At 39.3% G+C, this 57,671-nt stretch carries 48 protein-coding genes, 1 tRNA gene and 1 pseudogene; 22 read left to right on the top strand and 28 right to left on the bottom strand.

The window, feature by feature from the left end:
* The first annotated feature begins 386 nt into the window (after positions 1-386).
* The 4 genes from J3U64_RS00245 to J3U64_RS00230 all read left to right on the top strand — a co-directional run bounded on the left by J3U64_RS00245 (position 387) and on the right by J3U64_RS00230 (position 5,407).
* A complete protein-coding gene (locus J3U64_RS00245; RefSeq protein WP_267407907.1) occupies positions 387-920 on the top strand; it encodes a hypothetical protein in 534 nt (177 codons plus the stop codon).
* 187 nt (positions 921-1,107) lie between these two features.
* A complete protein-coding gene (guaA, locus tag J3U64_RS00240; protein ID WP_267407906.1) occupies positions 1,108-2,673 on the top strand; it encodes a glutamine-hydrolyzing GMP synthase in 1,566 nt (521 codons plus the stop codon).
* A 444-nt stretch (positions 2,674-3,117) separates the two neighbouring features.
* Positions 3,118-4,314 (top strand): MFS transporter, encoded by a 1,197-nt coding sequence (locus J3U64_RS00235; RefSeq protein ID WP_267407905.1) that lies wholly within the window; start codon positions 3,118-3,120, stop codon positions 4,312-4,314.
* Between the two features lie 124 nt (positions 4,315-4,438).
* Positions 4,439-5,407 carry an alpha/beta hydrolase gene (locus tag J3U64_RS00230; RefSeq protein WP_267407904.1) on the top strand — a complete coding sequence of 323 codons (969 nt, stop codon included), beginning with the start codon at positions 4,439-4,441 and terminating at the stop codon, positions 5,405-5,407.
* Between the two features lie 114 nt (positions 5,408-5,521).
* On the opposite strand, the gene J3U64_RS00225 is transcribed toward J3U64_RS00230, so the two are convergent.
* Entirely contained in the window at positions 5,522-6,403 is an 882-nt protein-coding gene (locus tag J3U64_RS00225) for a LysR family transcriptional regulator (RefSeq protein ID WP_267407903.1), read from the bottom strand.
* Positions 6,404-6,626: 223 nt separating this feature from the next.
* Entirely contained in the window at positions 6,627-6,827 is a 201-nt protein-coding gene (locus tag J3U64_RS00220) for a CsbD family protein (RefSeq protein ID WP_218965425.1), read from the bottom strand.
* 413 nt (positions 6,828-7,240) lie between these two features.
* Between J3U64_RS00220 and J3U64_RS00215 the strand changes: the two genes are divergently transcribed.
* The 7 genes from J3U64_RS00215 to J3U64_RS00185 all read left to right on the top strand — a co-directional run bounded on the left by J3U64_RS00215 (position 7,241) and on the right by J3U64_RS00185 (position 14,732).
* Entirely contained in the window at positions 7,241-9,874 is a 2,634-nt protein-coding gene (locus J3U64_RS00215) for a tetratricopeptide repeat protein (protein WP_267407902.1), read from the top strand.
* Positions 9,875-10,053: 179 nt separating this feature from the next.
* Complete coding sequence (dusA, locus tag J3U64_RS00210) at positions 10,054-11,127, top strand: tRNA dihydrouridine(20/20a) synthase DusA (protein ID WP_416384975.1); 1,074 nt, start codon at positions 10,054-10,056, stop codon at positions 11,125-11,127.
* A 35-nt stretch (positions 11,128-11,162) separates the two neighbouring features.
* The gene (locus tag J3U64_RS00205; protein WP_267407900.1) at positions 11,163-11,957 is read left to right on the top strand and encodes a thymidylate synthase; all 795 of its coding nucleotides are present in this window, start codon (positions 11,163-11,165) and stop codon (positions 11,955-11,957) included.
* On the top strand, positions 11,954-12,463 hold the full coding sequence (locus tag J3U64_RS00200; protein WP_267407899.1) for a dihydrofolate reductase: 510 nt from the start codon (positions 11,954-11,956) through the stop codon (positions 12,461-12,463). Before J3U64_RS00205 ends, J3U64_RS00200 begins: the two co-directional genes overlap by 4 nt.
* Positions 12,464-12,798: 335 nt before the next feature.
* Positions 12,799-13,296 carry a thiol peroxidase gene (gene tpx, locus J3U64_RS00195; protein ID WP_267407898.1) on the top strand — a complete coding sequence of 166 codons (498 nt, stop codon included), beginning with the start codon at positions 12,799-12,801 and terminating at the stop codon, positions 13,294-13,296.
* 124 nt (positions 13,297-13,420) lie between these two features.
* A complete protein-coding gene (locus J3U64_RS00190) occupies positions 13,421-14,098 on the top strand; it encodes an epoxyqueuosine reductase QueH (protein ID WP_267407897.1) in 678 nt (225 codons plus the stop codon).
* A gap of 301 nt (positions 14,099-14,399) precedes the next feature.
* A complete protein-coding gene (locus tag J3U64_RS00185; protein WP_267390441.1) occupies positions 14,400-14,732 on the top strand; it encodes an SMR family transporter in 333 nt (110 codons plus the stop codon).
* Between the two features lie 48 nt (positions 14,733-14,780).
* On the opposite strand, the gene hfq is transcribed toward J3U64_RS00185, so the two are convergent.
* The 15 genes from hfq to J3U64_RS00110 form a co-directional block, all read right to left on the bottom strand.
* On the bottom strand, positions 14,781-15,029 hold the full coding sequence (hfq, locus tag J3U64_RS00180; RefSeq protein WP_100140945.1) for an RNA chaperone Hfq: 249 nt from the start codon (positions 15,027-15,029) through the stop codon (positions 14,781-14,783).
* A gap of 84 nt (positions 15,030-15,113) precedes the next feature.
* A complete protein-coding gene (gene der, locus J3U64_RS00175; protein ID WP_267407896.1) occupies positions 15,114-16,565 on the bottom strand; it encodes a ribosome biogenesis GTPase Der in 1,452 nt (483 codons plus the stop codon).
* A gap of 132 nt (positions 16,566-16,697) precedes the next feature.
* Entirely contained in the window at positions 16,698-17,324 is a 627-nt protein-coding gene (locus J3U64_RS00170; RefSeq protein ID WP_267390443.1) for a YfgM family protein, read from the bottom strand.
* On the bottom strand, positions 17,324-18,616 hold the full coding sequence (gene hisS / locus J3U64_RS00165; RefSeq protein WP_267390444.1) for a histidine--tRNA ligase: 1,293 nt from the start codon (positions 18,614-18,616) through the stop codon (positions 17,324-17,326). Before hisS ends, J3U64_RS00170 begins: the two co-directional genes overlap by 1 nt.
* A 57-nt stretch (positions 18,617-18,673) precedes the next feature.
* Positions 18,674-19,945 carry a flavodoxin-dependent (E)-4-hydroxy-3-methylbut-2-enyl-diphosphate synthase gene (gene ispG, locus J3U64_RS00160; RefSeq protein ID WP_267407895.1) on the bottom strand — a complete coding sequence of 424 codons (1,272 nt, stop codon included), beginning with the start codon at positions 19,943-19,945 and terminating at the stop codon, positions 18,674-18,676.
* A gap of 1 nt (position 19,946) precedes the next feature.
* Positions 19,947-20,831 carry a RodZ domain-containing protein gene (locus J3U64_RS00155; RefSeq protein WP_267407894.1) on the bottom strand — a complete coding sequence of 295 codons (885 nt, stop codon included), beginning with the start codon at positions 20,829-20,831 and terminating at the stop codon, positions 19,947-19,949.
* Positions 20,831-21,598 carry a type IV pilus biogenesis/stability protein PilW gene (pilW, locus tag J3U64_RS00150; RefSeq protein WP_267390447.1) on the bottom strand — a complete coding sequence of 256 codons (768 nt, stop codon included), beginning with the start codon at positions 21,596-21,598 and terminating at the stop codon, positions 20,831-20,833. The genes J3U64_RS00155 and pilW overlap by 1 nt, the downstream gene beginning before the upstream one ends.
* A gap of 4 nt (positions 21,599-21,602) precedes the next feature.
* On the bottom strand, positions 21,603-22,685 hold the full coding sequence (gene rlmN, locus J3U64_RS00145) for a 23S rRNA (adenine(2503)-C(2))-methyltransferase RlmN (protein WP_267407893.1): 1,083 nt from the start codon (positions 22,683-22,685) through the stop codon (positions 21,603-21,605).
* 100 nt (positions 22,686-22,785) lie between these two features.
* Positions 22,786-23,547: a hypothetical protein gene (locus J3U64_RS00140; protein ID WP_100152676.1), complete on the bottom strand. Its 762-nt coding sequence runs from the start codon at positions 23,545-23,547 to the stop codon at positions 22,786-22,788.
* An 81-nt stretch (positions 23,548-23,628) separates the two neighbouring features.
* Positions 23,629-24,054: a nucleoside-diphosphate kinase gene (gene ndk, locus J3U64_RS00135; protein WP_100152677.1), complete on the bottom strand. Its 426-nt coding sequence runs from the start codon at positions 24,052-24,054 to the stop codon at positions 23,629-23,631.
* Between the two features lie 94 nt (positions 24,055-24,148).
* Complete coding sequence (gene zapE, locus J3U64_RS00130) at positions 24,149-25,309, bottom strand: cell division protein ZapE (RefSeq protein ID WP_267407892.1); 1,161 nt, start codon at positions 25,307-25,309, stop codon at positions 24,149-24,151.
* Positions 25,310-25,455: 146 nt separating this feature from the next.
* Positions 25,456-25,773, bottom strand: a complete 318-nt coding sequence (locus tag J3U64_RS00125) for an integration host factor subunit beta (RefSeq protein ID WP_100140935.1) — start codon at positions 25,771-25,773, stop codon at positions 25,456-25,458.
* Between the two features lie 6 nt (positions 25,774-25,779).
* Positions 25,780-27,462: a 30S ribosomal protein S1 gene (gene rpsA / locus J3U64_RS00120; protein ID WP_267390452.1), complete on the bottom strand. Its 1,683-nt coding sequence runs from the start codon at positions 27,460-27,462 to the stop codon at positions 25,780-25,782.
* Between the two features lie 235 nt (positions 27,463-27,697).
* Positions 27,698-28,372 carry a (d)CMP kinase gene (gene cmk / locus J3U64_RS00115; RefSeq protein ID WP_267403417.1) on the bottom strand — a complete coding sequence of 225 codons (675 nt, stop codon included), beginning with the start codon at positions 28,370-28,372 and terminating at the stop codon, positions 27,698-27,700.
* Between the two features lie 203 nt (positions 28,373-28,575).
* The gene (locus tag J3U64_RS00110) at positions 28,576-29,202 is read right to left on the bottom strand and encodes a hypothetical protein (protein WP_267407891.1); all 627 of its coding nucleotides are present in this window, start codon (positions 29,200-29,202) and stop codon (positions 28,576-28,578) included.
* A gap of 199 nt (positions 29,203-29,401) precedes the next feature.
* Between J3U64_RS00110 and aroA the strand changes: the two genes are divergently transcribed.
* From aroA to J3U64_RS00095, 3 genes are all read left to right on the top strand, one after another.
* Positions 29,402-30,715: a 3-phosphoshikimate 1-carboxyvinyltransferase gene (gene aroA / locus J3U64_RS00105; RefSeq protein ID WP_267407890.1), complete on the top strand. Its 1,314-nt coding sequence runs from the start codon at positions 29,402-29,404 to the stop codon at positions 30,713-30,715.
* A gap of 79 nt (positions 30,716-30,794) precedes the next feature.
* The gene (gene ruvB / locus J3U64_RS00100) at positions 30,795-31,835 is read left to right on the top strand and encodes a Holliday junction branch migration DNA helicase RuvB (protein WP_267407889.1); all 1,041 of its coding nucleotides are present in this window, start codon (positions 30,795-30,797) and stop codon (positions 31,833-31,835) included.
* 85 nt (positions 31,836-31,920) lie between these two features.
* The gene (locus tag J3U64_RS00095; protein ID WP_267407888.1) at positions 31,921-33,309 is read left to right on the top strand and encodes a phosphomannomutase/phosphoglucomutase; all 1,389 of its coding nucleotides are present in this window, start codon (positions 31,921-31,923) and stop codon (positions 33,307-33,309) included.
* A 112-nt stretch (positions 33,310-33,421) separates the two neighbouring features.
* Here J3U64_RS00095 and J3U64_RS00090 read toward each other — a convergent pair whose 3' ends face one another.
* From J3U64_RS00090 to J3U64_RS00080, 3 genes are all read right to left on the bottom strand, one after another.
* Positions 33,422-34,660, bottom strand: coding sequence for an MFS transporter (locus J3U64_RS00090; protein WP_267390458.1), 1,239 nt, complete (start codon positions 34,658-34,660; stop codon positions 33,422-33,424).
* 693 nt (positions 34,661-35,353) lie between these two features.
* Entirely contained in the window at positions 35,354-35,683 is a 330-nt protein-coding gene (gene trxA, locus J3U64_RS00085; protein WP_267407887.1) for a thioredoxin TrxA, read from the bottom strand.
* A 146-nt stretch (positions 35,684-35,829) separates the two neighbouring features.
* Positions 35,830-37,014: an O-succinylhomoserine sulfhydrylase gene (locus J3U64_RS00080; protein ID WP_267407886.1), complete on the bottom strand. Its 1,185-nt coding sequence runs from the start codon at positions 37,012-37,014 to the stop codon at positions 35,830-35,832.
* 199 nt (positions 37,015-37,213) lie between these two features.
* Here J3U64_RS00080 and yaaA point away from each other — a divergent pair, with 199 nt between their 5' ends.
* The 7 genes and pseudogenes from yaaA to J3U64_RS00050 all read left to right on the top strand — a co-directional run bounded on the left by yaaA (position 37,214) and on the right by J3U64_RS00050 (position 41,057).
* Positions 37,214-37,996, top strand: coding sequence for a peroxide stress protein YaaA (yaaA, locus tag J3U64_RS00075; RefSeq protein ID WP_267407885.1), 783 nt, complete (start codon positions 37,214-37,216; stop codon positions 37,994-37,996).
* Between the two features lie 107 nt (positions 37,997-38,103).
* A tRNA-Ser gene (locus tag J3U64_RS00070) sits at positions 38,104-38,194 on the top strand.
* 252 nt (positions 38,195-38,446) lie between these two features.
* A pseudogene (locus J3U64_RS09960) lies at positions 38,447-38,785 on the top strand (integrase arm-type DNA-binding domain-containing protein); the annotation flags it as partial.
* Positions 38,695-39,120: a tyrosine-type recombinase/integrase gene (locus J3U64_RS00065; RefSeq protein WP_267407884.1), complete on the top strand. Its 426-nt coding sequence runs from the start codon at positions 38,695-38,697 to the stop codon at positions 39,118-39,120. The pseudogene J3U64_RS09960 and the gene J3U64_RS00065, both read left to right, overlap by 91 nt.
* A 6-nt stretch (positions 39,121-39,126) precedes the next feature.
* A complete protein-coding gene (locus J3U64_RS00060; protein ID WP_267408356.1) occupies positions 39,127-39,564 on the top strand; it encodes a tyrosine-type recombinase/integrase in 438 nt (145 codons plus the stop codon).
* A 136-nt stretch (positions 39,565-39,700) separates the two neighbouring features.
* On the top strand, positions 39,701-39,910 hold the full coding sequence (locus tag J3U64_RS00055; RefSeq protein ID WP_267407883.1) for an AlpA family transcriptional regulator: 210 nt from the start codon (positions 39,701-39,703) through the stop codon (positions 39,908-39,910).
* A gap of 826 nt (positions 39,911-40,736) precedes the next feature.
* Entirely contained in the window at positions 40,737-41,057 is a 321-nt protein-coding gene (locus tag J3U64_RS00050) for a hypothetical protein (RefSeq protein WP_267407882.1), read from the top strand.
* 49 nt (positions 41,058-41,106) lie between these two features.
* Here the strand turns inward: J3U64_RS00050 and J3U64_RS00045 are convergent, their stop codons facing one another.
* Genes J3U64_RS00045 through J3U64_RS00035 form a run of 3 tightly spaced genes read right to left on the bottom strand, consistent with a single transcriptional unit; the run spans position 41,107 to position 47,864 of the window.
* Complete coding sequence (locus tag J3U64_RS00045; protein ID WP_267407881.1) at positions 41,107-44,403, bottom strand: type I restriction endonuclease subunit R; 3,297 nt, start codon at positions 44,401-44,403, stop codon at positions 41,107-41,109.
* A 21-nt stretch (positions 44,404-44,424) separates the two neighbouring features.
* Complete coding sequence (locus J3U64_RS00040) at positions 44,425-45,609, bottom strand: restriction endonuclease subunit S (RefSeq protein ID WP_267407880.1); 1,185 nt, start codon at positions 45,607-45,609, stop codon at positions 44,425-44,427.
* Positions 45,606-47,864: a type I restriction-modification system subunit M gene (locus tag J3U64_RS00035; RefSeq protein WP_267407879.1), complete on the bottom strand. Its 2,259-nt coding sequence runs from the start codon at positions 47,862-47,864 to the stop codon at positions 45,606-45,608. Before J3U64_RS00035 ends, J3U64_RS00040 begins: the two co-directional genes overlap by 4 nt.
* A 620-nt stretch (positions 47,865-48,484) precedes the next feature.
* On the opposite strand from J3U64_RS00035, the gene J3U64_RS00030 reads away from it, so the two are divergent.
* A complete protein-coding gene (locus J3U64_RS00030) occupies positions 48,485-48,688 on the top strand; it encodes a DUF2321 domain-containing protein (RefSeq protein WP_267407878.1) in 204 nt (67 codons plus the stop codon).
* Positions 48,689-49,262: 574 nt separating this feature from the next.
* On the opposite strand, the gene J3U64_RS00025 is transcribed toward J3U64_RS00030, so the two are convergent.
* From J3U64_RS00025 to J3U64_RS00005, 5 genes are all read right to left on the bottom strand, one after another.
* The gene (locus J3U64_RS00025) at positions 49,263-49,610 is read right to left on the bottom strand and encodes a hypothetical protein (protein ID WP_267407877.1); all 348 of its coding nucleotides are present in this window, start codon (positions 49,608-49,610) and stop codon (positions 49,263-49,265) included.
* Positions 49,611-50,069: 459 nt separating this feature from the next.
* Entirely contained in the window at positions 50,070-50,369 is a 300-nt protein-coding gene (locus J3U64_RS00020) for a hypothetical protein (protein ID WP_267407876.1), read from the bottom strand.
* A gap of 53 nt (positions 50,370-50,422) precedes the next feature.
* Entirely contained in the window at positions 50,423-50,665 is a 243-nt protein-coding gene (locus J3U64_RS00015; protein WP_267407875.1) for a hypothetical protein, read from the bottom strand.
* A gap of 291 nt (positions 50,666-50,956) precedes the next feature.
* Positions 50,957-51,580: a hypothetical protein gene (locus J3U64_RS00010; protein WP_267407874.1), complete on the bottom strand. Its 624-nt coding sequence runs from the start codon at positions 51,578-51,580 to the stop codon at positions 50,957-50,959.
* A 40-nt stretch (positions 51,581-51,620) separates the two neighbouring features.
* Positions 51,621-57,671, bottom strand: a 6,051-nt coding sequence (locus J3U64_RS00005) for a hemagglutinin repeat-containing protein (RefSeq protein WP_267407873.1), incomplete at its 5' end; no start/stop codon positions are given.

Here is a 57,671-nt window from a genome sequence, read left to right as displayed (position 1 = left end):
AGAAATTATGAAAATGTTATTGGTAAAGTAAAGCCAATACATCAATCCACACATAAATAATTTTCTTTATCAGAATATCAACTATGGCCATCTATCAGCTGTTTTCAGGTAATAAAAAGCAGTACTCAGAAAATCAAGTAATACAACGTAGGCAATCACCAATGCTAAGCACTTCTGAATAATCTCACGAGTTAAAATAACGTTGAAAGCTTTACATACCTCTTGTCTTGAAACAGCAGTACATATTGACAACTCTCTTTTCATAACGAACTTAAAACAAAAAAGTGCTCGTGTCTCTGAAATAATAAACATCCTTGGAAAAAAATTCTGGATTTTTTTATCGATTAACAATACCTTTCACCGCATAAACAACTTCAGGTACAAGCATGAATGATCATCAAGCAATTTTAAAAGTAATGAAGGAATGGCGCTGCAATTCCAAAGCTTATGCCAAAATTTATCTGTTTGCCTGCTGCGTATGTGCATTTATATCACTGGTGTGCGGGCTGGATGTATTAACCAGACACAATAAAACGGGCAGTTTATTGTTTTTTACATCAGCACTCATATGTACCTTTTTTCTCTTCAGACGATATAAAAACAAGCGGCACAACATTAAACAAGTTCGCTTCACCACTAAGGCAGTTTACATAGAAAAACTAAAATTAGATATCAGCTACCTTAAATCTGTTGAATACATCAGAACACTTAAAAACAGCGATAACTCAATCATCTCTATCGAGTTCAGCATGACATTTTTTCCTAATACGCTAGTTAAAGATAACGTACATTTTTATATGGAATTTGGAAAAATATTATTAGGTACCAGCGAGAAATACGACTACCAGAGACGATTCATCAATGTACTGAAGGTACTTGCAAAAGACAGACGAGAACAATTAAAAAAACAGCAAAATTAGATTCAAACAGCAAATATCCTTACCTGAAACGCACCAGCATTAAAATAAACATATTAATCAATCTTATCAGGAAATATTGCATATTTTCAAAATATGCCTCCTCCCCATGTCAGGCAGAAGCAGAAATAAAAACCGAAAAGTGTTAAAATAACGCGCTTTATACCCAAACACCCGTCAAGAGCCTAGCATGAATCAGGATAAAATCTTAATTCTCGATTTTGGTTCACAAGTAACCCAGCTCATCGCCCGGCGCGTACGTGAAGCTCATGTTTATTGTGAATTACATTCATTTGATATGCCCATTGCCGATATCAAGGCATTTGCCCCTAAAGGCATTATCCTGTCCGGTGGCCCCAATTCAGTCTACGAATCAGACTATCAGGCCAATCCGGAAATTCTGAATCTCGGCATTCCCATTCTCGGCATTTGCTACGGCATGCAATGGCTGGCGCATACCATGGGCGGAGAAGTGAGCGGTGGCGACCAGCGTGAATTCGGCTATGCTCAGGTGCACACAGAAGACAGCCAATTCACCAATGGCATTTTTGACAACCAGCCCAACACACTGGATGTGTGGATGAGCCATGGTGACAAAGTCAGCAAACTGCCGGTAGGTTTTAAAAGCATTGGCCACACCCCGAGCTGCCCCTATGCCATTATTGAAAACCCGCAAAAACACTTTTACGGCGTACAGTTTCACCCAGAAGTAACCCACACCAAACAAGGGCGTGAATTAATCAATCGCTTCGTACTGGATATTTGTCAGGCCAAACCAAGCTGGACAATGCCAAACTACATTGAAGAAGCAGTCAACAAGATTCGTGAACAAGTAGGTACCGATGAAGTCATTCTGGGGCTTTCTGGTGGGGTTGATTCATCTGTAGCCGCAGCACTGATTCACCGCGCCATCGGAGACCAGCTTACTTGCGTTTTTGTAGATCATGGCTTACTGCGCTATAAAGAAGCTCAGATGGTCATGGATATGTTTGGAAAAAATCTTGGCGTAAACGTTATTCACGTAGACGCTTCTGCCGATTTTCTATCCAAATTATCAGGTGAAACCGACCCAGAACGCAAACGTAAAATCATCGGTGCCGAATTTGTCGAAGTCTTCCAGCGCGAAGCCGGCAAACGTCAAAATGCCAAATGGCTGGCTCAAGGCACAATTTATCCAGATGTAATTGAAAGTGCCGGAGCCAAAACAAAAAAAGCACATGCCATTAAAAGCCATCACAACGTGGGTGGACTACCTGAAACCCTCAACTTGCAACTACTCGAGCCACTGCGAGACCTTTTCAAAGACGAAGTACGCGAATTGGGCGTAGCTTTAGGTTTACCACGCGACATGGTATACCGTCACCCCTTCCCTGGTCCCGGCTTAGGCGTGCGAATACTGGGAGAAGTAAAACGCGAATATGCTGATTTACTGCGCCGTGCCGACCATATCTTTATCGAAGAATTACGCATCACCTGTGATGAAGATGGCGTATCGTGGTACGACAAAACCAGTCAGGCATTTGCCGTTTTCCTGCCAGTAAAATCCGTAGGCGTCATGGGCGATGGCCGCACCTACGAATATGTAGTTGCTTTACGTGCTGTGATTACCAGCGATTTCATGACCGCTCACTGGGCACATTTACCCTACGATTTACTGGGTCGCGTATCCAATCGCATCATCAACGAAGTGCGCGGCATCAACCGCGTAGTTTATGATGTGAGCGGTAAACCACCTGCTACTATCGAATGGGAATAATCACAAATCACAATTAATTTAACTCAAAAGCCTTGTTCTACAAGGCTTTTATTTTTAATTAAAATAGTAAACTGTAATAAAACAAAACCTATAATAAAAAACTAATCTACATACACAAACTACAGAATAAAATATTATTTTATAGATTTCACTACTGTAGCTATATTTTCTATATAAATCAATAACTAAACTCAGTTAAGCTCACGCCATTCAAAAATACCATTATCTATGCCTAAAAAGCATGAATCACCATAAAGTATAAGTATTTTACATACAAATTTAAGATACCTATACTTTCTCAAATCATAAAAAACCAATGATTGGTAAAAGAAATTTTTAAAACAAAGTTATACCAATAAGTTTAAAACTGCTATAGATATTAATTATGCAAATGAAATACATACCTATCTACAACAATTAGCAACGAAAAGGAGAATTAAAATAATGCAGTCACAAATCAATTCATCACCATTAAAAGCCCAATGGTCTGCCGTATTTTCTCTATTTCTAGGCGTCACCAGTCTTATTAGTGCAGAATTCATTCCCATAAGCCTACTCACCCCTATAGCAAAATCCCTACATATTACTGAAGGCATGGCCGGGCAAACCGTCACCGCAGTAGGTATTTTTGCCGTATTGTCCAGTTTGTTTCTATCTAGCATTACCGGAAATTTAAATAGACGCAAAGTATTACTAACGCTTTCTCTAATGCTAATCATAGCCAATATATTGATTGCCTTTGCACCAAACTACATCCTATTATTAATTGGGCGTAGCATACTAGGACTATGTGTTGGCAGTTTCTGGTCTCTATCTTCCGCTGTAACCATGCAGCTGGTTCCAAAACAGAATGTTTCACGTGCTCTTAGCGTCGTTTATGCCGGTGTATCTGTAGCAACCATCATTTCCCTGCCATTGGCCAGTTATCTGGGCAACCTAATCGGTTGGAGAAGTATTTTTCTGTATTCAGCACTTTTAGCTGCGATTGCATTTATTTGGCAGTTCTTCTCATTGCCACAGTTAGCTCCCCAAACTGATAGCAACTTTAAAAATATGATATTGTTGCTGAAACAGCCATGGGTAAGCACCGGTATGCTAGCCACCATATTCAGTTATGGTGGATATCACATTTTCTTTACATATCTAAGACCTTTTCTACAGCATACTCTTTCTCTGCCCGCCAATACCTTATCAATGTTATTACTACTATTTGCGATAGGAAATTTTATTGGGACAATGATTGCAGGCTGGATAATGCATAACTATTTTAAATCGGCCATGATAATCAGCCACATAATATTTTTTATCCTGGCCATCAGTTTATTTTCCAGCAGCAATAATCCGGCAACCGATTCAGCATTAGTCATTGCTTGGGGATTTATGTTTGGTTTTCTACCTGTTGGCTGGTCCACCTGGATAGCCATCACACTGGCCAATAAATCCGAAATGATGGGCGGCCTTTCAGTTGCAGCTATTCAGTTTGCCATCGGTTTAGCCGCCGCAATCGGTGGAAGTATTTATGACCATCATGGTATCAATGGCATATTTTTGATATCGGCATTGATTTTCATCGTGGCATTGTTTTTTATTCAAACCAGTTTGACATTATTAACGCATACCACCACAAAACAACTACCCTAATTCTATTCACCAGCAAAGATATACACTCATGAGAAACGTTTATTTATATTTTAAAAAATATTTTCTACCTTTACTGAATCTAATATTTTTCTCAATGTTATCTTCACTATCTAACGGAGCTGAAATGTACAGTCAGACAGATAATTTCTATCAAAGTAATCTTGTTACAAAGCAACCAGTAAATTTTCTTAATCAGTACCAAATGAAAGTTGCCGGAAATCTGTTTATTCCAAAAAGTATCATTACCGGTCAAAAACACCCCGCAATAATTGTCGGCCACCCAATGGGTGCAGTCAAAGAACAAAGTGCCAATTTATATGCCACTAAAATGGCCGAACAAGGCTTTATCACACTTTCTGTCGATTTGTCATTCTGGGGTGAAAGTGATGGACATCCTCGCAATGCCGTATTGCCTGATATGTACAGTGAAGATTTCAGTGCCGCAGTAGATTTTTTAGGCACTCAGCCATTTGTAGATCGCAATAAAATAGGCGTCATCGGCATATGTGGCAGCGGTAGCTTTGCCATCAGCGCCGCTAAAATTGATCCTCGCCTCAAAGCCATTGCCACAGTCAGCATGTACGACATGGGTGCAGCAACCCGCAACGGTTTGCACCATACACTTACTCTGCAAAAGCGAAAACAAATCATCCAGCAAGCTGCAGAACAACGCTACATTGAATTTACTGGCGGAAAAATCGAGTACACCGGAGGCACCATTAATAAAGGAAAAATCACTGCTTCTGACAGCCCAATAGCTCATGAATTTTATGATTTTTACCGTACTGCTCGTGGTGAGTTTACACCATCCGGTTCACAACCAGATTTAACTACCCACCCCACCCTAAGCAGCAACCCCAAATTCATGAATTTTTACCCCTTTAATGACATAGAAACCATCTCACCACGTCCATTGTTATTCATTACAGGAGATAAAGCCCATTCTAAAGAATTCAGCGAAGATGCATACCGCCGCGCAGCCGAACCCAAAGAGCTGTATTACGTAAAAAATGCCGGCCATGTAGATTTATACGACCGCGTTAACCTTATCCCCTTCGCCAAACTAACCTCTTTTTTCAAAACCAACCTTTAATCAGCCAATAAAAACAGCTAATTCAAAATAGTTTGAATATATTTATTTTGCCTGCATCTTTGATTTAAACTAAAGATGTAGGCAGAGACTGACAATAAAAACTTATAACAGAGCTTAAATAGAAAAAACTTCCTTCAACCGCTGTAAAAACAGCATAGAAACTTTTGAAAACAATTGAAATCTTTTCCAAACTATGTTGACATCCACTTCCAATAGCGGATGCAGCGGCCGAAAACAGAAAACACTGTCTCCACTAGTATTAATCAATTTATCCAAACACAAAGCATAGCCCACATTCTGCTCAACCAACAGCGCCGCATTAAAAATCAAGTTATAGGTTGCAACCACATTAAGCTGGTCATAATCTTTTTTTATCCAACTAGCTATACTGTTACTCACATACTTTTGGCGCGACATAATTATAGGCAGTTCCCATAAATCTTGCGGTTGAATAAAATCGCGTTCAGCTAGTGCATTATCTTTACGCATCAGCACACCCCATCTGTCTTTCTGCGGCAAGCAGATCGAATCATATTTATCCACACGCGCTGGATCAATTAATACACCAAAATCAAGTAATCCTTTATCTAACCGCTCAGTTACATCATTGGCATTACCACTGAAAATATGAAAGCGAATACGAGGATAATCTTTCTGCATCATCTTGATTACCCCTACAACCGGTCTTAACGCATCCGTTTCACCACAGCCAATATAAATATCTCCGTGCAGACTCTTATCTAAATGATGAAACTCAGACTCAGTTTTGTGTACCAGCTCCAGTATCTGCTCAGCACGTTGCCGCAAATGTATGCCTTCTTCCGTCAGCGTAATTCGTCGGCGGCCACGTATAAACAAAGTACATCCTAGTTCTTCTTCCAGCTCAATAAGCTGCCGCGACAGCGTAGGCTGAGTAAGATGCAGGTAATCGGCTGCAGCTGTTATACTTTCTTCTCTAGTCAGTGCCAGAAAATAACGCAATACTTTAATATCCACCAAGCAATTCTCCCATATCCTTCCAGTGCACAGACTAGCATCTTCCACCTAAGCAAAAAAATTTATTATCAATCTAGAACCAGATTCATATTTTCTTTACAAGAAAACAATTAAATATCATAGCCATTGAATTAAAGCTAATCTTTTATAAAATTTAATTGACTTATACTTTAGTAAAAAACAAAAGGCCGCTAAAAAGCGGCCAGAAAAACATAATTCAAAATTAATCCTGAAATTTTTTCTTAATGGAATCCACAGCATTATCGATAGCATTAGCTGCATCATGTACAGCATCTTTTACACTGCCAACGGCTTTATCAACAATACCTTCAGACTGAGTCTTAGTATCGCCAACTACCTTACCCACATTTTCTTTTACTTCACCTTTGGCTTTATCTACAAATCCATTATCGTTCATATTCATAACCATCTCCGTTCTGTTTAATCATTGCTAAAAATTTTTTATATAAAACACTTATCCCTCAGTAATTTATCTTAGAGAGACAACCAAAAGCCCGCAATAGATATAGTCAAAATTTGCAGCTAATTACAAACATCACAAAAAAAACGAGTAAAACCTAGAAATAGTTAACTTAAATACAAACAATAAATACAGTAACAGCCGAATTTAAAAAACCGTTTCAGAAACACATTAAAATAATTAATCCAATTCAAGAATTGCCATTCAAATTTTAACTTTGTTTTTTTTTATTGTATTTTGTTAAAATTATTATAAACACAATGACTTAAATTGGTTATCTAACAATACAAATTACATAGCAAAGTCAGCTAAAAGCTATTCTGAATGTTTAAAAAATTTAGAAAGTAGAGATCAAAATGTCAGATGATAAAGTTAACAAACAAATTGTAGAATTAAGCAAAATAAGCCGTGATGATGGAAAAGAAAAATATGCTAAGGCTCAGTTTGAATTAGGTCTTATTTATGAAGATAAAAAACATAATTATGATAAGGCTGAAGAGTATTACTCAAATATTTTCAGGGAAGATGCACCTAAATTTTATGCTAGTGCTCAATTGAATTTAGGCTATATCTATGAGGAAATAAAACATAATTATGACAAAGCTATACAATTTTACTCTTTGGTCTCCAGAGAAGATTCGCCTAAGGTCTATGCTAGAGCTCAATTTAATTTAGGTTATATCTATGATGGTATAAAACAGGATTATGAACAAGCCATTCGATTTTATTCTAATGTCACCAAAGTAGACGGGCCTGAGCCCTATGCTAGAGCTCAATTTAATTTAGGTTATATCTATGATGAGATAAAGCAAGATTATGATAAAGCCGTACAATTTTTCTCTAATGTCACTAGAGTAGAAGTGCCCGAGCTCTATGCTAATGCTCAATTTAATATAGGTAACATCTATCTTGAGAAAAAACAAGATTATGATAAAGCCATACAATTTTACTCTAATGTCAACAAAATAGACATACCTGAGCTTTATGCTCAAGCTCAATTTAATATAGGTACCATCTATATTGAAAAAAAGCAGAATTATGATAAAGCCATACAATTTTACTCTAATGTCAACAGAATAGACGCACCTGACGTCTATGCTAATGCTCAATTTAGTATAGGTTCCATCTATCTTGAAAAAAAACAAGATTATGATAAAGCCGTACCATTTTACTCTAATGTCAAAAGAATAGACATACCTGAGCTTTATGCTAAAGCTCAATTTAATTTAGGTTATATCTATATTGAGAAAGATTATGATAAAGCCATTAAACTTTACTCCAATGTTACCATAGAAGATGCGCCTGAGCTCTATGCTTATGCACAATTTAATATAGGTTCCATCTATATTGAGAAAAAGCAGGATTATGCTAAGGGAATACAATTTTTCTCTAATGTCAGCAGAATAGACGTGCCTGAGCTTTATGCCAAAGCTCAATTTAATATAGGTACCATCTATCTCGAGAAAAAAAAAGATTATGATAAGGCAGTACATTTTTTCTCTAATATCACAAGAGATAATGCGCCTGAGGTCTATGCTTATGCTCAATTTAATTTAGGTACCTTCTATCTTGAGAGAAAACAAGATTATGATAAGGCAATACATTTTTACTCTAATGCCGCCAAGGAAGATGCACCTAGTCTCTATGCTTATGTTCAATCTAGAGTTATGTTCGAACTAGGAAATATTTATTTATTTAAAAAAAACGAACCTAATAAATTTCCTCAATACTATAAAAAAACCAAATATTCTAGTTTTTGCCCTGATTATTTTATAGCTGCCCAGCTGATATTAGAATTAAATAAATTAGAATATTGGGGTATTGATAAAATAAAAAAGCTAGCAAAATTAGTAATTGATAATATTAAAAACATCTGCCATTTAGCTAATGAAATAAAAGATTTATTAATAGTATCCTTCGAAAAAAAATCGTTATCAAATGAAACACCAGTTTCAAAAAATCCTGAACGTCGCGTAGCTCATTACACTAGACCGGGTGTTTTATTTAATTTACTAAAAGGAGAAAACCCTAGTAAATTTAGGCTGAATATCGTCGATTTTATGAACGATCCAAGTGAAAATCAGGTATTAACACAATGGCTAAATATCAGTAATAATCAAGATAATGAAATTAAAACATTCTTAGCTAGCTTTTCCTTTAATCATAACTCTTTAAATCAATTTCGATTATATGGAAATGAGGACAATATACATGGCTCGGGTGTCAGTATTGCATTTAGTCAAGATTTTTTTGGTCAAGATGCTGATCGCAGCATAAATTCAGAAAATATAAATATATCAAAATATTTATCTGCTTCTTTCTCTAAAAATGAAAAACTAATTTCATATCCGTACAAATCGCAAAATAACGAGATTTCAAATCAGCTTAAGACAGAAAACGAAGCAAATACTAGTCTACATCCTTTATCTCTTTATCGATGCCTCTACTTTGACCCAAAAACCGAATATATGTCTTTAGCCAAACGCAATAAGCAGTCTTTTTACTTGGAGATGTATAACGAAAACAATGATACAAAAGTAATAGATGAAGAATGGCAGAATTACATAAATGATTTCAAAGAAGAAGAACAAATAAAAACTATTCGTGTGAAAATGAATAAAATAAAATCATTTATAGGAGACCTTTTGAAGCATAATGAATTAAATAAAATACCAAATTTGGAACAATTAATTAGCTTAGCCGTCTTACCTATATCCTGCCTGATAAAACATGCAGCTTTCGAAGATGAAGACGAATGCCGCATGATTTACATTACTAATATTGCTGATGATAAAATCATTGAACCAACAAATTATCAGGACATAAATAGTCTATACGTTGAATATACTCATGTAGAAAATTATATTGATAATATTTATCTGGGTCCTCAATGTAAAATGCAGCATAAACTATGGCTACAAAATCATTTCAAGAAAAAACACAATGGAAAAGAAATCAAATTGATTAAATCCGAAATGCCATTGCGCTAATTTTTTACAGAATGTTTTTATACTGAATGGTGATAGCAAAAGTGTATTTTTGCATTTAGTCTACCAAGCAATATATTTAACCCATGTATAATCTGCATTTATGTAGAATTTAACTAAGTGCTTCACTGTGCTCACACAGTGATATGGCCTTGATTCAATGGTTTTTAGAAGTGCAAACAATGCAGGAATACAAACGTTTAAGCGCCAGCGATGGTACTGCAACGGCCAATACAAATCAGCAAGTTAATCAACCTCTGCCGCCAAGAACCTTATCTGTGGCGCCAATGTTAGACTGGACAGACCGGCACTACCGCTATATGGCCAGACTAATTAGCCAAAATACATGGCTGTATACGGAAATGATTAACGCTAATGCCATTATTCATGGCAATCGAGATAAATTACTGGCATATCATCCGCAAGAACAGCCCGTTGCCTTGCAGCTTGGAGGCAGCGAACCCGATGTATTGGCGCAGGCAGCGAAAATTGCTGCCTGCTATGGTTACAACGAAATTAACCTAAATTGTGGTTGTCCTAGCCCGCGCGTACAGCATGGTGCTTTTGGTGCTTGCTTAATGCGTGAGGTTGCGCTGGTAGCCCACTGTCTGAATGCCATGCAGGAAACCGTAGATATTCCGGTTACCATTAAGCATCGCATCGGTTTGGATAAAGAAACAGCTTATGAGCCATTAGCTGATTTTGTCGGCACATTGCGTGAACGTACCGCCTGTCGCATTTTTATTGTTCATGCGCGTAATGCATGGCTTGAGGGGCTATCACCAAAAGATAACCGTGATATTCCACCACTACGCTATTACCATGTTTATCGCCTGAAACAGGAATTCCCTGATTTACAAATCATTCTCAACGGTGGCGTGACCAGCAATGAGCAAATTAGCCAGCATCTACAATATGTCGATGGCGTGATGGTCGGGCGTGAGGCTTATCATAATCCGATGCTGATGCGTAGTTGGGATGCTGAATTTTATGGCAGCACACTTCCTGCAGTGGGATATGAAGCCTTAGTTGAGCAATTGATTGAATATACACAGCAGCAGTTGGCAAAATCCGATAATTCTTTGCGCCATATGGCACGTCACTACTTAGGGCTGATGCATGGTCTGCAAGGAGCACGCCAGTGGCGGCGTATGCTATCCGATGCTTCTTTGTTAAAAAATAACAATGCCAGTTTAATTGCTGCTGCATGGCAGGCAGTGAAAAATAGCAGCGTCAGCCAGCCTGCATCAATTTAAGCTACAATTACCCTATTTTGTATTGGATAATCTGTATGCAACAGTATCTAGACTTAATGCAACACGTACTTGATCATGGCGTGGACAAATCAGACCGTACCGGTACCGGCACTCGTTCGGTTTTCGGTTATCAAATGCGCTTTAATCTCGCCGATGGCTTTCCTGTACTCACTACTAAAAAGCTGCATTTGCGCTCCATTATTTATGAATTGCTGTGGTTTTTACGCGGCGATACCAATATCCGCTATCTGCATGAACACAATGTTACCATTTGGGATGAATGGGCGGATGCCGATGGCAATCTAGGACCGGTTTACGGCTACCAATGGCGCAGCTGGCCAGCACCGGATGGCCGCCATATCGACCAAATCAGTAATTTGCTGCAACAGATTAAAAACAATCCAGACAGTCGGCGCCTGATTGTTTCTGCATGGAATCCGGCATTGGTAGATGAAATGGCCTTACCCCCTTGCCATGCTTTGTTTCAGTTTTATGTGGCAAACGGCAAATTGTCCTGCCAGCTTTATCAGCGCAGTGCCGATATATTTCTTGGTGTACCATTTAATATAGCAAGCTATGCCCTGTTGACCATGATGATTGCTCAAGTGTGTGATTTACAATTAGGTGAATTTGTTTATACCTTAGGTGATGCTCACTTATATAGTAATCACTTTGAGCAGGCAAAATTGCAACTATCCCGTACACCGAAAAAGCTGCCCCAAATGCATTTAAACCCAGATGTAAAAGACCTATTTGCATTTCAGTTTGAAGATTTCACTCTAACGGATTATCATCCGGATGCTCATATCAAAGCCCCAGTAGCCGTATGAACAAATTCCGTAAAATCACCTTAATTGCAGCGCTTTCTGATAATAATTGTATTGGCAAAAAAAATCAGATTCCATGGTATGTACCCGAAGATTTTCAATTTTTTAAACATTACACCATGGGCAAACCTGTGATAATGGGGCGCAAAACATGGGATTCGCTGCCCAAAAAACCCTTACCGGGACGGCCAAATTACGTAATCAGTCGAAATCCGGAACAAGAGTTTTGCGGTGCTACATCCTGCCGGAATATCGAAGAAACTCTTTTCCAGTTAGAAGACACTGATGAAGTCATTATTATGGGCGGCGCACAAATCTATGCTCAAGCGATGCCCTTAGCCACTGATCTACGCATCACCAGAATTCATTTAGATGTTGCCGGAGATACTTTTTTTCCAGCAATTAGCCCCTATGAATGGCAATTAGCAGAAAGCAGTAATCATACGAGTAAACAAGATAATATTGTTTATGACTTACAGCATTTTGTGCGCTTGCCCACTGCCGATTAATTCCAATAATTATCCAGTAGTTAATTCGCATTCAAACTGAATTTAGCTATAGAGGATGAGGTTAAATGAGCAGGCTTTTTTGAAATATTGAATTTAATTGTTGCTTTGCCTGTATGATAACTATGATGTCTGAAATTTAATGTCGTAGCCAATCTTCTATCCTCTGCTATGTTCAGACCTAATAAAAATAGATTCATTTAGAAATAAATTTTCTCTATTTATGCGTAAAATTAGCTTAAGTGTAATCAGCATAGATATACTTTGACAGTTATCCATCCTTCGCCCACAATAAGCCTACACGTCATTAACGAGATTAAACATCAAAGGATATAGTTATGAGTACTGTTACCCTAAAAGGTTCACCTGTTGAAGTAAATGGCCATTTCCCCCAAAAAGGCGCTACAGCCCCTGAATTCACCCTTACCGACGCGAATTTAAATGAAGTTTCATTGGCTAGCTTTGCTAGCAAACGCAAAGTTCTAAATATATTTCCAAGTGTAGATACTGGCGTTTGTGCGGCTTCAGTACGCCATTTCAATGCTGATGCATCTAAATTGAGCAATACAGTTGTTTTATGTATTTCAGCCGATTTACCTTTCGCACAAGCTCGCTTCTGTGGAGCTGAAGGACTTGATCAGGTAATTACCTTATCTACATTCCGCCATCCCGAATTTCGAGAAGAATATGGTGTAAAACTGAGCACAGGCCCTTTAGCTGGGCTGTGTGCCCGCGCTGTGATTGTTTTAGATGAAAACAATCAGGTTTTACACAGCCAACTGGTAGCTGAAATTACTACCGAACCAAACTATGAAGAAGCATTAGCAGTATTGTAAAATATAATGTCCAGATAAGCGTTCAGAAATCTGAACGCTTTTTTGCTTTTGCACTATGTCGTTGCAAAGGCAGCTTTGTTAAAATCTCATCAGAAGAAAATTAAAATAGCAGGAAACCATATCAATGAACACACAAGTAATCGTTACAGATGTACAACGCCCTAAACTAATTCCACCCAAGGGTGCCAGCAAAGTATTATTGCATTCATGCTGTGCACCTTGCTCTGGTGAAGTAATGGAAGCCATGCTGGCCGCAGGCATTGATTACACCATCTATTTTTATAATCCGAATATTCATCCGAAAAAAGAATATGAAATTCGCAAAGATGAAAACAAAGCCTTTGCAGAAAAATTCAATATTCCGTTTATCGACGCCGATTATGATATGGACAACTGGTTTGCCCGCGCTAAAGGTATGGAGTTTGAACCAGAGCGTGGTATTCGGTGTACCATGTGTTTTGATATGCGTTTCGAACGTACAGCTTTATATGCTCATGAAAACGGTTTTCCGGTCATCACCAGCTCTCTAGGCATTTCTCGCTGGAAAAATATGCAGCAGATCAATGATTGCGGCAAACGTGCGGCAGAAAAATATCCTGGTCTCACATATTGGGATTACAACTGGCGCAAAGGCGGTGGCAGTCAGCGTATGATAGAAATCAGCAAACGTGAGCAGTTTTATCAGCAGGAATATTGCGGCTGCGCTTATTCTTTGCGTGACAGCAATGCATGGCGTCGCGAACATGGCCGAGAAAGCATTAAAATCGGCACTAAATACTATGGTACTGAAGATAAAGCTTAAATCACAAGATCCAGTGTAATAAGAAATCAATCATAGCAACCAATCTAAATCAGCTTAAGGTAATGAAACAGCGGATTCATCAAGTAAATCCGCTGTTTCATTAATATTTCGATAGGGTTTGAACCAGCAGGCTAGTAAACTCACTTTTTTATTTATCTCAAATACCATTTGTAAATGTCTGGCATCTAAAAATAACGATAAAAGATGCAATTTACACTTCTTTCAAATGACTCATATGTAGCTTTTCTGGCCATTTTCTGCCATCCTTGCAAACAGAAACAAAGCTTATTAAAGGATAAATATGAATCAATGGATTTTTCTATCCATCGCCATACTAGCAGAAATTTTTGCAACCAGTATGCTCAAAGTAAGTAATGGATTTACCAGACTCATACCTAGCTTCTGCTCCATTATAGGCTACATCATTTCCTTTTATTGTCTGGCGCAGACACTTAAAACCATGCCGGTAGGTATCGCTTATGCTGTGTGGTCTGGAGTTGGCATTGTTTGCGTATCACTAATTGCATGGATAAAATTTGGTCAGAAGCTGGATATGCCGGCAATTATCGGTATAGGTCTGATACTGGTAGGAGTTGTAGTCATTAATCTTTTTTCCAAGTCAATGACTCACTAACAAAAAAACCGTGGCTAACCCACGGTTTTTATCAAACAGAATAAATGATTATTCTGGAGATGATGATTTTGGTTCATGCTGCAGGCTTACAGCCCGTGCAGGAACAATGGTAGAAATCGCATGCTTATATACCATTTGTGTTACAGAGGTATTACGCAATAACACAACATACTGGTCAAATGACTCTACCTGACCTTGCAGTTTAATACCGTTGACCAAATAAATGGAAACCGGTACATACTCTTTTCGCAGTGCATTCAAGAAAGGATCTTGTAACATTTGTCCTTTGGCGCTCATTTGGATACTCCGTTTTTTTGATTATGTTGTCGCTAAGCTGCACCCGCGTACAGCGATTAGAAAAGCGTAGTCAATGCTACCACATTAATGGGCATTTGTTTTCTTTGTACTGACTTTATTTTTACGTTTTACCTGCTTTTTCGATTGTTTAATCTGCTCACGTTTGGCAATCCGGTTACTCATTTTAACTCGACGCAATGGCTGTGCAGGCTTGCTGTCTTTTTCTTCATATGGATTGTAGTTAACATTATATTGAATACGTAAAGGTGTGCCCTGTAAATGAAAGGCTTTGCGAAACGTTTGTGTCAGATATCTGGTATAAGCATCACTAATATGTTGCAAAGCATTCCCATGAATCACTATGACTGGCGGATTCATGCCCCCCTGATGGGCATAGCGCAATTTAGGACGAATTAGTCCGGCACGTGGTGGCTGCTGTCGCTCAAGCGCACTTTGTAGTACGCGAGTAATTTTTGGTGTAGGCAACTTAATCATTGCTGCATCATATGCTTCTTGAATTGAGCTAAACAGCCCATCTATGCCCTTTTCTTTTAATGCAGAAATAAAATGAAATTTTGCAAAATCCAGAAAATATAGTTTACGGGCAATATCACGTTTTACTTGCTGTTTGCGTTCTTCGCTCAGTCCGTCCCATTTATTGACAGCCACCACCAGAGCGCGTCCGGCTTCAAGAGCAAAACCTGCAATTGTAGCATCCTGATCAGCTATATCCTGCTGTGCATCCAATACCAGCACAGCTACATTTGCTTCATCAATAGCTTGCATCGCCTTGATTACAGAAAATTTTTCAATTGCATCATCTACTTTTCCACGCCGGCGCACCCCTGCTGTATCAATAATCGTAAACGGCTTATCACCCCGTTCAAAATCAATATGTATCGAATCACGCGTTGTTCCGGCCATATCAAAAGCAATGACTCGTTCTTCGCCGAGAATGGCATTTACTAGCGTTGATTTGCCTACATTAGGACGACCGATGACTGCAAAAACCGGATGCTTGCTTTCAGTTTCTTCTTGCTCTTCAGGAAACGATTCCAGCACAGTTTCAATCAACTCATAAACACCATCACCATGTGCACCAGAAATGACTACAGGTTCACCAAGACTGAGCTCATAAAATTCAGCCGCTAAAACCGGCCGATTACCACCCTCACCTTTATTCACTGCCAGATACACCGGACGGGTACTTTGACGTAGGCGATTGGCGATAATTTGATCTTGCGGCGTTAAACCCGTCCGCCCGTCCACCAAAAAGATAACTGCATCTGCTTCATCAATAGCCTGTAAAGTATGCCGTGCCATCTCATAGAGAATGCCACTATCTACAACTGGCTCAAAACCGCCAGTATCTACCACCAGATAAGGTTTGCTCCCCACCCGTCCATGGCCATAGTGACGATCTCGAGTCAGACCCGGTAAATCAGCAACCAGCGCATCTTTGGTTCGGGTCAGGCGATTAAACAGAGTTGATTTGCCTACATTCGGTCGACCAACCAAAACGATTGTTGGTTTCATATAAATTCTTTCTAATAATTTTACTTCGCTGTAAAACAGCAACAGCCTGCCATAGGCAAGCTTTTTAAAAAACTACAATCCTGAGATTAAGGCATGATTACTTGCTCGTAATCTCAGGTTGAAATATATCAATTAGCTCAGACTGCTGATTTTCATTTGAAGCACGTCACGCTGTACTGAATCCTTGTCCAGAAGATTCAATGCCTGCTGATAAGCTGCCATAGCTTCGGTATTTTTCTTTTGTGCCTGCAGCACATCGCCCTTAGTTTCCAAAAGAATAGGCTTAAACTGAGCCACTACTTTTACATCCAGAGCCTGTAATGCTTCGTTATATTTACCCTGCTGCAAATAAACGGTAGCCAGCCTCTGAGCAACGATTGTCTGCAATAAGTCATCTTTCTGTCTGTCCTTCACCCATTGCAAATGACGGATTGCTTCATCATATTTATGTTCATCAAAAGCAGATCCGGCCATCATCAGTGTGGCCTGAGTGGCATTCATGGTATCCGGATATTTTTCCTGTAGCTGCATCAGAGCTTTTTTACTTTCAGCCATATTATTTGCATTGGCCTGAGTCACAAAAGTTTCAAATACAGCAGCTGCTTTTTCATTATTATTGCGAATATGCCCCTGATAAAGCACATAACCCAGATAGGCCAGTGCAAGCAAAATCAAAACTGCAAAAATCCATCGACCCCAACGCTGCCAAAAGTACTTAAAATTCGCAACTTCCTGTTCATCCTGAATATGTACAACCATTATGCATTCTTCCATTGTTGGATTAACTGTAAAACTGCATTTGCAGCAACAGTCTGTTGTTCATGAGTACGCAGATTTTTTACTGTCAGCGTATTGTTTACCATTTCTTCCTGCGCCACAATTACAGCAAAAGCTGCCCCACTGGCATCGGCTTTTTTCAGCTGCGCTTTTAAACTTTGATCACCACAATGCAGGTAAACACTCAATCCAGCCGCGCGTAATATTGTTGCATTCTGCATTGCTGTCAAACTACTACCTTCACCCTGATGCATAACATATATATCAGGAGCAGCATTAACCTTCAATTTTCCGAATTCCTGCACAAGTAATAATAAACGCTCAATTCCCAGTGCAAAACCAATTGCCGGTGCCGGTTTACCTCCTAGCTCTTCAATAAGGCCATTATATCGGCCACCACCACACACCGTAGCCTGTGATCCGAGCTTATCCGTTGTCCATTCAAACACTGTCAGATTATAGTAATCCAACCCCCTCACCAGACGTGGGTTTTCAACATAATGGATACCCAGACCATCTAACATACTTTTCAGAGTATTATAATGTGCCAATGACTCATCGCCCAAGTAATCAGTCAAGCGTGGGGCGGCATTGGCCATTGCCTGTAAGTCAGGATTTTTAGTATCCAATACCCGTAGGGGATTAGTATGCATTCGCCGCCGGCTATCTTCATCTAGAATAGCTTCATGCTGTTGCAGATATGCAATTAAAGCTGTGCGATGTGCCGCCCGCTCCTGCTGATTACCCAAAGTATTGAGCTCTAAAGTCAGATGCTCTCGAATGCCCAGGCGTTCCCACAAATTGGCACTCATAGCGATTAGCTCAGCATCCACATCAGGTCCGTCAAATCCAAGTGCTTCAACTCCAACCTGATGAAACTGACGATAACGCCCTTTCTGCGGCCGTTCACGTCTAAACATCGGCCCCATATACCATAACTTTTGCGGGTTATTATAAAGTAAATTGTGCTCTACTACGGCGCGTAAACAGGAGGCTGTACCTTCAGGCCTCAGGCTCAAACTTAATTTATCGTTTGAATCGGCAAAAGTGTACATTTCCTTGCCAACCACATCAGTCTCTTCGCCGATAGAACGCACAAATAAACCGGTTTGTTCCACCATCGGCGTCCGAATCTGGCTATAGCCAAAACTGCGCGTCCATAATGCTACTACATCTTCAAATGCCTGCCAGAGTGCTGCTGTTAGCTTGAAATCTTTTTGCACTACTGGTAACAAATCATTCATGCCTTTAACGGCCTGGATTTTCTTACCCATAATATTTTATTTTTATCCCTATGAAACAATACAGCCTGTCACAGCTTGAAGGTCTGTTTATTGTAAAGCGGCAATCGGAATAACTTTAGCTGGCTCTCTTTTTTTACCCTGACTGCCATAATTAGTATGGATGTATTCTTCGACTAATGCCAGAAACTCTTCAGCCATATGCTCACCTTTTAGAGTGGTTTTCCGTTCACCGTCTATATATACAGGAGCCACAGGCGTTTCACCAGTACCGGGTAATGAAATACCGATATCAGCCAGCTTACTTTCACCTGGTCCATTCACAACACATCCCATTACTGCCACATTCAAGTTTTCTACACCAGGATATTGCAAACGCCACACCGGCATTTTTTCACGCAAATATTGCTGAATATCACGTGCCAGCTCCTGAAAAACAGTACTAGTGGTTCTTCCACAACCTGGGCAAGCTGTTACCAATGGTGTAAACGAACGGATACCCATAGTCTGCAAAATTTCCTGAGCCACAACGACTTCCTGCGTCCTAGCACTTCCAGGTTCGGGCGTTAATGAAACTCGAATCGTATCACCAATGCCCTGTTGCAAAAGAATAGATAATGCAGCAGTGGAAGCAACGATACCTTTACTGCCCATTCCCGCTTCAGTAAGACCCAAATGTAATGGATATAGACAGCGGGCAGCTAGATTATGATAAACCTCAATCAAATCCTGCACATTTGATACTTTACAAGATAAAATAATTCGGTCTGAAGGCAATCCCAGACTTTCAGCCTTTTGTGCTGAATCAAGAGCTGAAACAATTAAAGCTTCTTTCATTACAGCTTCAGCAGGCTGAGGAGCAGGTAAAGCCAAATTGGCATCCATCATTCGTTTGGCCAAAGCCTGATCTAATGACCCCCAGTTCACTCCGATACGAACCACCTTATCATTTTCAGCTGCAGTGTGAATCATAAAGGCAAATTTTTCATCGCCTTTAACCCCTTTGCCTACATTTCCCGGGTTAATGCGGTATTTTGCTAGTGCCCGAGCACAATCTGGATAATCTTTGAGTAAGCGATCACCATTAAAATGAAAATCCCCTACTAACGGTACATTACAGCCCATATCATTCAGTCGCTGACGAATTTCAGCCACTTTAGCAGCAGCTTGGGGGGTATTTACCGTAATTCTAACCAGCTCAGAACCAGCATCAGCCAGCGCTTTCACCTGATTAGCCGTCAGTTCAGCATCAGCCGTATCAGTATTGGTCATAGACTGCACTCTCACCGGTGCGTCAGAACCAATTACAACTTGTTCAATTTTTACCTGATAAGTTTTCCTGCGTACTCCGGACAACGTCATTTCAATTACCACCTACCATAACTACAGCAGTTCTTTTTTTATTTTGAGGAATAATAACATCTTTGCCAGCAAACTTGATGCTGGCCCCGGGTGTATAACCAATAATAACTTTATAAGGAGCACTGCCGCTAAATTGTTGAGTGCTCCCTGCATCGACAACCTGACTGATTAATACTTTGCCATTTTTGTCACTCACTTGTAACCATGATTTATTTTCAAGCTTGATCAGCAACGCCTCTGAATCAGCAGCAACAGGCTCTGATGCATTAGTTTTGGTATTAGCTTCCTGAAGCTGACTGGCGCTGATTACTGTAGTCGATGCAGTACTGCTGACTTGTTCACTTGCAGGCATCGGTACCACACGAATATTACTAGCTGCAATATCACTAATGGACGCAGTTTGCGCAGAAACTTCCTGACTGGCTGTAGCAGCCTGTTTGGCATTTTCAGATGTTGATTTACTTTGCCACGCATATACCACCGCACCAATGATAATCAGCACCAGCAATGCTATAAGCCAACGTGGAAAATGGCGACGTTGTGGTTTATCTTGAAAATCTAATTCTGAAGATAACACTTTGCTACTGTCTGATGTGGAATAGCGTTGTCCGGATGGAAAAATCTGCTGCAAATATTGCTTAAATTCTGACTCATCCAGCTCCAGCAAGCGTGCATAGGAACTCAAAAAACCTTTAATGAATACCGCTTCCGGCAAACCTTTATAACTGCCACTTTCCATTGCCTCAATCTGTCTGGCTGGTAATTTTAAACGCTCTGCAACCTCACCAACAGATAAGCCTTTTTGCTTTCTTGCCTGGGATAATAATGCTCCCAAAGTGACAGCGGCATTCGGGCTGGAATCGAGATTTTTGGTTTGCTCATTCATTAGAATTTTCCTGTAGAAACCTGCTCTAATTCAGCAGAATAAGGGAAATTATTACGCAATTGTGCTTCATATTCATAAGCCGCTTGCATATTACCAAGAGATTTTTCAATTCTCCATCCAAGTAACAAATCATCAGCAGATAAACTATTTACCTGACTTTGATATTGTTTAAACAGATAATTGGCTTCTGAAACACTACCTGATTGCAAATCATTACGAGCCATTTCTTTCTTAGCAGCAATAAAATTAGGATTAGCTGCCAAAGCTCGCTCAAAATAACTGTTTGCCAGCTGATACTGTCCCATCCGACTACTACAGATTCCTTTATTAAACTGAGCAACTTCCGGTGTAGGATAAGTCGGATCTGATAAAGCCTTATCAAAATATGAAATGGATGCATTTGGCTTCTTAAGAACATCACAAACAAACCAGCCGAAATTATTATTAACTTCAGCACTGTCTGGAGCCAAAGAAAGCGCTCGCTGAAAACTTTCTTCTGCCTTAGCCGGCTCTTTCAAATACTGCCAGATTTGCGCACGAATTAACCAAGCATCAAGGGAGCTACTATTATTTTTTATAGCTTCATCAATGGATTCTACAGCCTGTCTATAATTTTTATTTCTTAGATATTCTACTGCCAGCTGGGTTTTAATTTGAGCTACCTCGCGTGCTCGCTGAGCAGCAGTTGGCTTTTTATCCAGAGTTTGAGTAGCACAAGCTGATAAAATTACAGTCATCAGTAAAATTGATCCAAGTTTTTTTTTCATCAAATTACCCCTGTACAAGCTGCCATTTTTGTTGACGCCGAGTTTTATCTTTTACTTTGCCAGCAAGCTGACCACATGCTGCATCAATATCATCACCACGAGTTTTTCTGACTGTAACAACAAAACCTGCTTCCAGTAATATTTCTCTAAAAACACGGATGCGCTCGTTAGTAGATCTTTCAAAACCAGAATTAATGAATGGATTAAACGGAATCAGATTGAATTTACAAGGCACATCTTTAACCAGCTCAATCAATTCGCGTGCGTGTTGAGGTTCATCATTGACACCCTTTAACATGATATATTCAAAAGTAATAAAATCACGTGGAGCTTTAGCCAAATACCGCTGACATGCTGCCATTAATTGGCTAAGCGGATATTTTTTATTCAATGGTATCAAATGATCTCGAACCTCATCATTTGAAGCATGCAATGAAATAGCAAGAGCAACAGGCATCACATCCTTCAATCGATCCATTTGTGGCACCATGCCCGACGTAGACACTGTCACACGGCGACGGGACAAGCCATACCCATGATCATCAAGCATTATACTCAGCGCTGTAACTACATTTTCAAAGTTTGCTAAAGGTTCGCCCATCCCCATCATTACCACATTGGAAATCACTCTTTCATCCTTAGGTGTCACACCAAGCGCTTTATTTGCCCACCAAAGCTGACCGATAATTTCTGCAGTAGTGAGGTTACGATTAAAACCCTGTCGGCCTGTTGAACAAAATAAGCATTCTAAAGCACAACCAACCTGTGAAGAAATACATAAAGTTCCCCTACTATCTTCAGGAATAAAAACTGTTTCCACACCATTGCCTGTACCTACGTCTAACAACCATTTACAAGTACCATCTGCAGATTTTTGCTCTGCCAAAAGCTCAGGCACTTTAATTTCTGCCTTATCCAATAATTTATGGCGTAATGATTTGGCCAGATCAGTCATATCTGTAAAATCAGCTACACCCCCTGGGTGCATCCAACGCATAACCTGCTTGGCACGAAATGGCTTTTCTCCCATCTGAGCAAAGTGGGCAGTTAAGCCGGGTAAGTCAAAATTTAGCAAATTGGTTTTCATCTGGAAAATACAAATAAATTACGTAACAAATGCTACAAAACAAACTAATCTAAAACATTATGCTGATAATACAAATTTATTCAACAATTTATACAATTCTTTAATTTTTACCAGACAAAAAATGCCATACTTTTTTTAGTGTTTTCTCAGTTTTTTTCTTTTGAACTATCACATTAAACAAACGACGATAATGATTAGGCGGACAAGTTAAGACTTCAGTAGCATGCCAACCATCAGCAGTATTTTTGAAAAGGAAACTGCTGTTATCACGTATATCAAAGCCTTCCACACTTTCAAAATCACTAATATCTGGGTTAGTTTTGGCTGTTTTTTTACCACTGAGAGCCAATATTGAACCACCCCATTCTATTTCCCAGTCTGCTGAAGTATTAAAATAAAAAATATGTGTTCCGATTTTGTCAAAACTATCACAATGTGGTGAAACTTCAGAACCTGTTTCACCAACATGCCACGCATACCGAATCTCATATTCATCGAGATTTAAATACCGTCTTAGAAACTCCTGATATGGTTCAAAAGTTTGTACCTCCCGAACAAACTCTTGCCAAACTTCAGGTAATTGTTCTATTTTGGTAACGCCTGGTCCAGACTGGTCATTTTTATGATATATAGATTTCTCAAAAGCCAGATAATAACGGTTATGCGGTCGCTGACCACTTTTTCCACGTGGTCTGTTAACATGTTTTTCAAACAACTCAAGACTTGGAAAATTATTATATAAATTATTAAATGCTTCTGGTAACAAAATTTCCTTAAATAGATGATTCGGAAATGGTTTTGTTTCGTTAAATGTTTGTACAGAAAGTGATTTTAAAGCTGGTAAATTAAAAAAATCAGACATCTCATTTCTCCAGTTAACATATATAGTTACAAATTAGTCCACCTCTATAGGTGGACTAATTCAATTCATATACAAACTATTTTAACGCGTGCACAATTCATCGGCAGCAAAAAAATATGCAATTTCTGTAGCTGCATTTTCAAGGCTATCAGAGCCATGCACAGCATTAGCATCGATTGAATCAGCAAAATCAGCTCGAATAGTTCCGGCTGCTGCTTCTTTCGGATTAGTTGCACCCATGAGCTCACGATTTTTAGCGACCGCACCTTCTCCTTCCAGTACCTGGATCATCACCGGACCACTAATCATAAAATTCACCAGTTCACCAAAAAAAGGACGTTCTTTGTGTACAGCATAAAAACCTTCTGCCTCAGCTTTAGACAAATGTTTCATTTTTGCAGCGATAATTTTCAAACCATTATTTTCGAATCGGCTGTAAATCTGTCCAATAACGTTTTTTGCAACTGCATCAGGTTTAACAATAGATAAAGTACGTTCGATAGCCATGTTTGTTTCCATTATATTCAAAATAATAAAAATACATATTTTTAGGCGCAAAGAATGCGTAAGAGTGTTTATGTCATTTTAACAAATTTCCGCTTTATTTAATATCTTTTCCTAAATATACGGTTTCTTTATCTAAAGTTAGATGAGGCAAGTTTAAATATTCTTCAGACTGCATTTCTGTCAGACGGCTGGCCGTTCGGGTAAATTCATTAGCAAAGTCACCTTCCGTATATATATTATCTATAGGCACATCACAACTGGCACAGAGTTTGATTCGATAATCATACAATACATCAATAAGCCAAGTGAGACGACGGGCTTCTGCCATCTGAGCAGGCCCCATCTTCGGTATAGCAGATAAAATCAGTACACGAAATTTTTGCGCCAGCTCCAGATAATCATTCTGCGAGCGCGGTCCACAGCATAACGTTTCAAAATCAAACCAAATTGTTGAATCAGATATTGCTTTATAGGACAGTTTCCGGCCCAATATTTCAATATCTCCGCCAGTGATTGGCTGCTGACCATTTATTTTATGAAAAATATCCCCTAGTTTTTTTTCGCTAGCTGTATCTGCCGGTATGTAAAATATATCAGCAGGCTTGAGCGATCGCATGCGATAATCTTCACCACCATCTACATTTAGAATTGTCAGTTCTTTTTCAATCAATGCAATAGTTGGTAAAAAACTGGAACGGTTTTGCCCCTGATAATAAAGATCTGCTGGAGCATAATTGGATGTAGCCACCATAACCACGCCTTGCTCAAACAGGCCTTCCAACAAGCGTCCGAGAATCATTGCATCAGCGATATCACTGACATGAAATTCATCAAAGCATAATACCCTAACCTCACGAGCAATATCCTCTGCCACCGCATGTAATGGATTGGCCTGACTATGATGCTCTTTCAGACGTTGCTGCACTTCTGCCATAAACGCGTGAAAATGGACTCGGCGTTTACGCCGATAAGGTAAGCAACCAAAAAACACATCCATTAAAAAGCTTTTACCACGTCCAACACCTCCATACATATATAATCCTTTGGGTGCCCGAGGTGAACGTAAGCTGCGTCCTAAAAATCGATTACGCTTGCGTTTAAACATCATTAACTCTGTCCAGAGCCTGTCAAGTTGTTTAATAGCCCGCAACTGAGCGGCATCATGTATAAATCCAGGTTTCTGCTCTGCAGCCTGATACCAAGACAGAGGACTTTGATTATTAAATTCGGGAGCAACAAAGACGGATGTGGTCATATTGTTTGTTTTCTTCTGAGGAAAGAGCGTATAAGGCAAAAGTTAAAAGACGTAACCATAGCACACTCATTAAAGCTTCGACCACCCAAAAATAAAAATACGCCGCAGAAACTGCGGCGTTAACGTCTATCTCAAATAAAAAAGTATTACTTGTCCGCAGACAGTAGCGCTTTGTCTACGCGTTCACGTAATTCCTTGCCAGGTTTGAAGTGAGGTACATATTTTTCAGGTACCGAAACTTTTTCACCCGTTTTAGGATTACGACCAATGCGAGCTGGACGATGGTTCAGATCAAAGCTACCAAATCCGCGAATTTCGATTCGCTGGCCTTTTGCCAAAGCACGAGTCATTGTATCAACGAGAATCTTGATACTTTGTTCGACATCCTTAGCATTTAAAATGGTACTATCATTATTAACAGTATATAACTCCGCCAAGCGAATCATTAACTCCGACTTCGTCATAACCGCTTATTCGCTTTCACCAGATAATTTAGCTTTTAACAAATCACCCAGACTGGTGGTACCAGCTGAGGCATTGTTAGCTGATAATGAACGCAGAGCAGCAGTATTTTCCTGTGCATCTTTCGCTTTGATAGACAAATTGATGTTGCGGTTTTTACGATCTACTGTAGTAATCACAGCTTCAACATCATCGCCCTCTTTCAAAACATTGCGAATGTCTTCAACGCGATCATTAGAAACTTCTGATGCACGCAGATAGCCTTCAACATCATCTGCCAATGCAATGACAGCGCCTTTAGCATCCAGTGATTTTACTTTACCGGTTACAATGCTGCCTTTGTCATTTACGCTAACATAGTTGCTGAACGGATCACCTGCCAGTTGTTTCACACCCAGAGAAATACGTTCTTTATCTACATCGATAGCCAGAACCACGGCTTCAACTTCTTCACCTTTCTTGAACTGGCGTACGGCTTCTTCACCGCCATCAGTCCATGAAAGATCAGACAGGTGCACTAGACCATCGATACCACCAGGCAAGCCGACAAATACACCGAAGTCAGTAATAGATTTTACTACCCCTTTGATTTTATCGCCTTTTTCATGATTGGATTCGAATTCCTGCCATGGATTAGCCTGACACTGCTTCATACCTAGGGAAATGCGACGACGATCTTCATCAATTTCAAGAATCATCACTTCGACTTCATCACCCATCTGAACGACTTTACTTGGATGAACATTCTTATTCGTCCAGTCCATTTCAGAAACGTGTACCAGACCTTCAATACCCTGCTCGATTTCCACAAATGCACCGTAGTCAGTAAGGTTAGTTACCTTACCAAATAGGCGAGTACCTTGCGGATAGCGACGAGCCAGACCATTCCACGGATCTTCACCCAGCTGTTTCAGACCCAGAGATACACGGCTGCGTTCCTGATCGAATTTAAGTACTTTGGCTTCAACTTCCTGACCAACTTCCAGCACTTCACTTGGGTGCTTAACTCGGCGCCAAGCCAAATCAGTGATGTGCAACAGACCATCAATACCGCCCAAGTCAACGAATGCACCGTAGTCAGTGATATTTTTCACAATACCTTTTACTACAGAACCTTCTTTCAGATTTTCCAGCAGTGCTTTACGTTCTTCACCAAGTGTTTCTTCCAATACAGCACGGCGTGAAACAACAACGTTGTTGCGACGTTTATCCAGCTTAATTACTTTGAATTCAATTTCTTTACCTTCAAAGTGAGAAGTATCTTTAACCGGACGAACATCTACCAGCGAACCAGGCAGGAAAGCACGGATGCTGTTGATCATTACAGTCAGGCCGCCTTTGACTTTACCGTTAATTACGCCAGACAGAATTTCACCATTTTCCATGGCTTCTTCCAGCTTAATCCAGTCTGCCGCACGCTTAGCTTTTTCACGTGAAAGTTTGGTTTCACCAAAACCATTTTCCACAGATTCAATGGTTACAGTGACAAAATCGCCAACTTTAACCTCAATCTCGCCCGCTGCATTCTTGAATTCGCTCACATCAATCAGAGATTCTGATTTCAGACCGGCATTCACAGTGACGAAATTATTGTCTATGGCAACAACTTCTGCGGTGATGACTTCGCCGGGATTCATCTCTTGCAAGGTGAAACTTTCTTCCAGCAACTGGGCAAAATTTTCCATAGTCATATATATATGTTCTCAAACAAGTATCGCCAGGGGATACGAAAGTTAGTTAATCAAAACCGGCACACCCTGACTGTGCCAGCAATACTATTAATTTAATTGCGACCAATATAATAAATACATACACCAGTGCAAAATATAAATATGTAAAACAATTATTTGATACAGTACTAGAATGCTCTTGTATTGGCGAACACACTTAGCACTGTGTACAAAATCCGAGAATTATACCTTATTTTTAGATTTTTCGATACCAATCAAGTACTTTTTCTACACTTTCTTCAATAGTAAGTAGAGATGTATCAAGAATTTTGGCATCACAAGCAGGTTTAAGCGGAGCCACTAATCGGGTGCGGTCTGTCTGATCACGTTTTTCGATATCAGCCAGTATCTGCTGATATTCGATACCATTATTGGCAATTCCAAACTGCAAGGCACGCCGTTGTGCTCGTACCGTAGCACTGGCTGTAAGAAATATTTTCAGTTCAGCCTGAGGAAATACGACTGTAGCCATATCTCTGCCATCTGCCACCAATCCTTTGGAAGTCAGAAAACTGCGCTGACGTTGCAATAATGCGTCTCGCACTGCCGGTAAAGCAGCAACTGCGGAGGCTCCCATACCAATATCCTCGGCACGAATCTCTGCTGTTACATCCTTACTATCAAGCAAAATACATTTATTGTGGAAAATTACAGGTAGATTCTTTGCCAACACTGCAACACCTGATTCATCCTGCCAATTAATATGCTGTTGCCGAGCATAGAGTGCAGTCAACCGGTACAAAGCTCCAGAATCCAAATAATCTCTATTGAGAACATTTGCTACTCTTGCTGCCACAGTCCCTTTTCCAGATGCACTTGGACCATCAATTGCAATTACTTTCAAACGTGGCTCAAGTTGTTTCGCCACCATATTCTTCCTTTATTAAGTACATCTTTTATATATTGTACAAAATTTTTTCAATGACCAGTATCTTCGAGATAACTGATAATCAAAAATGCCCAATCACACCCAATGTACTTTAACCACTGTTAAAGATTTCTAGTCTAGTTCAAACCTTTAGCATAATGTTTGAAAGCAGTTATTGGCATCTATATATTCTAATTTTAGATTTATCAATGTGCTTCAACTTGTTTTAAGGATTTCTTCATCTGTAAAATGGTACGCCACTGCATTACAGCAGATACAGTGAATAAAGCAAGCATAAAAGGGCATTCATACAATTCTTCCAACAAGTCATCATAAGCAGAATTGAAAAGAATAAACTGTGAAACCCAACGACCACGTTCAATGGCATCAGCAAGTAGAAAACCCGCCGCAGCCAGCAAAAAATTCCAAACAGGAAAAGGTTGCTGGTAATAATAAACAATTCCTTCACGTAAACGAGGCCAAACCAGCATCAAGATTAACCCGAGAATTAATATTGCCGCTATTGTGTGATATACCGCGTGTTCATACCCGGGAAATGTCTGCCTGCCCCAATTCTGGTCACGTCCTAGCAACAAAAGCCACCATAATGATGCCCATAACCAAAACGCTTTTTTCTTACCGGACAACCCACTGCAAATAGTTGAAAAAAAAGTAAATAAGAAACAAAAAAGCAGAAACAGCGTTTGCCCTTCTTCAACTTTGGAAACAAAATCAGGAGGAATGTGCAATTGCTGCGCGAAAGGCACACTCAATATCATGATTAACCAAAGTGTACTGAGTTTGGACCAGTGCCAATCAAATTTAAATTTCATACTAACTGACTTTTATTTTAAGATACTAACAAGTCTAATATTATACCTAATCTAACTAATACTTACTGGTTTTATATTTAACCACTTATTATGCATTTTCATGTTTAACTTTGCCTAAATCCATTCTTTTTTAGCATATCCGCCCGCACAATTAACTGATAAACTTGCAAACTAATCTTGAAAATTTATTAATAACTGAATGAATACACTGCATTTAACATCCAGCACTTGTCATGCCTCTACCATTAACTTACCCGGTTCGAAAAGCATCAGCAACCGAACTTTGCTTCTGGCGGCTCTAGCGGACAATACAAGCGAAATATATGATGTGCTGGATTCTGACGATACTCTACATATGCTAAATGCATTGAAAATATTGGGTGTTAAAATTGAGCAGCTACCCACTGCAGAAAAAGAATCAGGGTTGAATCTGCGAATATACGGATGTAATGGTAAGTTTTCACAACAGCAAGCAGAATTATTTCTGGGGAATGCAGGCACTGCTTTTAGACCCTTAACTGCTGTACTAGCAATTTTGGGTGGGGAGTACTATTTACACGGTGTAGCACGTATGCATGAACGCCCAATTGGTGACTTGGTCGATGCGTTAAAAACAGCCGGCGCAATTATTGAATATAAAGGAAAAACAGGTTATCCACCGTTACAAATATATCCAGCCCAAACTCCGACCAATCATCTCCTCAGTATCAAAGGTAATGTCTCCAGTCAATTTTTGACAGCATTACTGATGGCTTTACCCTTAACCGGACAAGCTTATACCATAAAAGTAGTAGGTGAATTAATTTCAAAACCCTATATCGCTATCACTCTTAAATTGTTGCAACAATTCGGAGTACAAATAACCCATAAAAATTTTCAGATATTTCAGCTACCGGCAGGTCAACATTACCATGCTCAAGAAAAATTATTTGTTGAAGGTGATGCATCAAGTGCTTCCTATTTCCTCGCAGCCGGACTTTTATCTGGCCAACCCATACGCGTAAATGGCATAGATGCCAATAGTATTCAAGGAGATATAGCTTTTGTACATGAACTTGAAAAAATCGGAGCACGTGTTAGCTGGGGAAACCAATTTATAGAAATATCCCGTTCACCTGAGCAAGAAATCTTACCATTTGACATTGATGCCAACCATATTCCAGATGCAGCCATGACTTTAGCCATCATTGCACTGGCCTGTAAAAATACCTGTCGCATTCGAAATATTGCCAGTTGGCGTGTTAAAGAAACTGATCGCATTTCAGCCATGGCAACAGAATTGCGCAAACTTGGTGCTAAAATAATTGAAACTGAAGACAGTATCAGCATTACACCACCAACTACATTACAATCCGATATACATATCAGTACCTATGATGATCATCGCATAGCAATGTGCTTTTCATTAGTTAGTCTTTTGGGAACGTCGGTCTATATCGATGATCCTCAGTGCGTTAATAAAACCTTTCCCAATTATTTCAAAATTTTTGCCAGCATGTGCACACCTGTTTAAAATCTAAATTTTATCTTGTCTGTTTCGATTAACTTTGGCATTAAGCCAATATTGCTATAATTTAATTTTTTATTCAGCCATGCTACAAACAGACCAACTTTCCGGTGCAAAACCACAGCGGGTTATCAGCCCACAAACTGTCTCCGCTCAGGAAGAGCAGCTGGAGCGTGCATTACGGCCGCGCGCATTAACAGACTATATCGGCCAGCACAAAGCTAAAGAACAGCTTTCTATCTTTATACAGGCGGCCAAAATACGAAAAGAGGCACTGGATCACACCCTTTTATTTGGCCCACCCGGTTTGGGCAAGACTACTCTTGCTCATATCATTGCCCATGAGCTTGGCGTAAGTTTGCGCCAGACATCAGGCCCTGTGCTGGAACGCGCAGGCGATCTCGCTGCCATTCTGACTAATCTCGAGCCACACGATGTTCTTTTTATAGATGAAATTCATCGCTTAAATCCTGTAGTAGAAGAAATACTGTATCCCGCACTGGAAGACTACCAATTAGACATCATGATTGGTGAAGGGCCGGCAGCACGTTCAGTGAAAATAGACTTGCCTCCTTTCACACTGGTAGGTGCCACCACGCGTGCAGGGATGCTTACAAATCCATTGCGCGATCGTTTCGGTATCGTTTCTCGTCTAGAGTTTTACAATAATAATGACTTAACAACAATTGTGACCCGTTCTGCACAGCTATTACAACTTCATATCGACAATACAGGTGCAGCTGAAATTGCCAGACGCAGCCGTGGCACACCTCGCATTGCTAATCGCCTGTTGCGCCGCGTACGCGATTATGCCGAAGTAAAACATGAAGGAAAAATCAATGCAGAAATTGCAGATGCTGCGTTAAAAATGCTGGATATCGATCAATCTGGTCTTGATGTAATGGATTGCAAATATCTTGAAGCGATTCTCTATAAATTTTCTGGTGGACCAGTAGGTCTTGACAATATTGCAGCAGCAATCGGCGAATCAACCGATACCATAGAGGATGTAATAGAGCCCTATTTAATTCAGCAGGGTTTTTTACAACGTACACCTCGCGGACGCATGGCAACAGAACTTAGCTACAGCCATTTTGGCCTACCAGCTCCAACCAATAAAACCTGATTCCCAAAATACATTGCACGAATCAGCCATACCAGCATCAGACCTAACTCAGATTAACTGAGCACAATTATTCAGGAAAATACTCATGACTTCAAATCAGATAGATGCAAGCATATTCAAAGCCTATGATATCCGCGGTGTAGTTGATGTGTCTTTAAACAAAGATACAGCTGAACTGATTGGCCGCGCCATAGCCAAAGTAGCACTAAGCAAAGGCATCAGCCAGATTGCTCTTGGCCGTGACGGCCGGCTTTCAGGTCCAATACTGGCAGCTAGCTTGATTCAAGGCATCACTACCTCTGGTGTCAACGTGATTGATGTAGGAATGGTAGCTACACCCATGCTGTATTTTGCCGCAGTAGAGCATTGTCAGGGCAGCGGCATCATGATCACCGGAAGTCATAATCCACCAGATTATAATGGTTTCAAAATGATGCTAGCTGGCACCACGCTTGCCGGCGACGATATACAAACATTACGCACAATAATTGAGTCCGAACAACTTACTGCCAATGCAGAGCATAGTGGCAATGTAGTTCCTTTGCCTATAGCAAGAGAATACATTATTTACATAAGCAATCAGGTACAGCTTAAGCGCCCAATGAAAATCGTAATTGATGCGGGAAACGGCGTAGCCGGAGCCTATGCAGGTGACTTGTATCGTGCGCTTGGTTGTGAAGTGAAAGAATTATTCTGCGAAGTAGATGGCCATTTTCCTAATCATCATCCTGATCCTGCCAAGCCAGCTAACCTGCAGGATTTAATCCAAGCATTACACAGCAGCGACGCTGAAATAGGACTGGCTTTTGACGGAGATGGTGATCGTTTAGGTGTAGTCACCAAAGATGGCCAAATCATCTATCCAGACCGGCAACTAATGTTGTTCGCTGCTGATGTACTAACTCGAAACCCTAAAGCGAAAATCATCTATGATGTAAAATCAACCCGATTATTAAAACCGTGGATTGAACAACATGGTGGTGAAGCCATCATGAGTAAAACCGGACATAGCTTTATTAAAGCCGCTATCAAAGAACACGGTGCATTGCTTGCTGGTGAAATGAGTGGCCATGTATTTTTTAAAGAGCGCTGGTTAGGATTTGATGATGGCTTATACGCCGGTGCACGATTACTAGAAATATTATCCGATACAGAAGATCCATCCGCGGTTTTAAATGCCTTACCTGAAGGTATATCTACGCCTGAAATTAACATTGCCGTACCAGCCGGTCAATCAGGACATGAAATCATATCCAATCTGGCTAAAACAGCTGAGTTTAGCGGAGAATTAAAACGCATTACCATTGATGGATTAAGAATAGAGTTTGAAAACGGCTTCGGGCTAATGCGCGCATCTAACACCACACCTGTTTTAGTCCTGCGTTTTGAGGCTGATGATCAGCAAGCTCTGGACAGCATTATTGCTCAATTCAAAGCTATAATAGCGCAAAATCCTGATTTAGAATGGGCATAAACAAGTTTAAATTCCTATATATATAGATTGCCCGATTTTAAAAATACAGACGGCTACCATTTTGGTAGCCGTTTTGGGAATAGATAAAATATCTACAACACAGCAGAATCAATTAACCTTTTGCCTTACTGCCGGTTTCACGAACGAATATCGTCATAATAAAAGCTAGAATTAATCCGACTACAAACACGATATCAGCATTCTGGAAAACTTTCAGATTCAACTGACCTTCAGCCCCAGCCAAATGATCAATCAGTATGCTGAAAAGATTTGTCATAATCGCACTAATAACAAAAACGAAAAAGTTAATCACACCTGTAGCCGTACCCTTCACTTCATCAGGATTAACTTCTTTAATCATAGTATAAGGGATCATAGCAGCGCCTGAAGCAACCCCAAATAGAAAACCCATAATATAAGGGGGCATCGCATTAGGCAAATACACAATCAGACCACCGGTAATGCCCATAGCAATTATACTACCCATTACAACAGGTTTACGGCGTCCGATTACATCTGATAAATAGCCCAGAACTGGACAACCAACCACCCAGCCTAAAGGTACCATAGCCAAACGCAACGCCACATCACTACTGGCGCTCAGACCCTCTTGTAAAAACTGATTACCCCAGGCAATATTTCCCACATTAGTAGGCAAGAACATCATTGCTCCAATAAAGGCACAGATATACGATTGAGGGTTTTTCAGCACTACCAAATAAGGATGGCTGAGCCCAGTCCAGTCAATTTTTCCTTCCCGTGTACGTGGAGTAATGAACACTGAAGCAAAGAATATTACTGCCAGCACACCAGCGGCCACCATCCAGAACATCTGCCAGGTCAAAATCTGATTTTTTATAATTGGAGAGACTACAGCCTGCCCCATAAAACCGCCCAGCATACCAAAGCATTGTGTCATACCAACGGCAGTAGCCAGCCATTTTTTGGGAAAACCGCGTGTAGCTAAAAATACTGCACTGGTAAAAGCTAGCCCAGAACCCGCACCTTGAAGGAAACGTCCACTCTGAGCAGTAATTACTGTACCCGAGCAAAACAGCACACATCCAATAGCAACTAAAATAATACCCAATGAAGCTGTAAAACGTGGCCCAATTCGATCCAACAATACACCGGATACCAGCGCAAAAAAAGCATAAGAATAGAAATACAGGCCAATAATACCGGCCATTTCAACTTTACTTATTTCCAAAGTGGCAATTATTTCAGTCTGCATAATACTGGGTGCAGAACGCAATGCATATTGGACAAAATAGAAAATGGCACAGATTAACCAAGCTATCACAAATGTTTTATTTAATAGATTGGATTCTTTACCACTGGGAGGAGACACTGAGGCTCTTGATTCTTGATTCATAGCGCTCTCGCTTTCGTTTAATTACGAATGAAATATCACAAAATCATTCTAACAAAAGCCAGCATGCTTGAACAATAAAGTTAACTCATGAGCCAAAAAAGAAATAAAACGCTAAAATTACATTTATTTAAACAATAAAATTGAATATTAATTCAAATTAAACATTATCAGTAAAATAAAATGCCAATAAAATGATATTCCAAAAATATATTCGAATAGATTTAACATATATAATCATATTTAACTAAAATGCATTAATATGTTTACAATGTTTTTACACTTAATAGACAACTAAGATAGTATAATTTTTATTATAATTTTCGTAATTTTAAGGATATTAAAAATAAATAATCAAAGTTTTATAAATTTCTTAAATTTAATTGCTATCAAGGCAAATTATACAAAAAAACTATTTGATTAAAGCGAATATCAAATTATTTATTATCTACAGTATAAATAAATGACAAAAATTTAAAAATTGATTTCAATCTATTCTTGGCTTTGTTATGGCTAATCAATTTTTAGTTTAAGATATATCAATAAAAATCGCCGGCTAATTAAAGTCGAACAAATTTATGTCCTTGAATAATGCAGTTCTTATAAGTCAAATAAACAAACTTAAACCATTATTATCATTCAAGGACATAAATAAACAGCAAAAATTATCAACTACAGAGAAGCATTAATAAAAGCTTCTAATTGCCCTTTATTCAAGGCACCAACTTTAGTTGCGACAGTGGAGCCATTTTTAAAAATCATAAGAGTAGGAATACCACGAACTCCAAATTTTGCAGGCGTTTCCTGATTTTCATCTACATTTAGCTTTACAATTTTCAACTTCCCCTGATATTCGGCAGCCAAATCGTCCAATATCGGGGCAATCATTTTACATGGACCGCACCATGGTGCCCAAAAATCCAACAACACTGGGACATCTGACTGTAAAACTTCATTTGCAAAATTTCCATCGCCTATATGAACAATTAAATCACTACTCATTATGGTTTCCTTTATTATCACATTGTCTATATACCATATAGCCAATCGTCTATCATTGCAATAGATGAATTATACCCAAGGATGAATACAACTCTACACACGCATTAGTCCTCAAATATACTTTTGAAAATTATACTATTATTGTATTACATAGTAATCATTTTCAGAGCATTGGCTAGATCAGCCTTTAAATCCACCGCATGTTCTAGTCCAATCGATAAACGAATCAATCCAGGCTGAATAGCTGCATCTAGCTTAGCTTCAGGAGTCATGCGACCATGCGTAGTCGTCCATGGATGCGTCACAGTAGATTTTACATCTCCGAGATTACCCGTTTTACTAAACAACGTTAAAGCATCAATCACCTGCCATGCTGCCTGCTCTCCACCTTTTACTTCAAAAGCTACCACTATACCGCCACCCTGCTGCTGCTTGCGCACCAAAGCTTTTTGAGGATGATTTGCCAGCCCAGTGTAATGAACAGCCACTACTTGTGGTTGCGTAGACAGGAACTGAGCCACTTCTAATGCATTAGCACATTGTTTTTCCATGCGGACATATAATGTTTCCAATCCACTTAGCAACACCCACGCATTAAAAGGTGCCAGCACCTCCCCAGTAGTACGTACGTGCTGAAAAATTTCATTAATCAAGGCTTCACTGCCACAAATTACGCCACCCATCACTCGCCCGTGGCCATCAATTGCCTTAGTAGCAGATTGTACGGAAATATCAGCGCCCAGAGCCAAAGGTTGCTGTAATGCAGGAGAAAGAAAACTGTTATCCACCACCAGCAAAGCCTGATTAGTGTGCGCAATTTCTGCTAGTTTTCCAATATCAGCCAATTCATTTAGCGGATTAGATGGTGTTTCCACAAACAGCATACGCGTATTAGGGCGCATAGCTGCCTGCCATTCATCAGTATCAGTTTGGCTAACCAATGTTACTTCAATGCCAAAACGAGGCAGAATATTATTCAGTAAACCTATTGTGGTACCAAACAAACTTTTACTAGCAACCAGATGATCACCGGCTTTCAACAAAGCCAAAAAAACTGCGTTAATAGCAGCCATTCCTGTAGAAGCTGCCAAACCAGCTTCAGCCTGCTCCAGCTGAGCTACTCGTGCCTGAAAAGCGGCAACATTTGGATTATTGGTACGAGTATAGGTATAACCCGGTACTGAACCAGCAAATAGAGCCGCACCGGCCTCAGCACTATCAAACATAAAACTACTGGTTAAAAACAAAGCAGAATTATGCTCATTATATGTGGTTTGTTCCTTAGCACCCCTGATCGCAATAGTTTCTGGGTGCAGATGCAATGTAGACATAATAATTAAGTTAATCTATAAATATGAGTAAAGAATTGTGCCGTTTTTTTTTGGATTATGCAAATAACCAGCTAATCAGATTCAGGAATGTAGTATTCTTTGTACCAGACTTCCCACACCAGTATATACAGCTAAATTTCTAAACTTTGGAATACAGAATTCTCATATTCACGGTTATAGCTAGGCAAAAGGAAAAAATATGTACTTTGTAATATCACCTGCAAAAAAACTGAATGAAAAAAAAGAAAATTTAACCCGCAAACATACACAACCTGAGCTATTAACACAGGCCAGAAAATTAATACCAGTATTAAAACAGCTGGCTCCGCATGATATCGCCGAATTAATGGGTATTTCGGACAAACTTGCAGTGCAGAATGCCGAGCGTTTTAATGACTGGCAGCCTCCTTTTACTCTAGAAAATGCAAAACAAGCAGTCTATTTGTTTAATGGTGATGTTTATGAAGGCCTTGATGCCACTACATTATCCCCTGAAGCTTTAAATTATATACAACTACATCTAGGTATACTTTCCGGTTTGTATGGTTTATTAAAGCCTCTGGATCTAATTCAGCCTTATCGGCTGGAAATGGGCACCAAACTGGCAAATGAACACGGTAAGGATTTATATGCATTCTGGGGAAACACTATTACCCATACAGTAGAAAAAAATATGCAGGCTGCTCACGACAAAGTATTAATTAATCTGGCGTCACAGGAGTATTCCAAAGCCATTCAGCCATCAAAATTATCTGCACCTGTAATTACACCCGTTTTCAAAGACCAGAAAAACGGTACCTATAAAATAATCAGCTTTTATGCCAAGCGTGCACGTGGTTTATTTGTGCGCTATGCTGCCCAAAACGAACTGAGTGAACCAGAGCAACTTAAAAATTTCGATTGTGAAGGCTACTATTTCGACAAAGCATCATCTACAGATAAAGAATGGGTATTCCTACGGGATAAAATACATCACTTATAAAATTTAATTAAAAATAAAAATAATGATTTAGCAGATAACTGCAAATTATTAAGATAAAAAACTTGGCAAATGCGCATTTATCGTCTAATATGCGCATCTTCAAAGACGGAAGCGTGGCAGAGCGGTTTAATGCAACGGTCTTGAAAACCGTCGAGGGTTGATAGCCCTCCGTGAGTTCGAATCTCACCGCTTCCGCCAGATCATTAGAACGGATTGTCTACTAAAATCTATTAATTTATAATAATCAATTAGTTAGGCAATCTTTATCGACGCTTTGATTCTACACGAATATACTAAAAACTAATAAAATCTACCTCTAAAGTGTAGGTCGAATATGAAGCATCAATTGCACAAATTAACAGCACTGGCGGTCAGTAAAATGACCAAGCCAGGACTGCATAATGATGGTAGTGGGCTGTATTTACAGATCAAAATCAACGGCTCTGGCCATGTTCGCAGATCGTGGACTTTCGCTATAAATTCCAAAAAAAAGCCGATATGATGGGACTGGGGCCTTTACATACCATATCATTATCAGCGGCTAGAGAACAGGCAGCGCTTTGTCGAAAACTGTTGTTCGATGGTGTCAACCTCAGAGTGCACAGAGATCAAAAAAGAGCTGAAGATCAACTGGAACAGGCTAACCAAAAAACGTTTAAAGAATGTGCGACACAGTATATTGAGGATAATAAAGCGGGTTGGAAAATGCGAAACACACCAAGCAATGGTCTGCAACCCTTGAAACCTATGCCTACGGGATTATTGGTGATATGGTGGTTGCCCAAATAACCACGCATATGATTGTCGACGTCTTGTTGCCCATTTGGATCGAAAAAGCCTCAACCGCCAATCGCTTACGTGGTCGTATTGAAACGGTATTGGATTGGGCCAAGGTTATGGGGTATCGCAGCGGCGACAATCCCGCGATCTGGAAAGGCCACCTCGATAAAATCTTACCTGCGCGCTCCAAAGTAAAAAAAGTTGTGCATCATCCGGCAATGCCTTATAAAGAAATCCCTGAATTCTTCACCCAAACCAAGATACGGGATGGGGACTCTATTAGAGCTTTGGAATTTGCGATTTTGAATGCTTCACGTGCCAGTGAAATCTTAGCTGCCACATGACAAGAAATCAATTTTGAAGAAAAGCTTTGGATTATTTCAGCACATCGCATGAAATCAGCGCGTGAGCACCGTATACCTTTGACAGAGGAAGCGATCAAGCTGCTTCAAAGCCTGCCGGGTTATAAAATTCAAGAAGATATCAGAAAAGATATGTATATTTTTCCTTCAAAACAAAAAGGCAAATCACTCTCTAATATGTCGATGACAACGGTGTTAAGACGTATGAACAAAGGTCAATATACGCAACATGGCTTTAGGTCATCATTTCGAGACTGGGCAGCCGAGGTTGTACACTACCCACGCGAGGTGATAGAACATGCATTGGCACATAAACTGGCTGACGAGGTTGAGGCTGCCTACCAGCGCGGAGACTTACTGGAAAAACGCCGGCAACTCATGGCGGATTGGGCAAGCTATTGTTATCAGCAGCTTAAGCCTAACTAAGCTTTTTACCTATAAAAGCCACATATGGCAATTTTGTATTTTTTACTGTATTTATTGTGATCAAGCTCTATGCTCTAGCTACATCTTGTAAAAACTATTGCAAGAATGATTTAAGCAGAAAATTGAGGAACATGTTATGACACAGCAAATTGATACTACACAACCACGCAGTATTTTAAGATTACCAGAAGTCGAAAGACGCACGGGTTACAAACGAGCGCATATTTATAATTTAATTCGAGACAACAAATTCCCTAAAAACAAACGTATAGGTACCCGCACTGTGGGTTGGGATTCACAAGAGATAGACTTATGGGTTCAACAGCGATTAGAGCAAGACAATTAAATACACCTACGCGTTAATAAAGGGTGCAATGTTGTGACATGGTGCAGGCATGGCAGGTAAATTAAACCTATGGAAAAAGAATGTCTGCAAAATACCTCTAATCGCTGTTTCATTAAACAGCATTTCCTATTGATTAGAGTAATCCCCTAAAAAAACGTTTTTGAGGAGCCTAGGGGTATTTCTCTTATCTTAACAGGTAAAAATATAAAACAGATAACGCCATCACTTTTTGCAAAAGAATTTTACTCGTAAAATTTTATTGTCAAAAGTGACAAGACAGAGAATAAAGCGCGATAACAACACAAAATAGTCCCAATACATCTTAATGGCTGTTAGTGCACAATAGACTAAGAACCATATAAATATTTCATCCCAAAAAAGACTTGCTTCGGATTCCGAATAAAGCAACTGATACCGATTTCTTCACAAAAAAACAGACAGAAATTTCTGGGTAGAAATTTTTTTGCTAAAAGTGACCACCCAGATAATAAAGTGCCCTATCAACGCCAAATAATCCCAGTACACCTTAGTGGCTGTTAGTAAACAATAGACTAACAACAACCCACGCAATCTATACAATAAAAGACTGGCTTCGGAATCCGAAGAAAGCAATTGATACCGATTTCTTTACTAAGAAACAGATAGAAATTTCAGGGCTGAAATTTTTTTGCTAAAAGTGACAAACCACATGCTATCTGTCTACTCATGTTCACTGTTGTTCAGTTGTATTGTCTATAAAATGCAACCAAGGCCAATTTGTATTTATGCTTTTTTTAAGGAGTGTCTTGCGTTCAAATAAGCCTACCTACACTAAAGAGATTAAAGCATGAATAAAAATTTCGATCCTAGTCACGACTACGTACGTACAAACGAGTTACTTTATAAAAATACTACTACAAAACGTACGTACGCTGCTTTGGATGAAATAAGTTATCCACAGTTGTTTGAGTATCTAGCGCCTGATCAAAAAAGAGATGTGCTATTACAGTTGCAAAGGTTCCTGCCTCATGTTCAGCAAAGTATATTAGCTGAATGGCAAGCTAGATGCTTAACAAAAGAAATTCGTAATCCAGCGGCTTATTTGTTTGGGATTATTAAGAAAGCCAGAGCCGGAGAATTTAGAGCAGGTAACATTAATGACTATTAATTCACCATATTATTTGGACTGCCCATAGTGTTAATTATTTCAGGTTGTACTAAGATATGGTTGATGAAGCCATGTTTTCTATATATTGATAAATAGTTTCAGCATGAACATTAATATCATTTTCAGAATAACTATCAGGCATACCTTCTAGTAAGTGATCAATAATTAGCATTTTCATCTTAGCTTGAGCAGAAGCGCGGTCTTTTAAAACATCCATTTCATGTAAGCGCTGTCTAACTGTCGACATTAATACTTGCGCCACTTTTTTAATCTGATTTATATTACTTTTTGTTAGATCTGAGTGCTCTTTTGCTAATAAATCAAACACAGCTAACTCAGCTTCACTGGTAAATCCTTCTCGAATATAACGCTGTTTCTCTTGATCAAGTGAGTCATGCAGTTTAAGTAAATCATCAAATACCCGTTGAATTTCAGTATTATCTTTATCCTTATTATATTCATCAATAATTTTCAGATAACGTGTATAAAGATCTATTCGTGTAGGGTTTTGCTTAAGCATGTGTTGTATTCTGGCTTGAATACGTTCTTGCAAGGTTAACGTAGCCGTTTCTTGATAAGGTGAGCGCGAAAATTCAACTCTAAGGCGTTCAAAATCAATACCAGATAAATCATATTGTTTCACAGGTTCTTTTACTTTGCTCGTGGTTACAGTACCTAGTGAAGCGTCGACTACTCCTCTTATTTCTTGCATAATTGCAAAAATATCAACTTTAGGCTTTGGTTTCTTCAACAAATTATAAATTGCAGAAATGGCATTTTGCTCGGGCTCATATTGGAATAATGCAGGATTAGGGAATAATCCTTGATAACTATCAAACATATCATCCGCTAAGATTTGAAATGTTTTTTTATCCTCCAAGGACTGGCTTAGTGCATTCTGTGCTTGCAATAATATTTCCCAATTTTTTTCACCTTTAGGTGCATTCATCAAATCATCTAAACTAAAGCCAACATGTGTTAAATGTAGTTTTACCTTTTCAATAGTTGCAACATATTCAACTATCCCTTGCTCTGCATCAAATAGCGGATCAACTGGAGAACCATTATTATTTTGCGCATAGGTCGCTAAAGCTTTACGTAAACTCTTTAACATGCCGTTATAGTCAATAATTAGGCCGTTTTTTTTATGAGAAGCAACTCGATTAACACGGGCTATAGCCTGCATCAGCGTATGCCCTTTCATGGGCTTATCTAAATACAATGTGGCTAAAGATTTAACATCAAAGCCTGTTAACCACATGGCACAAACAATAGCAACTCTAAAAGGATGTCTGTTATCTTTAAAACATTCATCTATTGCTTTGCCCCCAATGCCTTTAGCAATCACTTCACGATAAGGTTTAACATCGATACCTTCCGCTGCAAACTCTTTAACTTCATTTTGCTCGGAACTAAAAACAGGATGAATTTGGGTTGTTTGCATCCAGTCAATATGCGCTTTTAGGCGTTTAACAAACTCCGTTTCTGGCTTACCAGTCTTAGTAAAGAAAGCCATTTCTTTATCTAATTGTGTTTGTAGTCCCGATATTTTTTCCTGCCATTTATCTTTGATTTTTTTTGCCATTTTCACACAGGTTAGTTTATCAATACAAACTAACATAGCCTTTGCATTTCCACCATATTGTGGAATATCACCCGGTTTCACTGGTGCTTCCATTAAACGCCAACGTTGATGATAATGCTCGACAAGATCAGAGGCCACATCATTTAAGTGCGGTTCAGAGGTAAAAATGGGATATTCTTTCGCTAAGTCACGATAAAGTTTTGCTTCTTGTTCTTCATCTAACTCGCCATCTGCTTTTGCCGCATCAATACGGGCTTGTACTTGTGCATCTAACTCATCATTCAGTATATGAAGCTTTTCACCTCTATTTTCATAAAATAGAGGCAAGGTAGCACCATCAGCAACTGCACGTTGAAAATCATACACCGAAACATAACGACCAAATACTTGCTCAGTAATTCCTTTTTCTCTTTCATCAATAAGAGGCGTACCTGTAAAACCAATAAACTTAGCTGTTTTTAAAGCCATACGCATATTCAGTGCTAAACGACCATATTGTGTCCTATGCGCCTCATCCGATAGAACAATAATATCGGTTCGGTTATTCCATGGCTGTGTGACTCTATTTCGAAACTTATGAATTAAACTAAACACGTAACGACGATTTTCATCTCGTAATAAACGTTCTAACCCTTCAGCTCCTGATGCTTTATCTGTTTTATTAGTAGAGATGCCACAACCAACAAATGTATTATAAATTTGAGTATCAAGCTCTTTACGATCAGTTAGCAAGACAAAGGTATAGGCAGCAGATATTTTGCGATGAATCTTTTGGCAGAAAAATACCATTGAATAACTCTTACCACTACCTTGAGTATGCCAAAATACACCTAACTTACCTGCCTGAACATGTTCATCGTTGCTTAGTAAACGGGTAATGGCTCTGCCAACACCTAAATATTGATGATTACGAGCCACAACTTTAATGCTAGGCTCTTCGTTATGGTCAAATAGAATAAAGTTTTCAAAGATATCTAGAAAAGAAGCAGGGTGACACATTCCTTGCAATAAGATTGGCAACAGCGGTCTTGATGGTAATTCATCGTGTTTAGGCGCTGGATCTATATCATCTTCATCTAATCGTTTCCACCGATAGAAATGATCCCAACTGCTGGTAATAGAACCAAAGCGTGCATCAAGACCATTGGCAACAATAACTAAGGCGTTATAATAAAATAGATGCGAGATAGTATCTTTATAATCCGTGTAATTATCATCGTATGCGACTTTCAAACCTTTATCATGACGTTTTAATTCAATAAAAATAAGCGGTAAACCATTTACAAAACCAACAATATCACAACGTTTTTTATAGGGGCCTTGTTGTACCCATAATTCACGAACCACTAGAAAATCATTATTTTGAACATTATCAAAATCAATGACTTTAATATGTACATCATCTTCTGCGCAACCTGTAGGAGATTTAATCGTAATACCATTGCACAAAAATTGCCATTTAGTCTCATTATGTTGTAACAGCGTTTTAGTGGGGTCTTCATCTAACAACAAGTCCCTTGCCTGCTGTAATTGAGTTTGTCCTTTTTCAGTAACGCTTAATGCAGGGTTTAGTCTGTTTAATGCTGTGTCTAACTCTCTAATCAGTACCACTTCAGAAAAGCTATTTCGCCCTAATAAAGACTCGGAGCCCAATGTTTCATTATTAAAGGCATAAATAGAACGCCAGCCTAACTGCTCAAATAACTTCGCTGCGGGCTCTTGAATATTATTATCTTCGGAGTAGCTATTGCTTTTGGCCATTACTGTCATTCCTTATGCGATTTATACTTTAATTTGTCCTGAGATTAATTTGGAGAGTAGTTCGTCACGGGCTTTTTGGAGATTTTTGTTCATTTTTAGTAAAGTTTCTGTTTGTTCAAATATAGGCCAAACTATTTCATTAAACCTTATTTGCAGCTTTTCAGGAGGTTCAATAATAGGTAATGCCGCTATATCAGCCCTATTAAGCTCTTGTTGATTTGTTGCACCAACCCCCATAGAAGAAAGAAGACTCTCTAACTCAAGCAAAGTAACAGCTAAATAGGCTGACTTGTTGTTATCTAATGGACGTACAATGGTAATATGAGTGTCTACTGTACAATTAGGAATATTTGATCTTATTACGGCAACCCGACCTAATGTTCCAGCCCCAGTTGAATTAATTAAAATATCTCCCTTTTGAACTAGGCGTTCAGATTTAACCTCTTTTGATTGTCGTCTAGATAGCTCCAAATTTAAAAGCCCATCACGTATACATTTTTGATTGATAACTATACATTGTGCATTTTCATCATATTTAGGCGTTATACCACGACTTAAAAAAGAAGTTAATTGACCAACAGTCATTTTTCCCCAATTTTGGGGTAATAAATTATCTTTTTTTGAAGCTATATTAGGAAAACGAAATTTCACAAACCATTCTTGATATAACAAACGAGCATGTTCTTCTAATAAGGTTATGCGTTTACGATTATTTTCTATTAAATTATCATATTGGCTTAAAAAATTACCTATTCTCTTTTGTTCATCATAATTCGGTAAGCTCAAGATAAGATTAGACAATGATTTTATATCCGCTCTCTGACGACCAGATGCACCAACCATACTTTGAATTGCTGATTCGCGTAATAAATCTGTTTGAGATAAATAATAAATAAAAGAAGGATCTGCAATACCTGATCTAGCTCTTAATATAAAAAACTCCGTTGAACCAAAAGCACAACTATTTTCATTATCTTCGTTTAAATATTGTGATACTTTTCCATTTTGTAAACAAGGCGTAATTCGAGCAAACAGGACATCACCATTGCAAAATCTTGCTCCACCAGATAAATAAATTTTATTTTGGTTATGCCTTACATAACGTATACCTGGGGTAAGTTGATCCATTCCAATAAAGGGATATTCTTTTCCTTTTTCCAGTTTAACCTTGGGATTAAAATCCACCCATTGAGAAAGAGGTTTCATTCTAAATACTCGAGTATATTTTGTTTAATTAACAATGATAGTTCCATTGCCTTACTGTTTAACTCATCAAGCTCATTATGAATTTCTTTTATCCGATTTATAAAACCTTCTTCACTATCATTTTCATCGCTATTTAAAGCAACTCCTACATAACGACCGGGTGTAAGAGAATAGTCTTGCTCAGCGATTTCTACACGAGTGACTGACTTACATAAACCAGCCACATCACAATACTCACCCTCAGGAAAACGACTTAGTAACCAACAACCTTGTTTAATAAAGTATTGGGCTTGTTTTAATGTCTCAATACTTTGATCTCTAACAGTTGGTTTTTCACGCTTTTGCTTATCCCTTGGCGACAACGCTTTTTTTAAATCACGTAAGTTTTCAGCTACAAAATTCGGCCATTGACGTGCCTTTAATGGCTTTTCGGCTAACTCTAATAGTTTCAGCCAGCCTTTATGTCGAGTCTCTAAGGTAGTTAATCCTTCTTTTAAGGGTAAAATTAATGTTTCAATTTTTGTCTGTAATGTTTTTCGTTGAGAAAAATTGGCCTTATCAGAAATTGCTTCAATTTTTTTAGCAATAAATTTTATCGACGTTAAAAGAACTGAGAGTATTTGTTGCTGTTCTATAGATTGCTCTTTTAGCTCTGATAAAGTTTGCTGATAGTTTTTTAATAGTTCATCAGTAATCTGATGGTCTTTACCTAATTTTTTACGAATAGCTGCTATATTCCCTTTATCCGAAATAATTTGTTTAAAGCTAACTAATATCTGTTGAAGTTGGTTTATCTGTTGAGTATCAGCTTCTATTTTTTCAGGTAAATCAGCAAGGTATTGCTTTACTTTATTTTGATAACGACTGAGTAAAGAGATATATTTATTTTGTTCGCCGCGATATAACCAAGTAATAGCCGTTAAGTTCGCCAGTTGCTCATCAGTAAAAATATGGGATTTAGCAGATACTGTCGTATAAGTATTACGCGCGTCAATCATTAATACGGTATCTAATAGTGCTTGTGGCTTACCTTTATCATAAAACCAAAGCGTGCAAGGTAAGGTGCGCGTATAGAAGAATTTAGGCCCAATCGATATCATTACATCAACATGTCCTGTTTCTACTAGTTTTTGGCGTATTTCTTTATCTTTATTACCAGCATCAGAAGCACTTGAAGCCATAACAAAACCAGCACGACCATTATCATTCAGATAGCTATAAAAATATTCTATCCATAAACTATTGGCATTAGAAATGGTTTCATTTTCTGATTTATTATTTGCCTTTGACTTTCCAGCAATACCAGGCAAACCAAAAGGTAGACGTCCGGTTTGATTTTCGCCAACCTGATTTTTTATTTTGCTAACCTGAACACCATCCACATTAAACGGAGGGTTCGCCATAACAAAATCGCATTTGCCCGCTAACTGATGGAGATCTTCATAAAAGGTATTTCCAATGAGTATCTTTCCTTCTAAACCGTGTACTGCTAAGTTCATTCGAGCAAGTTTACTGTTAAGGTCAGCCTTTTCTTGTCCATAAAAGGTAATATCTATTTCATTGGTTTCTTTATGGTAAACCTGTTCAATAAAATGGCCTGTTTGTACAAACATACCACCAGAACCACAGGCAGGGTCTAATACGATGCCATGATCAGGTTCAATAACATTAACAATCATTCTTACCAAGCTAGGTGGAGTGAAGAACTCACCACCTTCTTGAGCACCACTTTGGGCAAATTTGTTAAGAAAATATTCGTAAATACGACCAAATACATCACCTTTGGCTTCTTGTAATGCAGGGCGGTTAAAAATTTTAATTAATTCTGCTAATAAATCCTGTTCGAAACCTAGATAGTCTTTGGGTAAAGCACCCTCGAGAAGTTTTTGCCCAGATTGATCGGTAACACTGTCTTCAATGGCAATCATTGCATCACGGATGTTTTTTCCTAAATGTTTGTCTGCGGGTAATTCGGCTAAAAAATCATAACGAGCAGTTTTAGGAAGATAAATAGCCGCTTTCCCTTGAAAGCCCAGTTTAATGCGTTCCTCACGTAAATTACCTGTTGCGCGTTTAGGTACATCTTTCTCTACTACTGATAGTAACTCATTAAAACGATTGGTTGCATGGCGTAAAAATATCAACCCTAAAACAGGCATTGAATATTCGCTTGCTGTTAGTTTAGAGTTGGCACGTAGTTGGTCTGCTGCTTCCCATAAATCGTATTCAAGTTGTTTTAACTCTTCAAAATGCATAATAATTCATACTTAATTTAAGCTATTTTTACCAAAGAATAGAAATAATCGAAAAAATTAAAAAGTAATAGGTTATATAAGAAAAGCATTAATTCTTATAGTTCATAATTTTTCCTGCCTGTTTAGGTGTAATTTCCAAAATCTTCTTTTTCTCTACCTAGCTTGTTCTCACGTAAAAATCCCTATGGCATAACGCCATACAGATAAGCCGACAGCTATATAGCATTTGCCGTTTTTACTCAGTCTAATACCCATAGATCATGCTTCATTAGAAAATTAAGCAAAAATATAACATAGATTCTCCATAAATAGCATTAACTAACTGGCGATAAGAGTTCAAACAAATTGATCCATAATCCGCTACAGAAGCCCCCTTTAAAGGACATAATAATAGTGTAGGTCAAAGTGTAGGTCATGATTTAAATGTTTGTAAAATATTAAATAAAATAAAAAAGTTATATTTGAATTTTATAAGTTTTAGCTTCCGCCAAATAATAAATATAATAAACTTGTTACTAAGAATCTTTTAGCCTATTTAACTACTGTAAAGCCAAAACTAAACGAGCGTTGTCGTTACAAGAAATTATGGCAACAGTTCGATTTATACAGGCCTGCCCGAATTGACATTTGCAACAACCGCAGCAGACGTTTATCCCGAATGTCGAGAAGCATTCGGTGCGCAATATGGCGATGCAACCATTACACAATGCCCGAATTGCAGTGCATCGATACTGTGTGACTACCAAATTGAAGGCGTATTATTCTTAGGTAGCCAATACAAGCTACCAGTGTTCTGGTATAACTGCGGTAAAGCGTTTCCTTGAACTGAACGTAAGATCTCAAGCGCTGTTGAGTTGGTTAACGTTCAGGCTGCTTTTTCATCCGAAGAATTGCACATTGTTGCTATTGATAGTTTTGAGCGCATCTGCCAAGAAGACAATTTGGGTTTGAACAGCTCTAGCTAGGTATTCACAGCACATCAAGCTGTTACTTCGTAAACTTTGTTTAATGGGACTATTCTTCAAGTCTTGTACAAGACTATTTCACCTCTCACCTGCCCTCAGCATCTCTTTTCTTCACTTGCTCTGCTGATAAGTAAGCTCCATACGTTGGAGTTCCTCTTTTTTCCATATATTGCTCGTACATGGTTTGATTCCATACACTATTTGGGAATATAGTTTTATGGGTCATAGTTTTATGGCCTTTAATTGTTATATTACCCTACAGACCCATCAAATTACTATTCCGACATCTTTGTCCTTCATTCTATCTTTGCTACCTATTTTTTTCTTTCTGGACATTTATGAGAATAAGTATTTAACCATTTTTTCTCTGTCGAACTTAAATCAGATAACAATTTATATGTATTAGGATACAGATGAATATTTATATTATTTTCTAATTTATTTTTTTTAGATTTATTTTACCCAAATATAAATTTTTATCGTAATAACAAAATCCATCATCAAAAGTACCATTTACATAGGTAAAGAATATATCTTCCCCTTCTTTTACATAGTCATGAACAAGTGCATGAACATATACATAATTATGGATATCACTATCATCCAAAAGATCATACTCGAAAACAGAATCTCCATAATAATCGTACCTAAATATATATTTGCCATATTTATCATCAGTTATTCCAGTAAATAAAAATGCAAACCAAATGATATAGCCAATTATTAAAAATAATAATAGCATAAATATGCTAAATATTTTATGTTTCCAAAACCAATTCATTTTATTTCCTAATTTACTATAAATTACATTTTTCCTGTTTTTAATATAAATTTAATAACTTATACCTTTACTTGGACCCTTTGATACAAAACCACAGAACTGGCTGTGGCTGCCAATATGCCCCCTACGCTATTGGTTGGTGCGGCCAATCCTGCTCCGATGGCGTTCAGCAGTAAGCCGCCTGTGTTCCATTGCGACAGTTCTTTTTCGTATTGTTCCCGCTCTGATCAGGTCAGGTTTTCGTCTTTCAGTTTTTCTTTCAGGCTATCCTTTTTTAGCTTAGGTTTTTCTCTATCAACATAGCTGCCTACAGTTCTTCTGCAGATTCTTTTGCCTGTAAATCTCCATGTACGGCTTTATCTAATAATTCGTAAAATTATATTTGATACAAAATAACTAAATGGACTTTAGCCACCATTACTTAATGGAATATTTTTTATATTATTTTTTATTTTAAGATTAAAAAGTATCTACAATTCCATTAGTTATTTGGCTTTGGTATTTAAATAAATCTTTTAAAAATGGAATATTAAAACCGTTAGCAAACAAATATTCAACAACATCATCTGGCAAATAAGATGTTTTAGGTATATTTTTGTATTTTAATTTTGTATAACATAATAGATTCAAACTACTTTCTTTATTGGGATTATTGAATAATACAAAATCTTTATAGCATAATTTTTTTGAATTATATATATCTTGGCAATTAATATTTAAAACTATTTTTTGGGGATTATATTTAATTCCCAAATGCAATGTTTTATCTTGTATTTCTATCCTTTTTAGATAGTTATCTTTAAAATTTAGTATTATAAAAAAATTATTTTTATTTTTTTTATAGTTCCATAGTAATATCCATCCAAATATTCATCATTTTTATCGAAATTTAACATTGTTATTACACTTTTACTTTTTGAAACTTCACAAACATTTTTTGGATTTTTTATGAAATCTATTATTTCATCATGTTCATTTGCTAACGCAATAGACGCAAATAAATAAAATATCAAAAAAAAGATTTTTTTCATTAATCTAAACCCTACAATTTTCATAAAGTATCCTCTCAACAAAAACATATAGGTTTAAAATGTTATTCCAATAGGTCTTGTGGGTATCTTATTACCTTTGGAATCTTCTACATAATCAAAATATATTTTGCAAATAATTAAATTCTGTCAATATACCAACATTATACTCTGGATTATAGATCAGAATCATGAAAAAATTTTACTAGTACCAATATTTCCAGAGATATAATCATTTACTAATTAATTAATACCAGTAGATTATTTGTATCATCATGTTGGTACAAATAAATAATTTTAGAAGTAAATTAAAAGTATTTAAAAATCTAATAACCCATGATTTTTTAAATCTTTATATTTAATTAATTGATTTATAAAATCAATATTAAATCCGTTTATTAAAAGATAATTACTAAATTTATTACCTAAATAATAAGAAGGTCGAATATTGGGATTACGATTATTATTAGAACATAAATATTTTAAATCATCATAATAATTATTATTATAAGAAAAGATATGGTTCAAATTACATAAATTTTTATCGTTTGTTAAATCAGAAGTTATAGATAGCATTGAACAAGAAAAATTTAAAATCTTAGTATTACCTCTTAATCCAAGAGATAACGTGTTGTCATATACCTCTAATGATTCAAAATAATTTTTATTTAAAACTAATTTTATAGAATAATTTTTGTTACCATCCTTCATTATTCCATAAAAAGTTCCGTCATTAAGATTAGAGTTCTTGTTAAGATTTAAAGGTGTAATATAAGTATTTTTTTTGGAACTAGGACATACATTATTTGATGAGTATTCTATAAATGCTGGAATTTTGTTTGAAACTGTAATTAGTTTAGAGTTTACCCCTTTTGCATTTATAACAGGATTACAGCTTAATATATAAATTGATAATAAGCTGCTTAAAATTTTTTTATACATATTTTTTGTCTCTTATAAAAAATCATAGTTGCAATTTATACTATTTTCTATATTGTATATTTATTGGTCTTAATGGCAATCCTTGTTTATTAGTAGTTGGGACCAGAGAAAAATAATATAGCAATTCTTTACTTCCATAGGGAATATCACGTATTCCTACATATTTACCGTTAAATTTCCCGATATATGAATACTCAAGTCCTTGCGCATATGTTCCTCCAGGAAATTTTTCATTTAGATAATCTAACTCTGCTTGCAATCCTTTATGATGTGCTAATTGAAATATGGGCTCATTACCATTAATTATATTTAACTTTTCTTTTTCATAGTTATCTATACTTTCTCTTTCTTTTATATAATGTATGCTTGATTGCATTAAAGCATATGGATCAGAATTTTCAAATAAATCTTTAGTAGCATCAATTGCACCACTGTGTACATCATCTATAAAAATCTTTTCTTTGATGATATAGTTTGGATCTGAAATCAATCTTAAATATATATCTTCATTTTTGTTAATTGCATCTATTATAGTTTTATTCACTACATCTGTTGGATTTAATACTTTTCCATTGAAATTATCGGATACTAAAACCGGAGGATTTTGTGTATCATCGTAATGATAACCTTCAATTACGATTCTATTCTTTTCGTCTAATTTATACTTATACTGTTTTTGTGCTTTATTTAATAAATCCAGATAACGCTTTTTAGCGGCTTTGTCACCGGTAACTATCAGCCGATTATTATCCACAGCCGCATGCGCAGCCTGATTACCCTGCGCTGCATCTGCCATACTTCCACCCGCTACCGCTCCCGTAGCCGCTCCTGCCAGTCCTGATATTGCTGATACAGTTGCTTTCTCTTCTGCCGTCAAATCCTTTGGTTCTTTGTCATACAGCCATTTCGATATCACTGGACCTATTGCCTCTGATCCACCTGCCGCCAATGCTCCTGCCAATGCATCATTCCCTCCTGCTGCCGCTACCGCTGCACCTAATACTGCATGTGCCACCAGATGGGCTGTGCTGCCTTCAGCATCTTTGCCTTTAAAGTATTGGCCTATCTGATACGAAACCACCGGACTGGCTGTGGCTGCCAATATGCCCCCTACGCTATTGGTTGGTGCGGCCAATCCTGCTCCGATGGCGTTCAGCAGTAAGCCGCCTATGTTCCATTGCGACAGTTCTTTTTCGTATTGTTCCCGCTCTGATAAGGTCAGGTTTTCGTCTTTCAGTTTTTCTTTCAGGCTATCCTTTTTGCTGTTTATCATTGCTGAGGTAGCCTGTAAATTGGCGCTGAATTCCTGTGTGACTTCACGCTGTGTATCCAGCTCTTTCTGAACTTTGTCTTTGTCAAAGTTGTTGCTCAGGTAGCCAGCTTTATCCGCATAGTTATCGCTGCTGGTATCGGTATGAATTCCGGCTATGGTTTCGGCTACGCTTTTTCCTGTTTTCTGCTGCTGGGCAGCAGCATCTGTAATGATGATGTTGCCAGTATTGATGCCGCTGTGGGTGGTACTGCTGCTATGGCCACTATCACTGCCATACCCCACTTCACTTTTGGCATTGCTTATATCTTTACCGGTTTTGCTGTCTACATTGGATCCATCCCAGCCTCCCTGATAGTTGCCACTCCCACTTAAACCAATACTGCTACCACTGTAATCACTATGATTATGAATATCGCTGCTCGTCAGGCTGCCGGTAATTACTTGGTTTTTGCCTGCCGCTTCGGCTGCTTCGGTAGAGGTGATGATGGCACCTTTGAGGTCGGTATTGCCTTTGATGTTGAGCTGGTAGCCATCGTCACCGGCAATGATGCCGCTTTGTTCTGTTACAGCAGCATAATCGGCTTTAATTTTGCTTTTACTGAAGCTGGCAGAGGCGGATGCGCCATAGCCTACGGTAACCTGCCCGCTGATATTCTGCTGTTTGCTGTTGTATTTGGCGGTGTCCTGCAAGCTTTCGATATTTAGTTCGGCTGCATCAATCTGTACGCCTTTACCTGCTACCTGTGCGCCTTTGATGTTGGTGGCTCCGCCGCTGACTATGCTGGTGTGGCCGCTGCTGCTTCCAATATGGCTGTTGCGGTAGCTGGTTTCGTCGCCATTGCCATGTCCTTTGCCGGCATTCACTCCGGCAGTAATACCTAACTTTGGACCACCTGAACCAATGCCGATGGTGGCACCGGCATTCCAGCCACTGGATTTGTTGCTGCTGCGCTCGCTGTGGTTTTGTTCGGCCGCCAGCAGGTTGATTTCGTTGTCTGCCTGTAAGTGTGTACCTTGTTTGCCATTGACATCTGAGCCAATGATGTTGATGTTGGAATCCTGTCCGGCTCCGGTTGCCAGTAGGTTGACTTCACCACCGGCATTAATCTGGCTGGCTGCGGCGACGCTGTCGCGGCTGTGGGTTTCACTGCGGCTTTTTTGCTGGCCTACGGTGATGCTGACGCTGACATTGGTGGCGTTTTGTGGATTGTTGGCCAGGTCGGCGGCGGCATTGCCGGCTTTATACAAGTCTACGCCGGCATTGAAGGCTGCCATGGCGTTGACGCGCGCGTTTTTGCTTTCGCCTATGCGATTTACGGCGGTGCTGGCTGTTTGGATGGCATTGACTATGGGTACGTTGACGGCTACGGTAAGGCCGCTTTTTTCGAAGGTATGGATGTTGTCTCGGCTGTACTGGTCTTCGGCTGCGTTGATGTCTATCTGTTTGGCTATGATGTTTACATTACCTTGCGGGGAGGAGACGCTGCTGCCGGTTTGGGTATAGTGGTTGCCGGCTACAATGGTGGTGTCTCCGTTGAGGCTGCCAACGCTGCTGCCGCTGTGGATGGTGCGGCGGCTGGTGGTGTCATCGGTTTCTTTCTGTTTCCCGATGCTAAAGCCGATGCCGCCACTACCCATTAGGCCGGATTTGGTTTCTTTGTGGTATTCCTGATCTTGATACTGGTTGGACGCCGCTGTGATGTTAACATCCTGGCCGGCTTTCAGCACTGTGCCATTATCGGAGATGATGTTGCTGCCACGGATGTTAATATCTTGATCACTACTGATGCTGACTTTGGCGCCGGTGATATTGCTGCCTACAGCTTCATCATAGTTTGCCCGCGATTGGTCAAGACTGGTTTTTTTGGACATTAGGCCGCTGGATTTGATGTAGACGGAGTGGTCTAGCTCGGTCTGTTGACGCCCTTCTATGATATTGACACCGTTTTTGCCGTGCAGGCTGACGTTGCCGTTTTCGCTGTTGATGTCGCCCTGCCAGATGTTGAGCTGGTCTGCAGCCTGTATTTGTATATCACCGGCAGCACTGATGCTGGTGCCGTTTTCGTTTTGATAGTGGTTTATCCAGTGGTTTTTGTCGCTGCTGCTGCCGTCTGTCATGTCGCGGCGGGTAGTAACGGTATTGAGGTCGATGCTACCGGCACTGCTGCTGAGCTGTGTTGTGCCATTATCTGCATTGTTGACGATGCTGGCGCCACGGGTAGTGATGCCGTGGGTACCGGCTACGCTGAGAACTGCGTCTTTGTCTCCGGTGACATACAGCCCAGCAGTGCGGTCGATAACAGTACCACCGTTGCGTTCATCGCCATAGCTGGCCGTGGTGGTGTTGAGGTTGATTTTATCGGCCTTGAGGCTGAGTAGGTCTTTACCTACTGCGGATCCGCCGTTGAAATTGATGCTGTCGCTGGCGGTAAGGACTACTTTGCTGCCGCTAAGCATGCCACTATTGTTAATATTCTGTGCCCCCAGATTAAGGATGTTCTGGCCGGCAATGCTGCCCTGATTGTTGATGTTGCCACTGTTTTGCAGGTTGATGTTGTGCGCACTGATTAGTGCGCCGGCTGTGGTCACGTCGTTATCACGTACTTTCAGGTAGATTCTGGGTACGAGTACGGTCTGCTGGCTGCCATCGGCCAGGGTGACGGTCTGGTTGACCAGCCACACCATGTCGCTGGTAAGCTGTGCCATTTGCTCGGCACTTAATGCGACACCCGGGGTGATGTGAAACTGCTGTGCAAAGCTGATGCCGGCATTCATGAGTGCTTTGTACTGCTCTTCGTCATTACTGTAGCCTTCCAGCCGGCGGTAGCCGGTAAGCTGCGCTATCTGTTCGTTTATCAGTTTTTGTTCGTAATAGCCATCACCCAGCCGTTTTTGCATTCTGTCTGGATTCTGTCCTAATGCGCTGAGCATGTAGTCGCTGCCGAGCCATTTTTTCATGTTGGTGAACGCTGGATCGGTTTCAACTAAATAGCCGCTGTTGGTGGGATTGATGTGGTACAGGCTGCTGTTGGGCAAGTTGGTATTGAAGCGGCTGAGACTTTGGATGCTTTGGTTGTGGTTTTCTGTCTGTGTCTGCGCTTTATCCTGTGGTTGCAGCTGATTGCCTGTTTTTGCCTGTTCGCCTTTGCCTTGATTGGCACTGATGCCGGCATGTTGCTGTACAACGCTTACTGGTGTGTCAAATTCATGGCTGGTTATGATGGTTTCGTTATATGGCTTTTCGCCTGTTTTTTTAATTTTACCGGAGCCCAGTTTGGGATTTTTATATTTGTATCCGCCCTGTTGACCATGATTTTCAACCCGCTGCTGGCCTTTGGTTTCTTGGTTTTCCAGATTGAGGCTGTCACCACCGGTCAGATTGCCACCGATGATGATACGGCTGTTGTTATTGACCCAGTGTTCGCCACTGATGGTTAGGTCGCCGCCGATGATGATTTCTGCTGGCTGGCTTTCGGTGACACGCTGTTTGTAGGTATCACTTTTATAGTCCCACCATTTTACGTCTTTAGCTGAGTATTTTTTCCATTTTTTATTGGTGCCGTCATTGAATTTGAAACTGAGTTCTTTTTTTCCTTTTTTGAATTTTCCATCCACACCATCTACCCAGATTGCTGGATTGCCTTTTTCTTGTATCTGGAAGATTTTTTTACTGTTGTCGAGATATTCTTCTACAGCAAAATGATTATTCAGATTCTGTAGTTGCCGTACGGCGATGTTGCCATTTCCCTGCGCTTCGATGCGCGCGCTGCTGTTGAGCAGATTATCTGCCATGCCCACAGCCTGATGCTGTTGGTTTAGGCTGCCACCGATGGCGATGTCACCCTCGCTGGAAAGCAGGGCGTGTTCTTTGTTAACGATATTAGTTGCACCAATGTCCAGCCGCTGGCGTGCGGCTATCACTGCTGCTTTGGTTGCGGTGCCGCTGGTTTCTTCCTGATTGTATAAATCATGGGTGCCGATGGCGACATGGTTGCCATAGATGCGGCCGGTGCCGATGTTGTTGATGCTGTTTCCGGACTGTACTAGTGTGGTGCCGTTGCTGTTTATCAGGCCACGGTTGGTGATATTGCTTTGTGCCTGTAATTCGGTTTGATTGTTGCTCTGAATGGTGCCGCTGGCCTGATTGTCGATATCTGCTGCCTGCAGACGCACGCTGTCGCCGCCACTAAGGGTATGGCTGTTACTGATCGTCCCTTGGCTGCTGATAGTCAGGTTGTGACCGGCGGTGATGTCTGCATCGACGCTGAAGTTATCTGTTAATGCGATTTCTGCATCGTGGCCGGCGGCCATGGTGCCCGGGTTATTCAGATTTTGTGCTTGCAGGGTAAGATTCTGGCCGGCAATGATTTGGCCGTTCTGGCTGTTATCTATTTGCAAGGCGTTACCGCTGATATAAACGTCTTTTTGCGAGCTAATCTGTCCCTGCTGGTTGTTCAGGCTTTGGTTGATGCTGGTGCGCGTTTCTCCATTGGCACGTATGGCTCCGTGGTTGTTATTTAGTGTGTCAGCATTAATTTTAATGTTTTCTGCATCTACTGTGCCTTGTTGGTTATTGAATCCGCTGCTGTGAATTTCTGCTTGCTGAGCAGCACTGATTTTACCCGCTGTGTTATCGATATTACCGGCTTGAATGGTGAGCTGACCATTGCTGCCTATCTGGCCGGTATGGTTATTAAGCTGATTGGTTACGGTAAGCTGCTGGGCGTTGACGCTGCGAATAGCCCCCAGCTGATTATTTACGCTATCCGCTTTCAGTTGCAGACTGTCACTATCGATGGCGCCACTATTGTTATTTAG

The sequence above is a fragment of the Snodgrassella sp. B3800 genome, assembly GCF_026535865.1.
Taxonomy (GTDB): Bacteria; Pseudomonadota; Gammaproteobacteria; order Burkholderiales; family Neisseriaceae; genus Snodgrassella; species Snodgrassella alvi_E.
Note: the sequence above shows the minus strand (reverse complement) of the source record. Positions and strands in the feature narration are given on the sequence as shown.

What these genes read in the sequence shown, in the direction of transcription:
- J3U64_RS00185 (WP_267390441.1), top strand. Translation starts at nt 14,400, where the DNA reads ATGAATCAATGGATTTTTCTATCCATCGCCATACTAGCAGAAATTTTT.
- yaaA (WP_267407885.1), top strand. Translation starts at nt 37,214, where the DNA reads ATGTACTTTGTAATATCACCTGCAAAAAAACTGAATGAAAAAAAAGAA.
- J3U64_RS00015 (WP_267407875.1), bottom strand. Translation starts at nt 50,665, where the DNA reads ATGAAAATTGTAGGGTTTAGATTAATGAAAAAAATCTTTTTTTTGATA.
- der (WP_267407896.1), bottom strand. Translation starts at nt 16,565, where the DNA reads ATGAAACCAACAATCGTTTTGGTTGGTCGACCGAATGTAGGCAAATCA.
- aroA (WP_267407890.1), top strand. Translation starts at nt 29,402, where the DNA reads ATGAATACACTGCATTTAACATCCAGCACTTGTCATGCCTCTACCATT.
- J3U64_RS00025 (WP_267407877.1), bottom strand. Translation starts at nt 49,610, where the DNA reads ATGAATTGGTTTTGGAAACATAAAATATTTAGCATATTTATGCTATTA.
- tpx (WP_267407898.1), top strand. Translation starts at nt 12,799, where the DNA reads ATGAGTACTGTTACCCTAAAAGGTTCACCTGTTGAAGTAAATGGCCAT.
- J3U64_RS00055 (WP_267407883.1), top strand. Translation starts at nt 39,701, where the DNA reads ATGACACAGCAAATTGATACTACACAACCACGCAGTATTTTAAGATTA.
- pilW (WP_267390447.1), bottom strand. Translation starts at nt 21,598, where the DNA reads ATGAAAAAAAAACTTGGATCAATTTTACTGATGACTGTAATTTTATCA.
- J3U64_RS00155 (WP_267407894.1), bottom strand. Translation starts at nt 20,831, where the DNA reads ATGAATGAGCAAACCAAAAATCTCGATTCCAGCCCGAATGCCGCTGTC.
- J3U64_RS00110 (WP_267407891.1), bottom strand. Translation starts at nt 29,202, where the DNA reads ATGAAATTTAAATTTGATTGGCACTGGTCCAAACTCAGTACACTTTGG.
- rpsA (WP_267390452.1), bottom strand. Translation starts at nt 27,462, where the DNA reads ATGACTATGGAAAATTTTGCCCAGTTGCTGGAAGAAAGTTTCACCTTG.
- ispG (WP_267407895.1), bottom strand. Translation starts at nt 19,945, where the DNA reads ATGACGTTGTCCGGAGTACGCAGGAAAACTTATCAGGTAAAAATTGAA.
- J3U64_RS00235 (WP_267407905.1), top strand. Translation starts at nt 3,118, where the DNA reads ATGCAGTCACAAATCAATTCATCACCATTAAAAGCCCAATGGTCTGCC.
- J3U64_RS00215 (WP_267407902.1), top strand. Translation starts at nt 7,241, where the DNA reads ATGTCAGATGATAAAGTTAACAAACAAATTGTAGAATTAAGCAAAATA.
- guaA (WP_267407906.1), top strand. Translation starts at nt 1,108, where the DNA reads ATGAATCAGGATAAAATCTTAATTCTCGATTTTGGTTCACAAGTAACC.
- cmk (WP_267403417.1), bottom strand. Translation starts at nt 28,372, where the DNA reads ATGGTGGCGAAACAACTTGAGCCACGTTTGAAAGTAATTGCAATTGAT.
- hisS (WP_267390444.1), bottom strand. Translation starts at nt 18,616, where the DNA reads ATGGGTAAGAAAATCCAGGCCGTTAAAGGCATGAATGATTTGTTACCA.
- J3U64_RS00125 (WP_100140935.1), bottom strand. Translation starts at nt 25,773, where the DNA reads ATGACGAAGTCGGAGTTAATGATTCGCTTGGCGGAGTTATATACTGTT.
- dusA (WP_416384975.1), top strand. Translation starts at nt 10,054, where the DNA reads ATGCAGGAATACAAACGTTTAAGCGCCAGCGATGGTACTGCAACGGCC.
- J3U64_RS00040 (WP_267407880.1), bottom strand. Translation starts at nt 45,609, where the DNA reads ATGAAACCTCTTTCTCAATGGGTGGATTTTAATCCCAAGGTTAAACTG.
- J3U64_RS00080 (WP_267407886.1), bottom strand. Translation starts at nt 37,014, where the DNA reads ATGTCTACATTGCATCTGCACCCAGAAACTATTGCGATCAGGGGTGCT.
- hfq (WP_100140945.1), bottom strand. Translation starts at nt 15,029, where the DNA reads ATGAGCGCCAAAGGACAAATGTTACAAGATCCTTTCTTGAATGCACTG.
- trxA (WP_267407887.1), bottom strand. Translation starts at nt 35,683, where the DNA reads ATGAGTAGTGATTTAATTGTTCATATAGGCGATGGAAATTTTGCAAAT.
- J3U64_RS00045 (WP_267407881.1), bottom strand. Translation starts at nt 44,403, where the DNA reads ATGGCCAAAAGCAATAGCTACTCCGAAGATAATAATATTCAAGAGCCC.
- zapE (WP_267407892.1), bottom strand. Translation starts at nt 25,309, where the DNA reads ATGACCACATCCGTCTTTGTTGCTCCCGAATTTAATAATCAAAGTCCT.
- ruvB (WP_267407889.1), top strand. Translation starts at nt 30,795, where the DNA reads ATGCTACAAACAGACCAACTTTCCGGTGCAAAACCACAGCGGGTTATC.
- rlmN (WP_267407893.1), bottom strand. Translation starts at nt 22,685, where the DNA reads ATGAAAACCAATTTGCTAAATTTTGACTTACCCGGCTTAACTGCCCAC.
- J3U64_RS00220 (WP_218965425.1), bottom strand. Translation starts at nt 6,827, where the DNA reads ATGAATATGAACGATAATGGATTTGTAGATAAAGCCAAAGGTGAAGTA.
- J3U64_RS00190 (WP_267407897.1), top strand. Translation starts at nt 13,421, where the DNA reads ATGAACACACAAGTAATCGTTACAGATGTACAACGCCCTAAACTAATT.
- J3U64_RS00245 (WP_267407907.1), top strand. Translation starts at nt 387, where the DNA reads ATGAATGATCATCAAGCAATTTTAAAAGTAATGAAGGAATGGCGCTGC.
- J3U64_RS00140 (WP_100152676.1), bottom strand. Translation starts at nt 23,547, where the DNA reads ATGTCTGATTTTTTTAATTTACCAGCTTTAAAATCACTTTCTGTACAA.
- J3U64_RS00035 (WP_267407879.1), bottom strand. Translation starts at nt 47,864, where the DNA reads ATGCATTTTGAAGAGTTAAAACAACTTGAATACGATTTATGGGAAGCA.
- J3U64_RS00200 (WP_267407899.1), top strand. Translation starts at nt 11,954, where the DNA reads ATGAACAAATTCCGTAAAATCACCTTAATTGCAGCGCTTTCTGATAAT.
- J3U64_RS00050 (WP_267407882.1), top strand. Translation starts at nt 40,737, where the DNA reads ATGAATAAAAATTTCGATCCTAGTCACGACTACGTACGTACAAACGAG.
- J3U64_RS00170 (WP_267390443.1), bottom strand. Translation starts at nt 17,324, where the DNA reads ATGGTTGTACATATTCAGGATGAACAGGAAGTTGCGAATTTTAAGTAC.
- J3U64_RS00010 (WP_267407874.1), bottom strand. Translation starts at nt 51,580, where the DNA reads ATGTATAAAAAAATTTTAAGCAGCTTATTATCAATTTATATATTAAGC.
- ndk (WP_100152677.1), bottom strand. Translation starts at nt 24,054, where the DNA reads ATGGCTATCGAACGTACTTTATCTATTGTTAAACCTGATGCAGTTGCA.
- J3U64_RS00205 (WP_267407900.1), top strand. Translation starts at nt 11,163, where the DNA reads ATGCAACAGTATCTAGACTTAATGCAACACGTACTTGATCATGGCGTG.
- J3U64_RS00095 (WP_267407888.1), top strand. Translation starts at nt 31,921, where the DNA reads ATGACTTCAAATCAGATAGATGCAAGCATATTCAAAGCCTATGATATC.
- J3U64_RS00230 (WP_267407904.1), top strand. Translation starts at nt 4,439, where the DNA reads ATGTACAGTCAGACAGATAATTTCTATCAAAGTAATCTTGTTACAAAG.